Below are 57671 nucleotides of genomic sequence, written 5' to 3' on the forward strand. Positions count from 1 at the left end.
GAGAGCCGTTGAGCATTACAAGCATCTTTCCTCAATCCAACTACTTCATAAAGCTCAAATTGCTCCAGACCAACTGGAATCTTTAGAATTCAAAGGAGAGATATCCCCCGCTACAGAGGGTCAATCTAGAAAGTCTACAAGGAGACGAAAAGTGAATTCAAAATTAGATGATACGAGCTCTAAATCGTTTTCGAAAACGGCAGGTATTGAAGTTATTTCAGAAACTTCTGAGTTACCTTTATTACTTTTTGATGATGATCTGGATGATGATTGGGAAGTTACTATTCGTGAGAGTTGAAGGAGGGATAAGAAATGAAATCTACAAAATTTGATTCACTTAAAGGTAAACCCTTAACTTATCGTGATCCTGAATACAAGAAAAGAGTGGAGCATGTAAAAAGAATCATCGTTAGGCATCCGCAATATGAGGAAGTATACGAGGAACTCGAGGAAGTGCATGTCACTTCGCAGGGGTCTGTGCAAGCATCTCAACTCAATCTAAGTGGCCGGACAGGTGCTGGGAAAACAACAATAGTGAAACAATACTTAGAGAAATATCCAAGAAGATTAACGGATACGGGAACAATTATCCCTGTATTATATGTAAAGGTTCCGCCTCGTTTAAAAACTCCAAAAGCTTTGGCTTCTAAAATTTTAGGAGAGATGGGTGATTTATTCGCGAATTCAGGTACAGATGAGGAGTTAGGGAGAAGAATCGTTCAATTTGTTCTTGATTGTCAGACGGAAATGATTATTCTTGATGAATTTCAACATTTGATTGATCGGGACACACTTAATGTTCTCGCAACTGCGTCGGATTGGCTCAAGTTACTTACGGAAGAGTTAAATATTCCAGTTATCTTATGTGGACTACCAGAATCAGATGGTATTTTTGAGTATAACGAACAGATAGATGGGAGATATCCGCGAAGAATTATATTGGAACCGTTCGGATTTGAAGATCAGACGCAACAGAAGAAATTTCGATTATTTCTGAAAAAATTAGACGATGAGTTACCATTCTCTGAATATTCGAATCTTAGTGATCCAATGATAGCTTCAAAAATCCATTATGTAACAGATGGTGTACCACGCTATATCAAAGATCTCTTAATGGAGGCATCGAAACTTTCGTTTAGACGAGGTTTTGATTTTGTCAATGAAGATTCACTGCATGATGCTTTTCATCGACTCACACGTTCAAATCAAAGGTATGTTATTAATCCATTTGGGGACACTCGGTTTAATTACTTTGAGGCTATAGAGATCAAAAGAACAAAAGAAACTGCATTTATTAATTCACAGTACCAAAAACCCAATCAGAAGAACAAGAAACAATCAAAAAAATTATCATAATTTAGTACATCTCTTAACACCTGGAACCTGCAGGTGTTTTTATTTTGAAATTTCTAGTATAGTACCGTAGCATTGCGGGAAAACTAGATTCATAGAAAGGAGATGTTAGAACATGTTGATTAATAGACCAGAACGTTATCATGATGAGAGTATATCTAGTTATTTATACAGATTAGCCAGAGCCAACTATAGACCGCTGGGTGTTTTGTTAGCATCCTTTGGAATTACAAGAGCGGAATGGTTACGGAATATGATTTCTGAAGATAAACTCATCCATATAGCAGATCATTTAGTACAAGATAAAAACATTCTGCATCAGGGGACATATTTTGTTTACCGAGAGTTGTTGGATGAAAATTCAGATTTGTATCTGCTGAAAAATCGAATGAAATTTTGTCCTGATTGCTATAGAGAGGATGCATATCATCGAATGATGTGGGGCCTCAAACCAATAACGATCTGTTTACAACACGGTACCAGATTGATAGACGCCTGTCCAAGCTGCGAGAAACCGATTGAGATGGAACAGTTCATGTGCGGTTTTTGCAAGTGTTGTGACTTCTACTATAAGCAAACGAAATCGATATCGATTCCTTTTGACTCTATAGAATTTGAGCTTCAAAGTGAATTTCATGGAGGACTATTTCAAAACGGTATAATGTTTAGAAATATTGGAGGATTAAACGTTAAACAATACTTACGTTTAGCTTATCACTCTTTTCACCTATTAGAGGAATTGCCTTCATTTCTTGATTATTCAAAAAAACATATCCGAATTTTTCATAACCGTCGCGGTGGCATTCAACAAAATGAATTGTTAGCAGAAGCTTATAATCATGTTTTTTGGATGTATCATGATTTTCCATGTCGGTTTCAACGCGTCTTATTTGAGTTTTTAAAGAAACCCAGAAAAAAGCTATACCTACAGAAGAAAACTTACGAAGCTTTATTTCAAGAAGAGGGTTTCTCTTTAATTAAAAATGAATATGAGCAATTCTGGATTAATGAATTGGAGAACGGTACCGTTCGAAGGGATCTGTCAATTTTCAAACAGAATCATGATCTACTACTCAGAAAAAAACATTTACGAAAAGAAGAAGTTAAGCAGCTTACTGGAATATCATATCCGAAGTTGGAGTCACTTTGTGAGTCTGGCCAGATAGATATTATTTCACGACAAAAAGGGAAAACAAAGCAACATTTTATTGATAAAGATACTTTTGCCCGTCTGAATGAAGAGAGGCAATTTTACATTAATAAAAGAGAAGCAGCACAACTCCTGGGTATTCAAAGAAATTCTATTTATCAACTTTTGAAAGAAGGTCTAATAAATGAAGTTCATACCGCGTTCAGCCAGATTAAGCTTATTAGACTAGATGAAGTGTTAATGTTATTGGAAAAATCAAGAGGGGTATTTTATATCAAGGTAAAAGGACTATCATTTCAGCAGGTACTTATCAAATACTCTGTAAATGGATTAACGATTTCGAAACTATTAAAATTTATTCATGAAAATGTCCTCCACCCTCAATTGGCTGTTTTAAATGGAAATCTTTCTGATACTTGGTTTTGGGAAAAAGAAATGCAACGATGTATAGAAATTTTAAAATCAGATAAGCAAATCACGGATGGGATGTATATGCAAGATGTCATGCAGTACTTAAAAATTGGTGAAAAAAAGATGAAAAGAATAATAGAAAGCGGACAATTGATACCGGACAGAGTAATCGTATGGAAAGATGGACGAAAACGATATTTGTTTAGTAAAAGAAAAGTAGCTGCCTTTAAACAGAGTATTTCTAGTCGAGTAGACTCATGCAACTCAACTGCCCATAGTTAAGGCCGTTATGCCGATACGGCAAACGAATGTTGCCTTTGTCAACTGTACATGCAAGCCTAGGTGTTGAACGAAAATCAAGTTATTTTAATCCTAATTACGTTGTTTAAACTAGGCTGGGAAAAACAAGGGGTCTGTAAAAATAAAATTTGTTAATGTCATGCAGGATAGGAAGGTAATGAAAGTAACAGCGCGATCGACCTGTGATTTCTAAAAGAACAAGCTGGCGGCTGCGGAGAAGAACGAAGAGGTTGTGAAAGAATTGTATTATCGGTTGGCTAAGTGCAATTAACAAATATCCAATATTTAAGTGTTTTTTTGATTCCTTAAAAATATATTAGTGCAAGGACGGAGATTAAATGTCGAAATTATGTTGTCATAAAGTCAAATAATTAGTAGTGAGGGTTCTATTTTTTATATTAAATCTAACACATATGAAATGCCAGAAACAATCGTGACCATGAACATCAAACAGCATGACAGACGGACAGCACTCCGCAAATTCAAAACTTATCTGTCCATTCTGATAATGATGTTATAGGCACGATTTAGGGTTCTAGTTAATGACAATTAAATATTTTCAAAGGGGAGGGGACGAGGTTAAGTAGTTCAGTAAAAGGATTCTCTAAGAAATGAACAAAAGCCAGGTTAAGTGATTAAAATTAACATTAGTTTTGGGTATGCAGCCAGTTAAACCAATTCTTTCTTTTATAACATACAATTGCAAATTTCGATAAGAAGCCATACAATAAAACAAGATATTTACAGAATGTCTACCCTGCTGATCCGAAGGATTAAGTTTTGCCGAATCATTCTTTTCTTCCAAAATGCTCGTATGATTAGCTTATTAATAATGGAGGTCGAACTAAATGAGAAAGTTACTAACTGTATAAAATCATAAAAAACGAGTTCTAAATGTAAGGAAAGCTCTCTGAATTTGACTAAAACTCGTTAATTCATTATAAGAACTGAGGATATTATTTAGATGGATAAAAATATGATGCATAAAACAATTAGAATTTCTGTGATAAGTTCGTTAATCATTTTTATATTACTATGTGCACTTACCAATACAAGTGAAGAAATTGATTTTATTTCTTACATGAGTAAAACAGTTACTATAATAATGGTTTTTTGGGTGTTGTATTTTAATTATGGTTGGAAAATTAAGTGGTTTGATAAGATATATAAAATACCCAATCTAAATGGAACTTGGATTGGGTATTTAGAAAGCGATTGGATAGATGAAAATGGTAACGGAATCGATGCCATTGAGTTCTATATTGTAATAAAACAAAGTTTTTTTAATATAAATATAAAAACATTTACTGAAAGTTATGTTGGTAAATCATATATAGAGAAAATAGATTTTAATGAAAAAGAAGAGGAAATGAAATTAGCATATTTTTATTGTTCAGATATCATTAGTTCGGAGGAAGATAAGAGACAGGGAGTAGCAGAACTAAGAGTATTTGAGGATACATTATTCTTGAAAGGGAAGTATTGGACAAGAAATAAAACGTGTGGAGCCATAACTGTACGATTCCATAATAGAAAACGATATTCTACATATGAAGAGATAAAAAGTCATCTGAATAATTAGGAGGATTGTTAGTGTATAAATATTATATAAGACTAGACGCAGATAATATCGGTGATAAAATTGAATATTTTTTATTGTGTAATGACTGGGAAAAGGCGCGTGATATTCACAATAAAATTCAAAATAGCATGGAAATAATTGGCGAATTTGTTAGGGGAAATGAAGATTACATTTTGCTTATGACCGGATGTGACGATCTGTTAATTGGAACAAATGAAGAAAGCGTTTTAAAGGTAGCGGTGTTTACTGAAAGCATTAGGAATCATTTTAATAAACTCTGTAATGAAACATTGAGTGCAGGAATTGGTAATTCAATTGTTGAAGCTATTATGAACTTGAGGAAAGCAAAAACAGGTGGAAAAAATAATATTGTTCACTAAACGATGCTCTTAACAAGTAGTAATAACACAATAACGATTTTCTAACCACAATTTGAGTGTTAATTAAATAAATTATTCTTATCATGTGACAGTAACTTGTGTAGAAAGATCTCATTAAATGAATAAGTAGAAAAAAATACATAAGAAGGTGACTCAGTGCTTAAAATTCAATTTCCTGAAAAATATACGCTTCGTTTTTTTTTGAAAGTAAGCCAATTAATCAATGACGTGCAAAATCAAATAATAGAATCAAGCTTTGTGAAATTTGATTTAAGTAGAACTATGTTTATTGATCCATTTGGAATGGTGACATTACTTAGTTTCTGTAGACATCTTTATAACACATATAATATTCACTCTGTAATTACGCTACCCGAAGGGCAAGCGGGTTCATATATGGCCCGTGCTGGATTTGATTCACTTAATGATAGCTTTATTACAATTGAACGACCAAGAAAAAATATTATGAACTATTTAAAAAAGAATGAAAATATGGGAGTTCTAAAGTTTTTTGATTCTGAAAGCGACATAATGCCAATTAATACTGAGTTTGAAAGTTGGATGAAACAAAACCAGTTTACCGAATATGAAATAAACAGTTTGACGACATTTGTTTCTGAAATGATACAAAATGTTTGTCAACATAGTAGAACAAGACAACGTGGGGTTATTTGCATTCAAGCTTATATAAGTAGCAAAGGTGAGCCATTTTTATCTTGGGCCATTGGTGATTCTGGAATTGGTATACGGCAAAGCCTATTACAATCTGAATTAGTTGAAGTTACATCATTATCAGATGAAAGAGTGATAAGAGAAGTTATTACAAAAGGAATATCTCGTTTTAAAGATGATAAAACGAGGGGGAATGGATTGACGCGCCTATATCATGGTGCACAAAAAAGAGGCGCATCGCTTTATATACAATCAAACTCAGGTTTATATGGACTTGATTTTGATAAAAATCGGCAGAAGAAGTTAGAAAGGCCCATCCCATTTTCGGTGAGTGGTACGAATATTGGGTTTTTCTTGCAAGGTAAGCACTTGACAACAAATTAAACGTATTGATATACTAATTTTGTTGCTTCACGTAAGCAGATGAAGGAGAATGTGTTATGGAATGTTTTGAAGTTAATATAGCTCAAAACTATGGAGATAGTTTATGGGGTAGAGAACATGGTAGGACTGTTCGTGATAAGATTGTGGACAATTTTGCTAAACAACCAAAAAGGTTATTGTTACTTAATTTTTCTGGTGTGAATCGCATTGACTTTTCATGTGCAAGTGAAATTGTTTCGATATTGATTCTTAGACTAGCTGGAGAGCTAAAGGGAAATAATATTATGCTTTCAGGTTTAAGTTCTTTTGTTGAAGAAAATATTGATGCTGCACTATATAAAGCAGAATTGTGTAGCTTGGTATTGTTTGATGATGGAGAATGGAAAATTATTGGGAAATACAGTGATGCATTGCAACAAACGCTATCTAAAGTCATTGAGTTAGGACATGCAGATACACCTACGCTTGCTTCAGCACTTAACATAGCTGTAACTAGTTGTAACAATCGTTTGAAAACATTAGTTACTTTGGGGATTGTGGGAAGAGAAGAACAAACTGCTCCTACTGGAGGAAAACAATATATATATAAATCTATAATTTAAATTTTTTTACTTTCTGATTCATCTCGATATATGAATCAGAATAACGAGATGTCCGATTAGTTTAACTAATTAGTTACTCGTATTTTAATAATATTTTTAGAGGTGATTTAGTTGAGCGAAAAATATAAAATTCTTTCAATTGATGGTGGTGGGATTAAAGGCCTGTATTCAGCAGTGATTCTAGAACAGTTTGAGCAGAAGTATGGTCCCATTCACCAGCATTTTAATCTTATTTGTGGAACTTCAACTGGTGGAATTATTGCATTGGCACTAGCAGCCGGTGTTCCAGCAACTGATATTGTTAAATTTTACACTGAGAAAGGTCCACTTATATTTCCTCATAAGAAATGGTGGATGAGGACATTCCATTTTGTTAAATCGTTACTTTATAAATCAAAGTATAATAATCAAATTTTGAAAGCAGCAATTGATGAAGTCTTATTGGATAGACGAGTTAAAGACTGTCTGACACACGTTTTAATTCCCTCTGTTAATATTACTACTGGGAAACCATATGTATTTAAGTCGGACTATATTCCTCAATACACAAGAGATAGTGAACGTTTACTTAGCGAGGTAGCACTTGCAACTTCCGCTGCGCCTATCTATTTTCCAATTGTAGAGTTGGAAACGCAAGCCGGCTTGGAGCAATTTGTAGATGGAGGGCTATGTGCCAATAATCCTTCTTTGTACGGTGTTCAAGAGTTTTTAGCGAACAAAGTGCAAATTGGATTCGAAGATTACCTTCTGTTATCTATCTCCTCTTTGCATGAAGGAATATCCATTCCAATTACAAAAAAATTGCATAAGCCATTTTTGGGATGGAAGGATCAGTTAATTTCATTAATGATAGATTCGCAGAGCGTAGCAACTCATTTTCATGTCCAGTACCTTCAAAAATCAGCAGGTGGCGGATATGTCCGAATTCCTAGTGCTTCACTAACTAAGAAAGAACAAAAGCTCATTGCTTTAGATATGGCTCTCGATTCATCAATTAAAATTATGATTGAAAAAGGTCGAGACATGGCTTCTAAATGGATTCATACAAAAGAAGTATCACAATTTATAAATAAAAAACCTGAGGAGGCGTCAGCCTAAATGTCCGTTTGTCACGATTTATTCATTGATTTTCATAGCGAGATTTTTCTTACATCAGATAAAAAAGAAAGCCTGCGCACATCTCGAAATGCAGTACGAGAAAAAATAAAAAAACATTTTAGAGATAAGCTGAAACTGGAAGAACCCAAGTTCTACGGACAAGGATCTTACATGATGAATACTACAGTTGTGCCAATTGATGGGGAATTTGATATAGATGATGGAATATATCTCCAGAATCTCGAAGGTGTAGAGGAGAAAGATTGGCCAATCCCAACAACGGTTCATAATTGGATCTTAGATGCTGTTAATGGACATACTTCTTCATCACCTGTTGATAAGAATACATGTGTCCGCGTCATTTATAAAGCGAATTATCATGTTGACCTTCCTATTTATGTGATGTCTGGTAGTCATCCTAAATTAGCGCACAAATCGAAAGGATGGATCGATAGCGATCCTAAAGAGCTAACAAAATGGTTTAATGGTGAAGCAACCTCAAAAGGGGCACAGCTCAAAAGGATTGTTCGTTATTTAAAGGCTTGGAAGGATTACAAAGAAGGAGAAACAAAGCTTCCTAGTGGAATGATACTTTCGATTCTAGCAATAAATCACTTTGTATCTGATTATAAGGATAACGATGATAAGGCACTTGTTGAAACAGTAAGAGCTATCAAAGAAGCTTTAGATACTTCTTTTTCATTAGTTCGCCCTGTTTTCCCAAGCGAGGAATTGATTAATGATTGGTCAGAAACAAAAAAGACAAATTTTCTGGACAAACTTGATAGCTTAATAAAAAAAGGCGACGAAGCACTTACATCATCAGATAAAACAAGCGCATCAAAAAAATGGAGAGGCATCTTCGGTGATCGCTTCCCTGAATACCAGGCTCCGGATTCAGAAACAAGTGCTGCATTCAGATCCACTTCTCCTGCAATTTTAGGTAATCATGGACGATCGGCATAGTCTAGAAGTTTACTATGATAAAGTGCTACAAGATGTGGCACTTCATCTGACTGGAAATTACGGAGCCCAAGAATTGAAGGTCATAAACAAAACAGAGTTTTCAAGTTCTTATCGAATTCATAAAAATGGTGTAGCTATTGATCTTTTATTGCCGATACATTTCCCTGATGTTTTTCCTGAAGTCAAGATTCCGAACCCGTATTTTTCTAGGATATATCCAATTCCTCATTTGAATGTCGAACACACGCTCTGTATATTTGACCCAGAAGAAGCGCATCCGAATCCTGCGAACCCCAAAGGTGTAGTTGATGCAGTAATTGAGCGTGCCTTTGATTTAATTCAATTAGGAGTCAAAAGGGAAAATTCAAGTGATTATCTGGACGAATTTGATTCCTATTGGTGCCAACATACTATTGGTAATGTTTTATCCTTGATAGAAGTAAATGACGTAGTAAGAGAAATTCATCTGATTGAAATTGATTTGCCAAGATTAGGAAGGGGATTGTTGGCAGTTGATTCAATTTTAAAAGGAATGAATTGGGTTAAACAAATAGGTGGGGTATCGGGATCAACAAAAAGAAAAGCATTGTATCTTCCAATTAAATCATTCGGAATTCCACCCTATCCAAGTTCGAATGGAAGTTTGCTCAAGAAAATTCGTGAAACGAGCCCAGAGTTAATCTCGCCTTTAATTGAGTTTTTAGATAAAAATAAAAGACCGGCTATGGTTCTGTTTTCAATGGTTACTCCAAGCGGGAGGGTTATGGGAGGGTGGGAACATCAGGAGCCAGTTCAGATTAATCCCGGTCATCGTAAAAATAAACGTCAAACAAAAAGAGCAATGAATGGATTTCGGGCGGGTTATAAAAATGCAAGAATGGAAATGAACTTTTTTAGGCTTGTAAAACTAAACCGTTATTCAGTTATACGTGTGGAGAAAGATAGGCTTCTTACACGTGGAGGGGATGGAGCGATCTCTACTTCAGCAAGAGTTGGCATTGTTGGCTGCGGATCAATTGGTAGCCAAATTGCTAACTCATTATGTGATTTAGGAGTAGACCAATTAATGCTTATTGATAAGGATATCTTAACTTTTGAGAATATAGCAAGACATCTCTGCGGAGGAAATCACGTAGGTAAAAGCAAGGTTGAGGCAATAAATGATTACATTTCTTCTCGTCTGCCTTACTGTCGTAATAATCTTTATCATGATGATGTACTAAATATACTACGAAGTGACGAGACATTATTAAATCGCTGCAATTTGACGATTGTAGCTGCTGCACATTTACCAACAGAATTTAGATTAGATGAACTCCAACGGAGGAGTATGATTAATAAGCCGTTGTTATACGTTTGGGTAGAACCTTATTTAGCAGCAGCCCATGCAGTTTATATAGATCCATCAAAAGGTGGTCACTTCAGAGATCTATTCAATGAAAATCATCAGTTTATAGGTACTGTATTAGATTCACCAGGTCAGTATGCTATTCGTGAGGCAGGTTGTCAAAGTACCTACGTTCCTTATAGCATTTTAGAAGTGAAACGATTTATTCATGAACTCATGTTTTTGATTCAAGATATTTTAGACGGTACAGTAAGCAATAATGTATTATTCACTTGGTTTGGGAATCTAAGCTTACAAAAATCTTTTGGGAGAGGTATTTCTAAAAAATTCGATAGTATTGGCGATTATAGTGTTAATTATACAAATGTCGGAGATTTAACGAAGACTGAGGTACTAAAAAAATGCTGAAATTTGTTTTTGAAAATTATGAAGTGCAGATTACTCAGTCTGTATTAGATATATTTTTGCGTTATCGACAAATTTTCGATTGGCAACATGAGTCCGGTGGAATTTTATTAGGTAGGGTTTATCTTGATAAAATAATAGTGGAGAGAACGAGTGTACCTTCTAAAGCTGATAAATCAGGGCGTCATTTTTTCTATAGGAATGTTCAAAGAGCACAAAGAATTGTTAAACAGACGTGGGAGGATTCGGATGGTGAACTCATTTATCTCGGTGAGTGGCATACTCATCCAGAAGTTAAGCCTATACCGTCTCAAACCGATAAAAAACTCATTGCTAACATGTTATTAGACACAAAAATGGAGATTGAATTCCTACTTTTGGTTATTGTTGGAACCTCTAATTATTATGTTGCTGTCCAAAAAAGAGGTGAATTTTTAACAGAGTTATCTAAAATATGATTGATAGATTATAGAAATAGGATCCAACAAACTTTCTCGATCATAATCCTAGTATATCATAATTAAAGCTTTCTAAACGTACTTGGGACGGTAAGAAAATTCTGAGTAGTTCCCTCTGTTGCTTGGACCGTAATTAAAAATTCTTTTATTAAATAGTCTCACAGTATTTCGGAACACGAATAATATATGCATAACTGATTTAAAGTAAAGAGGCAGTATAAAGCAATATGTTAATTCGTAATTACAATAAAGAAAATATTTATGGCAATCTATAGCACTTGTCTTAAGCGGGATATCTGTGCCAGTTATGTACAGGAGTTTCGCCCCTTGAGCTTAAATACAATTATATAAAAATGAAGAGGAGTTTACAGATGCAAATCCTACAAAATTTTAATGAAGTGCCCTTAGCAGTTATTTTCGTTGCAATATTAACTAGCTTACCTGTTCTTCGTTCATATATTCGTGCGTTGACGAGAACAGGTTTTGATGAACTGCATCATACAAAAGACTATAATCTATGGCAAAAATGTTTAATGCGTATTGTTACTGTGCTTCTTATTAACTTTGGATTATTTATTGTTTCTATATATCTGAATATGACAAGTGAAAGTAGTGTCGATTCAAATCAGGCTAAGGATTCAATCCTAGTCACGATTCTGAGCTATACTACTTTAGGAATACTTTCCTTATGGATTATTATGATTCTTTGCATTTTTGTAACGGTGATTGTTTTCTCTATAAGAAAGCTTACTACAATTAGTACTAAAACAAAAAAAATATTTATGGTGTTAGTACCTGCACATGGAATAGTAACTTTCTATCTTTATTTGTTTGCAACTATTTATTATTTTACTGAGCATTTCGATATAAGGGCAATCAATTATTCGGAAAGTATTGTTAGCATGTTGGTTTTAATAGTAGTTCCTTTAGGTATTTATCATATGTATTTCGAAGTAATACCCAGAGATTTATTGATTCTTACTAAGAAAAAGCTATTGTATAAAATGTTTATACCAAAAAAAGATGATCAAGATGTATTAAAAGAAAAAGGCCTTGTGGTTTTATATAGTCTCGATACCCATTGTGTTGTACTCTGCGAAGTAAATGAGATAGAAAAGAAAGATATTTTATATGTATACGATAAGGAAAAGGACATATTTTATCATTATGAGAAATTAATTTGAACATGTTAATCTAACTATATTGAAAATAAAGTTTGACTCCATTGATGTAATAATTAACATAATCTCATGCATATCTATTATCTCTTTTGCAGAGACTCAAGCCAGTCTCAATTTTAATGCTTACTTCTTCACTTCTTAGAGGTACAACTAGTTGCCAACGAAAAAACACCAGAGAGAATGCTTTCACATTTTATAATATGAAGGGTTCTCTCAGGTGTTTTTGTTTTAATTTATCTCATGCTATGAGGAAAACCTTACGTTAATTCTTAGTGACTCTTTTCTTTTTCTAGCCGATTAACATTAATAGATATTTTGTTGGTTGATAATATATCGCTCGGGTTTATATCCAAGGTAATGAATGGTCTTTCTAAAGTATCAAGTTGTATGTGAGTTTGGCCTTTTTCAGTTGAGCCAATATACGATTGAGGAATTCCTACTTTTTCACCTAGTTGTTCTTTAGTAATTCCACGGGCGATTTTTTGTGAACGTATTCTTTGACCAATCTACATTAAAGTTTGTTTCTGTTGTAATTTTAATGAAAGTAAGTTATGAAGATAACGCAAATACAAATTTACTGATGTATAAATATACATTCGCTTATTTTGCTGTATGAATATTCATGAATAAAATGTGTATAAGTCATAAGAGGGAATTCTCAGCTTCTCTGATTCATCCTATTGATTTATCCAATAATAATCAAGTTTATTTCACTTATCGTGAGACAACTTACCTTTAAAATCAGGCTTTTCTCCCCTAATTTTTGCAACAGTTGTGATCCACCATATTTTGTGTTCTCGTTGCCGTCTGTCTATTGAAATTGTGTTTTTCGCTTGAAAATATTATATAATCACCGCCTGAACCCGTGAAGGTTCAGGCTTTTTATTGTAGGTTAATCAAGGATAATTTCAGCAACACAACAGGCGGGAAGATCAATAAACAAGCTATTGTCCTTTATGACAATAGGGAGCATCGTTTGAATCTCTACCTGAGGTGGTTGTCCAAATGGGTTATGGCTGTTCATATCGCCGGAGATGTAACGAGCTTCGGCAGTAGAAAACGTTTTTCCACTAAGCAGCAATTGTGTCTGTTGTGGCTCATCTACGGATAAATTGACGACGGTTATATGAATTTTGCCGTCAGCTCGCTCAGAAGCGCTAACATGCAGTGCAGGCACTTGAGCTTCCTCTGTACCAGTCAAATCCTGCTGCACATAGCTTTCAATAAGTGTTGAGTCCTGATGCCCCTTAAAAAGATCGAATACATGGTAGGTGGGAGTCAGTATCATTTCTTCCCCTTCTGTTAAAATCACCGATTGGAGAACATTTACCATTTGGGCAAGGTTAGCCATATGCACCCGATCACTATGGGTATTAAATATATTTAGCGACACTGCAGCGACAATGGCATCACGCATCGTGTTTTGCTGGAAAAGGAAAGCAGGATTGGTTTCAGGCTCGGCCTCATGCCAAGTTCCCCATTCGTCCAAAATAATCGACACCTGACACTCGGGGTCATATTGATCCATCACAAACTTATGTCTGCGAATCAGCTCATCCATATACAATGCCCGGCGCAGTGTTCGGTAATAGCTAGCTTCGTCAAAGCCCACAGCAGGCCCTTTGCGCTCCCACGGATATGGTTCTGTCTCGTAATATGCAGGCATGGTGTAATAGTGCAGCGATAGGCCGTTCATCCTTTTCCCTGCAAGGCGCATCAAGGTTTCCGTCCACTTATAATCGTTTCCATCAGCACCGCAAGCCACTCTGAAAATCTTGTTGCTGTCATAATTGCGGACGAATGTTTCGAAGCGTTTGTATACATCCGCATAATATTCCGGGCTCATATGCCCGCCGCAGGCCCAGTTCTCGTTGCCAATTCCCATGAACTCGACCTTCCACGGCTGATCACGACCGTTTTCGCGTCGCCAGTTAGCCATCGGTGATTCACCGCTGAAGGTCATGTATTCGACCCATTCGCTGACTTCCCGTGGAGTACCAGAGCCAACGTTTGCGGCAATATAGGCAGATGCTCCAAGCTGCTCGCAAAGATCTAAAAACTCATGGGTACCGAAGGAGTTGTCCTCTACCACACCACCCCAACCGGCATTAACCATACGCTTGCGATCAGTCCCAACGCCGTCTTTCCAATTATAATATTCGGCGAAGCATCCTCCTGGCCAGCGTAATACCGGTACCTGGATATGCCGCAATGCCTCTACAACATCGTTACGTATTCCACGGGTATTGGCGATGGGACTGTTCTCACCAACATATAAGCCGTTATAAATGCCACGGCCTAAATGCTCTGAGAAGTGACCGTATATGTTTTTGTTAATTTTGGAATACTTTCGACCTGCGTTTATAAACAATAGAACCATGAATATCCTCTCCCATTTGCTAGGATGATGTTGCTTTTATTTTTTAATATAGCGCTTTCATTTAGCTGAATGCAAACTAAAAACAGCATAATCGCGCGATTGTAAACAAATGATAAGATAGTTGAAAATGGTTAGGGGCATTGCCATTCATGAAGTAGACGAATGATAAGCATGTCATAACTTGAGAATAGCGAATTCATAAATTTGGAGATATAGTTTAGTTGTTACTGAATGCTTAACTATTAAAAGGGGGCTATAAGTGTGAAAAGTAGTAATTTATCTAAAACAGCTGCTATTTTAAGTCTTTTGCTGCTGTCAACGGGAGTTTTATCAGCATGTAGTGCCAATTCAGAGAGCAATAAATCGACAAGCAGTCCAGCAGGAAGCAACGCAGTAAGTGAGTCAAATGGAGAGGTTTCAGGAGATAAGGAACCTTTAGGGAAATATGATAAAGCGCTTACAATAAGATTTGCCCGTGATGTGGATAATGATATGCAGGATAACATCATTCCTAAAACACCGGGAGAGACAGTAGCGGACAATCGCTGGCTTAAGGCGTATTCGGAAAAGCTGGGGATTGATGTTAAATACGATTGGACGGTAAAAGGCGGTGATGCCTACACTCAAAAAATTAACGTTACATTGGCATCAGGCGAAATCCCTGACATGCTTCGCGTAACGGGCTCTCAGATGAAGCAATTGGCCGATGCCGATATGATAGAGGATCTGACACCATATTGGGATGCTTATGCTTCCGATCTTCTGAAGGAGTCATACGCGGTTCAAGGGCCTGCTGCACTCAATGCTACATTAATTGATGGGAAAATGATGGGAATGGGTCCTGCAGAGGTTTATGGCGATGGCACTTTCCTATGGCTTCGCACCGACTGGCTTGAAAATTTGGGAATAGAAGCGCCTAAAACAATGGACGATGTCTTAGCCATCAGTAAAGCATTCACAACTCAAGATCCGGATAAAAATAATGTAAATGATACGTATGGTCTCGCTATGACAAAAGATCTATACGGCGGTGCAATGGGATTAGAAGGCTTCTTCACCGGATACCATGCTTACCCTAATATGTGGATAGAGGATGGTTCAGGTAATTTAGTATGGGGCAGTACGCTTCCAGAAGTAAAGGAAGCTTTGAAAGCGCTCTCTACAATGTATAAGGACGGCGAGATTGATAAGGAATTTGGTGTAAAGGATGGCGGCAAGGTAGCGGAAACGATTGCAGCTGGCAAGGTTGGCATGGAGTTCGGCGCGCAATGGAACCCGATGTATCCGCTGATTAGCAACTATCAGAACGATCCAACAGCAAATTGGGAAGGATATGCCTTGGTTTCCATAGATGGCAAGCCTGCTCTTTCACCTCAGAATTTTGGAGCCTCCGAGTTCTGGGTTGTGAGAAAAGGTTTCTCGAACCCGGAAGCATTGATCAAAATGTTCAATCTCCACATGGAGCTAAACTGGGGGAAAACAGGCGATTTTGATCACTACTATATGCCTGCTGCAAATGACAGCGTAGGGGTGTGGAAGTATTCACCGGTTCAACCGTATCCGCCATTTAAAAATCTGAATGCATTTAAAGAGATTGCGGCAGCTCGCTCCAATCAAACCCTGGATCAGCTGACTGGTGAAGCGAAATCTATTCAAAACAACATTAAGGCGTTTGAAAATGGCGATACCTCGCAATGGGGCTGGCCTAAAATATATGGCGAGAACGGGGTATATCGACATAGCGTTGACTACGTAGCTAACGATCAATTTAAGCTGGAGTCCTTCGCAGGCTCGCCAACCAAAACGATGGCGGAAAAACAGTCCACGCTGAAGTCTTTGGAAAAGGAAGTATTCGTGAAGCTTATTATGGGGGCTGCCCCAATTGACGAGTTCGACAAGTTTGTGGAGAACTGGAATAAGCTTGGCGGTGCCGATATGACTAAAGAAGTCAATGAATGGTATGCTTCTGTGAAACAATAATCGCAACAAAGAGAAAGGATGCTAGACTTTTTAGAGAGTGTCCTTTCTCTTATTATTCCTAATCCTAGCAAAGAAACAGGGTGAATCGTATGTTACGAAAAAGATGGACAAGGGAAATACCACTGCATTTAATTATATTGCCGGGATTTCTTTTCTTAATTGTCTTTAGCTATCTCCCTATTGGAGGTATCATCATTGCTTTCCAGAAGTTTATTCCAGCCAAAGGCTTGTTTGGCGATCAGCAATGGGTGGGACTGAGCAATTTTCAGTACGTATTGGAACTGCCCAATTTCAGCAGCATTATGTGGAATACATTTTACATTGCGGTCATGAAAATTATTTTGGGACTTTTTGTACCTATTGTGATTGCGATTCTGTTAAACGAAGTCAAGCATGCCGGTATGAAAAGAGGAGTTCAGACGGCTATTTATTTGCCCCACTTTTTATCATGGGTTGTATTAGGCGGCATCTTTATAGAAATTTTATCGCCTACTGATGGATTGGTGAATAAAGTCATTCAGCTGTTTGGCTTTGAACCTATCTTTTTCCTTGGAGATAACAAATGGTTTCCTATAACTATGATATTGTCTGATTCATGGAAGGAGTTTGGTTATGGTACGATCATCTATCTGGCGGCGATTACAGGCATTAACCCGGATTTATATGAAGCGGCACAGATCGACGGAGCTAATCGTTGGAAACAGACCCTGAATGTGACGCTTCCGGGTATGAAGATGGTAATCGTTTTACTAATGGTTCTTAATTTAGGCAATTTGCTGAATGCCGGCTTTGATCAGATTTTCAATATGTACAGCCCAATGGTATACGAAAGTGGAGATATTCTTGATACCTTTGTATATCGCATCGGTTTATTGGATGCCCAATTCGGTATAGCTACAGCGGTGGGATTATTTAAGTCTGTTGTAGCCCTTATACTCGTATCTGTGTCATATTTCATCGCCTATAAGGTTGCGGATTATAGGATTTTCTAGGGGGAGCTATTATGCCTGTACACAAGAAGAACGACTGGTTTGCTATATTTAATTATTGCTTTCTCGCGTTAGTTGCATTGCTCTGTTTGATTCCGATGATTCACATATTGGCCGTTTCCTTCAGCTCTAGCGCCGTTGCGGCAACTGGTAAGGTAACTTTGTGGCCCAAGGATTTTACATTAGCCTCCTACGAATTTGTGGCGCAGCGGGCAGCCTTCTGGAAATCCATGATTATATCTTTGCAGCGTATCCTTTTTGGAGGCGCTATTAATCTCTTGCTCACCATAATGGTAGCCTATCCGCTCTCTAAGGAAAATGGCGAATTCCGCTTTCGCAGCTTTTACTCATGGAGCTTCTTCATTACTATGATATTTGGCGCGGGTCTAATTCCTACCTATATGGTCATCAGACAGCTTGGGTTGATGGATACCATTTGGGCGCTCGTTCTGCCGACCGCAGTACCCGTATTTAGCGTTATTCTGCTATTGAATTTTTTCCGGATGATTCCGAAGGAATTAAGCGAGTCAGCCTATATGGACGGCGCTGGACATTGGATAACGCTATGGCGCATTTATGTTCCGGTTTCCTTGCCTGCCTTAGCGACAATTTTGTTGTTTTCACTTGTCGGCCACTGGAACAGCTGGTTTGATGGATTAATTTATATGAATAACCCCAGCAATTATCCCGTGCAAAGCTACATTCAGACGATTGTAGTTCAACGCTCCTTCAGCACGATGACACCTGAGGAAGCGAAGCTAATGGCAAGCATATCGGATAAAACGATGCGCTCTGCCCAAATTTTTCTAGGGGCGCTGCCCATTATTTGCGTATACCCGTTCCTTCAACGATTTTTTGTAAAAGGGATGGTATTGGGAAGTGTTAAAGGGTAGTATGGAAGATAATAGCGTATAAACAGGATAAACTTTAAACAAATAAGGGAGGAGGTTCATATCAGAGGCAGTATATTCGCGAGGTTGGTTGCGACATTTTTAATGGCGATCCTACTTATCATCCTTCTGGGGATTTATATGTATAATTGGAGCCTAAACACAGTAAAGAATGAAATTATAAATTCCTCGACTGCACAAGTATCGTTTTATCTTGAAAGTCTGGAAGATGAGGTAGAACGTATAAAAATATTGCAATACGATAGTCTTAACGATGAATATCTAGCTAAGCTGGCCATCCGCCATTCGATTATGAATGAATATGACACAGTGGAAAGCATGAGAAAGCTGCAACAGCGACTGGTTACCATCCATAATAGCAGCTCCTATATCGCTAACGTAAGTGTGCATATTCTCTCTATTCAAAAAACGATATCCTCCACCACCTCCGTAAGTCCTATTGATATGGATAAATTCGAGCACCTCAGGGTGCCGGAGGGGGAGAAGGGGGCACAACTGGTGAAGTATAAAGACAAACTCTACTTGACCACTCTTCACGCTGGAAAAGCGGGAATTTCCCAAATGTACTTGATTGAGGTGGAGATCAATACGACCGCATTGCAAGAAGCATTAGGGCAGTTCCGCACGTATGCCGATAGCGGCACCTTCTTAATCGATCTGACCCACAATGTGGTCATACCTGGAAAAGGAAATAATGATGCGGTATTGCTGGAGGATCTTACAGAAAACGATCTTAAGCTTGAAAGTGGAAACATTGGCTACAGCAAGATTAATGGGCAAAATATTTATGTAGTTTCCGTGAAGTCAAACTACCTGAACATGCTTTTGCTGCGTTATATTCCGCAAAATTTGATTTTTGTCCCCGTTCAGAGCTTTTATATATGGTTATGGATATTTACAGGCGTGGGATTGATGATCATTGTTCTCTACTTCGTATACACGTATAATTTGATTCATAAGCCAATGAGAAAGCTCGTGGGGTCTTTTCGACAAGTAGAGAGCGGCAACTTCAACGTGCATATTCCAGTAAATAAAAAAAACGAGTTTGGTTATTTATACAAAGGCTTTAATTCTATGGTTCAAAATGTATCTGCCTTAATTGATCAGGTATACAAGCAGAAGATTCTCAATCAGAAGGCAGAGCTAAAGCAATTGCAGTCTCAGATCAGCCCGCATCTTCTTTATAACAGCTTGTTTTTAATTAATACGATGGCAAGGTTAGGGGATGAAAATTTAATTGCTTTTACGAAGCTTTTAGGTGATTATTTCCAGTTTGTTACAAGGAATGCTTCGGATTATTTGCCCTTATATCAGGAAGTGGAGCATGCACGAACGTATACCGATATTCAGCTCATGCGTTTTCCTAGCAGACTGACGATCCATTTCGAAGATTGTCCGGATGCGGTCAGGGATATACAGGTACCTAGACTGATTATTCAGCCAATCATTGAAAATGCATTTAAGTATGCTGTGGAAAAAACGAAAGACAAGGGAATCGTTTCGATAAGCTTTCGTCTCGATGATCGCGCCTTGCGTATTATTGTTGAAGATAATGGAGCTCATTTATCGGATGAAACACTGGTATCCGTGCATAAGCTTTTTTACGATAACACCAATATTGAGACCTCAGGTCTAATTAACATTCATAGACGAATCCGGTTGATTTACGGCGACGAAAACGGATTGAGCCTAGAGCGAAGCTCTATGGGCGGTTTAAAGGTGACGTTGCGACTTAACCCGAAGGCGGGGGTTTGAGCATGTACAGACTCTTAATTGTAGACAATGAAGAAATGATTGTGAATCATCTTTATGAAATTTTTCGCGGCATGACTCATTTGGACCTTGATGTTTATAAGGCCTATAGTGGAGAAGAAGCGATTGAGTGGCTCAATCGAACAAGAATTGATATTGTACTGACCGATATTGATATGCCTGTTTTAAACGGCATGCAGCTAATGGAGGAAATTTTTCGAAGCTGGCCCCAATGCAAAGTTATTTTTTTGACCGGCCACAGTGAATTTGAATACGTATACAAAGCCATTCAGCATCGGAACGTCAGCTTTATTCTTAAGGCGGAAGACATTGATAAAGTGATTCAGGTTGTAGAAGAAACCGTAGCAAAAATTCGTAAAGAAATAAAGACGGAAGATTTAATTCGAAATGCAAAAGAGCAAGTCCACATGGCGCTAGATTTGTTTCAAGAAAATTATTTGCTATGTATTCTAAAAGGGAATCAAACGGTACAAATCAGCAAGGAGCAGTTTGAACAGCTATCCATTCCGATTAATGTGCAATGGCCCGTCACTTTAGTATTAGGCAAAATTGATAAGTGGCCTGAGGTCAGCGACTACATGCAGCAAATGCAGCAGATCTATTCTGTTCGTCAAATTATTCAAAGGTATTTGTCTACGCATGTGAACATTGCCATTGTTTTAGATGAAAATCATCGGTTTGTCATTTTTGTCCAGCCTAAAGAATCATTATCCATCACCTTTCCGGCAAATGCGGATATGATTGAGCATTATTTCAATAAAACGGTTTCGTTCCTTAAAGGCATATTGGAGGTTATACAGTCAGCTTGTCAGGAGAACATCGGTATGCCTGTCAGCTTTACTGTCGGCAGTAAAGCAAGCTGGTGGGATTCTGTGTCCAGTCAGTATCACTCGCTGCACCATTTGCTAAACTATCGGATAGGCATTGAGAATACGATTCTTTTAGTTGACAGTGAGATCAATGATGATAGGAGCAATGAGGCTGACCCGGTTGAGACTTATGAAGAAGAATTCGATGAAGGAGAGAAGCTGGTAACAGCGCTCAAGCTAAAAAATCTTTCGGTTATCGAGCAGCATCTGGAGTCGGGGAATAAGGAGAAGTATTTTGAAGCTCTGGAGCAGCTGCTGGTTCCTTTAAGAGGCATTCGCAGTAAAAACAACGTCAATGCACAGGAGGTCTATTACACCGTAGCTCTTTATCTGATGTCATATATAAACAGATGGGGGCTGAATATGAAGGTAGCCAGTCAAATGGGACAAACACAGCTGATGCGAATTGATTTTTTCGATACGTGGAACGCTGCGGCGTTGTATTTGACGGAATTATCTTCTGTGCTTTTTAATATGCAAAAGGTGGATCAGAAGAAGCGGGCAGACAATATGATCGAATACTTAAAGGGATTTATTAGAAATCATTTAGACGAGGATTTGTCACTGGTCAGATTGGCGGAACAAGTGCATCTGAATCCATCGTATTTGTCACGCATCTACAAACAGGAGACGGGGAGAAATCTGACGGAGTTTATTGATTCCACTCGGTTAATTCAAGCAAAGGAACTGCTCAAGAGTGAAAATATTAAAATAAGCGATATTGCCCGGCGTGTAGGGTATGAATCAGCTACATCCTTTACCCGCTTTTTTAAAAAAGCAACCGGACATTCGCCACAGGAATACAGAGAAAAGTATATTTTACGAATGCCGTAAATGTCAAAATCAGCTCGGTGATTGCCCCTATGAAGGGGCTTTTTTTCATAATAGCACGCTTGCTGCCCTTCGCTGGCCAGCAAGCGTGCTCACATAGATTTGCGATATTCGTTGGGAGACATGCCGGAGGCGTTGCGGAACAGCTTAATAAAGTAGCTGGTATGCTCATAGCCTAGCTGCTCCGCGATTTCGACCACGGTCATGTCGGATTGATTCAATAGCTCCTTTGCCTTCTCCATCTTCGTCCGCGTGACAAATTCGACGAAGGTTTCCCCGGTTTCCTGCTTGAAAATACGGCTGAAATGCGAAGGATTCAAATTCAACCGATGGGCCATTTCATCCATGGCGATTTTCTCCCCGATATGGGTTTGAATGTAGCGTTGGGCTTCAGCGATCTCCCTCCGTACCGTATGGTCGCGCAGCATCTGAATATCGGCAGCCTTCTCTTCGAGAAAAATTTGCAGCCATTCCAATAGATGCTTCAGCGTTTCAATAGAAGCAATTTGCTGCTGCTGCTGCTCACTATTGAAGTTGATCACGAAGTTTTGCATTACCGTATATTTGAGCTCAAGCTCCAATGCCATTTTTAGTACCCAGCTTTTCACAGATTCGACCGGATATACCCCATCTTGAATGAAGGCTCCCCATCGCGTGACCGTAGCTGAAATGAGCGCCTTTTCTCCCCCAAGCATACTGTCCTTCAGCTCCTGAAAGGCCTTGGCATAATGCAGAAACAAATCCTCCTTCGTCGTTTGGAGCGGCTGCAGCTCTGCATAGACGAGCTCTCCTGCATAGAATCGGAACAGCTTCACATTCATTAAGTCCTGTAATTGCTTCTTCAATTGTTGGAAATCTTGAGCTACATCACCGCGATAGAAGGATATCCCAATTCCGAGGTGTCGGTGCACTAATTGTTGAACACGCTTTAGCTCCGTTCGGATATCCTCATGAAGATTGCGTTTTAGTGTGGTCGGGAAAGGAAACAGCAGGAAGTATTGGCGTTCGTTCGGTACAAGCAAAATAACACCTTCGTATTGAACGACTTCCTGCAAGGCGTTGTCGATGACGAATTGCATATTCATGGCTCCGCCAAACCGACTTTCAAGCTCGAATGAGCGCTCCGGCAGTACCGCAACAGGCAGGTAGGGCATGCCATCACGGAGATGAATGCCCATTCGCTCGGCCTCGTCATTCCACTCCGCTTCGTTCCATATGGGCTGCTCCAGCAGCTTGCGAATGAATCGGGTATGAATGACGGATAAATTTTGCTGCACGACGTTTTGCAACTGGAGACGGCTGATCTCAGCCTGCTTCTCTTCAGCTAACGTGCATGCAAGCTGCTCCAAAACCGTAACGACATGCTCCATGCGAAGGCTTTCCTTTAAGATATAATCATTGACGTTAAGCTTAACAGCTCTTTGGGCATATTGAAAATCCTCATGACAGGATAAAATAATCGTTTTCAAACGAGGATTCGCTTCGCGCGCCTTCTCGATGAGAGCAAGACCGTCCATCACGGGCATGCCAATATCCGTTATGAGAATATCGGGTTGTTGGTTTTGACAGGCTTCCCATGCTTCACCTCCGTTGGAGCAGAGTGCGGAAAGCTCAAAGCCAAGCTTGGTCCAAGGTATGATATGACTTAAATAATCCAGCACCGGGTAATGGTCGTCTGCAATAATGACTTTAAACATGGTGTTCACCTACCTCTACAGATTCAGCTGGCTCAGCAGCAGGAAAGAGTAAAACGATGGTTGTTCGTTTGCCATACACGCTATCAATGTCCATCTCAAACTGGTCACTGTATAAGAGCTTCAAACGGCTGTACACATTAAATAATCCGATTCCCGAGGCGACTGCTCGTTCCTCCGCAATCATTTGCTCAATGACGTCCCGTTTTTGAACATTGAAGCGACTTTTCAAATGCCGAAGCGTTTCCGGTGTCATGCCTAGACCATTGTCTTCGATTGTAATACGCAGCATATGGGCATCTGTCGCTACCTTAATCGTAATGATACCACCGCTCTGCGTAAATCCATGCTTATAAGCATTTTCGATAATGGGCTGCAAAATAAATCGAGGTACGGTTATCGTTAGCGGGTCTGGCTGAATGTCCAGGTGACACTCCGTCGGGAATCTCATCGTATATTTCATTAAATCAATATACTGCATCGTCGTTTCGATCTCGGCATACAGCGTTACGAATTCATTTTGCCTCATTAAGCTTGCCCGCAGCAGTGAGGCTAAGGAGCCGACAACATGGGCGGTGTCTTCATCATGCTTCATTAATAGCTTCAAGCGTATGGAGCTTAGGATATTGAACAAAAAGTGCGGATGTACTTGCGCCTGCAGCATCGCCATTTCCGCTTGCCTCTTTAATTGTTGCTCGATCTCTACCTGCTGGAGCATCTGCTGAATCCGATCCAGCATCGTGTCGAAGGAGCGTCCCAAACGCCCAATTTCGTCACGGCCGCGAATATTGGAGCGATAGTGCAAATCCCCTGCTTCTACCTTCTTTACGGCCTCGCCCAGCAATCGAACCGGTTTCGTGAATCTACCCAATAGATAGGTCAAAGCAAATAAGAAAAAAACGGCAAACAACGATTGGAGCAATAAGGCAGGCTGATAGAAGGTATTTAATTTACCGGTAAGCTGCTCATAAGGCGCCAAGCTGACGAGTCTCCAGTCCGCATAACGCAGTGGAAGCGAAAGATGAATTTGATTTTCTCCACGCAGCTGAATAAAGCTTGGTGAAGAGCTTGCCTCCTCGTTCATAATCGTGTCGAAGGACTGTCCTATGATGTCAGCGTTCCGATTGGATAAAATGATATTCTCGTCACTCAGCAGGTAAACATCCTCTTCCAGATCAGCGAACAGATCCCGAATGGAATCTTCCGTTCGACTGACAATTAGATAGGCAAAGGGGGCTTGATTAATAGCCTCCGTTAATGCCCGAGCGGTCAAATAAACATAGCCTTGATCATGATTCAGCGGCGGCAAGTAGTTCCGCAATCCACCCAAAAACAACGTCTCGTAGGCCGTCAGTCGGGATGCTCTGCCAAACCAGTCTTGCTGCGCAAATTGCTGAGGCTCGAAATCATAAAAGGAATAATCGGAATAAGCACGGCCATCCCTTGTCAGCAAAGTTAGCCGTAAATCCGGCTTCTCTCCCGCAATTTGCTCTAACCGTGTCGTTAGCTGTCTGGCCGCACTTGGATGATCCCGGGCTTCCTCCAGCAAGGTTTTAATCTCGGGATCGAATTGGACGAAGTTTGAGATGGACACAAGCTCCTCCATAATGGCATTGGCTTGAGATTGCACAATGGCAAGAGATTGCGTTGCTTTCTCAAGGGTATGCTCTCGAATAATTAACTTAGAGTAGTAGCTGCTAATATACAGCATAGCTACCGTAGGCAATACCAGACAGGCAATCGATGTCAGAATTAGCTTTTGCCGCAAGGATAAATGCTTTAGCTTTAATATAACACGCATGATATTGTGTCACCCCTCGTTGCCATTCTTCTTTATAAAGCAATACTACAGCATGCGGATGAACGATTCATTCAACATTTTTTGCAATGAAGGAAAAAATATCGCAAAACTTTTTTGTTTTAGAAAAAATCGTTGCATGTTTGCCTGGAACGCGCCACCTATAATGAGGAAGACAGAGAGGACAGTGAGGTGGCAAATTTGGAGCAGACAAAGAGAAGTGGTTTGGATCAGGGGGCAAAAACAGGCAAGACACTCCGAATCCGCAAGCAAGGGTTTTACGACATGCTTAATGGTTATTTATTTATTTCGCCCATGTTGGTATTGACTATGACGCTGGTCGTAATTCCGATCATTTTGTCAGGGCTAATCAGTTTTACCGAGTGGAACTTCATCGCAGGGCTTGATGGGCTAAACTTTATCGGCTTTGAGAATTATGACAAATTGCTGCATGATGAAGGGTTCCATCGTGCGCTTCGGAACAATGTCATTATGATTGCGGTCGTGCCCGTATCGATGTTTTTCGCGCTGGTGCTTGCGGCTTTGATTAACACAGCGACCTACTTTAAAGATTTCTTCAAAGTTATCTACTTTATGCCTTTTATTTCAAGCTTCGTCGCAATCGCTTTATTATGGCGAGTATTATTTCATCCCAACAGCGGACCGATTAACGGATTTTTGCGAGCGATAGGCATTGAGAATCCGCCGCTTTGGCTGGCGGACCCGCAATTCGCGCTGATTGCCGTCATGATTATTATGGTGTGGACTTCGCTTGGTTTTAATATGGTCATTTATTTGGCAGGCTTGCAGGGGATACCGAAGGATATTTACGAGGCGGCCGATGTAGATGGCGCTTCTCCTCTGAGGCAGTTTTTCACGATTACCTTGCCTATGCTTACTCCGACAACGTTCTTTTTGCTCATAACAGGAGTGGTTGGCTCGTTCAAGGTGTTCGATCTCATTATGGTGTTGACTAGCGGCGGCCCTGCCGGCTCTACCTCGGTTATCGTTTATTACCTTTACGAAGCGGCGTTTGTTAACCTGCAATCCGGTTATGCGTCTGCGATGGGTATCGTGCTGCTGCTCCTGATCTTATTCGTGACGCTAATTCAATGGATAGGTCAGAAGAAATGGGTAAATTACTAGGGGGAATACACATATGCAATCCGTCAGCGTGAGCCGTCTGATCATCACGGCTCTAATGGGAATCGTCGGGATATTTTTTATCCTCCCATTCATTTGGATGTTATCGGCCTCGTTCAAGCCTGAACTTGATGTCATGACCTATCCCATACAATGGATTCCAAAAACATGGTATATGATAGAAAATTACACACAGGTCTGGTCGGGTGCTGTTCCTTTCACGCTTTATTACTTAAACAGCATTAAAGTGACACTAATGGCTACTGCCCTGTCATTAATCATTTCGGCTATGGCCGCTTATGGATTTTCCAAGGTGATCTTCAAAGGCCGGGAAGCTATGTTTATCTTAGTGCTCGCTACTTACATGATTCCGTCTCAGGCCATCCTTGTGCCGCAGTTTATGATGTTTCGCTGGCTTGGCCTGTTCGATAGCCATTTCGGTCTTGTGCTGCTTGCGGCATCGGGAGTATTAGGCACGTTTTTGCTGCGCCAGTTTTTTATGAGCGTCCATAATGAGATTATCGAATCTGCGCGAATCGACGGCGCGAATCACTGGATTATTTTCTTCCGAATCGGGCTGCCGTTAGTTAAGCCTGCGCTCGCGACTTATATGATTTTGCGATTCATTTGGACATGGAACGATTATCAGAATCCTCTCATTTTCCTGCGCTCTGAAGCCTTGTTCACGCTTCAGCTGGGAATTCGGAAGTTTGCCGATTTTAATGGAGAGTTTTATTCGCTTATGATGGCGGGTGCCGTCTCTGCGATCTTACCACTGTTGATCATCTTCATTGTAGGCCAGAAACAAGTTATTGAAGGCGTGGCCTCAGGAAGTGTCAAAGGATAGATAACGATTATTCAAGGGGGAATTTCAATGTTAAAGAAAAAATGGATTCAAGTGACTGCCGCTTCAGTTTTGGTTGCGCTTGCAGCATCAGCATGCTCAACGGCAGGCGGCAATAATACGGCGGCGGAGACGGGAGGCAAGAACTCTTCAGACGGGGCAGTCACCACCATTAAATTGCATACTTGGTACCCAAAGAAAGCTGATAATTGGGATATCGTAATCGAGGAGTTCGAGAAGAAGCATCCAGAGATCAAGGTGGAATTCAACTCCGCAGAGGACAATAACTCGAATGAATATTATAAAAAGCTGGATTTAGCTGCGGCCTCTGGCGATGATCTGGATGTTATTATGTTTAGCAATATGTCATTTCTCAGCCAGCGCGCCGAGCTAGGCCTATTGGAGCCAGTGGATACGTATATCGAGAAGGAAGGCTTCTCTCTAATGGACGAGTATTCCTCGGACACACGCATCAAGGATGTCACCTATGGCTTGCCAGGCAAGCTTGCTACACCTATGGTTTTCATCAATGAGAGCCGGCTCAAGGAAGCGGGACTGCAGCTCCCGAAGAATTGGACCTGGGATCAGTATATGGAGTATGCCAAGGCAATGACGACGACGGCAAACGGCAAAACGCAATACGGCACCTATTTCCACAGCTGGATTCAATTCGGTTATTTCATTCAGAATATGGGGCAATCGTCTACCGGAGCCAATCTCACGACGGACGATGGCTTGAAAGCAAACATTGATACACCGGGAATCAGGAAGTCATTGGAGGTTCGTCTTCAAGGGGAACGAGAAGGCTCTGCGACGCCATATTCGGAAATTGTAAGCCAAAAGCTGAATTACCGCCCTCAATACTTTAACCAAGATACGAGCATGATTACGATGGCATCATTTTTGGTGCCGGAAGCCGGGGGAACGGAGCAAGTACCTGCAACGTTCAAAACCGTGTTCGCACCACTTCCGACGATGAATGCAGGAGATCCGATCACAGGCAACGTCAGCGGCGACGTATTGGGCATATACAGCAAGTCCAAGCATAAGGATGCGGCTTACACCTTTATCCGCTGGTTCACAACGGAAGGAATCGTGCTGCAAGGCAAAAACTTCCCTTCATGGAAAAAAGCCGATCTGAACAAGGTTGTAGACAGCATCATTGCGGGCACGAAAACGCCTGAAAACATTGATAAGGAATCCTTAATGTATGTTCTCGAAAACACGAAGCAGACTACCCCAGCTGTCGCTGTTCCTTACCATGCAGAATTAGAGAAGGTATTCCTGGAGGAATTTGATAAAATGATGTTATCCGGCGTCGATATCGATACGACGATTCGCAATGCCGAAGAAAAGATTCAGAAAATTATTGATTCCAAGCAGTAAAAAAATGATGTGCAGCGCGGATCGTTATTCGCGCTGCACATTTATTATCCATTATGAGGAGTGATAAGGATGCTATACCCTATTAATACGTCTTCTCGCAGCGTTATCGACTTGTCCGGCATTTGGAATTTCAAAACAGATCCCGGAGTCGGTTTACGGGAAGGCTGGCACATGCAGCCGCTAAGCGACACGATTGCAATGGCTGTTCCGTCTTCTTATAACGATATCGGCGTTAACGCCGATATCCGAAATCATGTAGGATGGGTTTGGTACGAGCGGGAAATCATTATTCCGAAGACGCTGGCCTCGCAGCGAATCGTGCTTCGGTTCAGCTCGGCCACTCATGAAGCGAAGGTGTATGTGAATGGAACGCTGGCCGTAGAGCACACAGGCGGCTTTACACCGTTCGAGGTCGAACTTAACAGTCATCTGCTGCCGCATAAAAATAGGCTTACTGTCGCCGTCAATAATATTTTGGACGAATCGACGCTGCCCGTGGGACATTTCATGGAGCGCGAGATTGAAGGGGTGGGCAAGGTCGCTCGAAATAATCCCAATTTCGATTTCTTTAACTATGCGGGACTGCATCGTCCTGTGAAAATTTACACGACGCCTTACAGCTTTATACAAGATGTACAGATTACATCTAGCGTCAAGGCTGACGGCTCCGCGGAAGTGAGCTGCAAGGTTGACAGCACCGGAGAGTCCGACGTGCGTATCAGCATTCTGGATGAAGCGGGAAGCATCGTTGCCCAAGGAGAAGGAGCACAAGGGAGCTTCCTGCTGGCGGAGGCTAAGCTTTGGGAGCCTATGAATGCTTATTTGTACACGTTAAAGGTGGAGCTGGTTCAAGGAGGAGAAAGCATTGATGAGTATGATCAGCCCTTCGGCATCCGAACTGTCGAAGTGGCGGGCGGCAAATTCCTGATCAATGGCAAGCCGTTCTACTTCAAGGGCTTCGGCAAGCACGAGGATTCGCCGATTCATGGACGTGGCATTAACGAGGCGGCCAATGTCATGGACTTTCGTTTAATGAAGTGGATGGGTGCCAACTCGTTCCGTACATCCCATTATCCTTATTCGGAAGAAATTATGAGACTGGCTGACAGGGAAGGCTTCGTCGTGATCGACGAGGTGGCTGCCGTCGGTCTGCATTTGAATTTTATTCCAACGCTGACGGGTGGAAAGCGACGGGAAACGTGGAAAGAGCTGAGAACCTATGAAGCGCATCGGGAAGCCATTCGCGAGCTAATTGCGAGAGATAAGAATCATGCATGCGTTGTGATGTGGTCTATCGCCAATGAGCCGGCGACTTCTGAGGAAGGCGCGCGCGAGTACTTCGAGCCGCTAATTCGCTATGCGAAGGAATGTGACCCGCAAGGACGTCCCGTCACAGTGGTAACGCTTCAGGAAGGGAGCCCGGAGCATTGCAAGGTATCGGATCTGGTAGATGTTCTCTGCTTGAATCGGTATTACGGCTGGTACGTTGAAGGCGGGGAATGGGCTATTGCAAAATCGAGACTTCGCAAGGAGCTCCAAGGCTGGATGGAGCGTTGCCCAGAGAAGCCAATCATTATGACGGAATATGGCGCGGATACGATCGCAGGCTTCCATGATGTTGATCCCGTCATGTTTACCGAGGAATTTCAGACCGAATTTTTACGGGCGAATCATGAGATGTTCGACGAGTGCAGCCATTTTGTCGGCGAGCATGTATGGAACTTTGCCGATTTCAACACCAGTCAGGGCATCTTCCGCGTTCAAGGCAATAAAAAAGGGGTATTTACGCGTGACCGCAAGCCAAAATTAGCAGCACACGAGCTGAAGAAACGCTGGGAAGCCATTCCAGACTATTATTATAAGGGTTAGCCCGTTTTCCAGTCCTAATTTTTAATACTTTGATGATTCATCACACCCTATATATGGTTAAGCTGCATCTATCATTTTGTGGATGTTTGCTTTACTCTCGAAAATGTGTTCGCCAAGCTTGCCTTGACATATGGCATTTAGAAGAAAGGTAAGGGTCCATATCTTGTTTGTTCGTGAGTCTCCGCGCACCGATAGGGTCGATGCGCGGAGGCTTTTTGTCGTGTGGCGGCGAGGGAAGCGATTGTTGTGACATGTGTACAAGGCAATTGTATTCAACCCAAATTCAAGGGGAAATTGCACGTCTCTTTTTGGTAAGTATTGAAAAATGAAATTTACAAACGAAAAATATGATATTTTCAGGAACACTATTAATATAAAAACATTTAGTTAATTCGAAAAATGTTTAAGGTCGAATTAGAATTTGCGTAATAGAACTTATAATACCGATAGTTCCTGCTATTATCAGGATAATAGATGTTTTCTTTTGTGAGGTATCTGTAATTAATTTGAAGACACCTAATCCCACAAGAACAACAGCTATAAATAAATTAATGTATACAAGCCAGATGCTCATTTTAATACCTCCAAGCTTCAAAGATCTTATGAACGTGCCCAAACATAGTAGACAGGAGGAGCATATAAACCTCTAAAATAGATTCCTTTGAATCCACCTAAACTGTCTGCTAAACCGATTGCTGCAAAGCTAAAACTGTTAAGGAAGAGGGTAAGAAACAGAACTCTCTATATGGTAACAGATTATGGATAAAGTGTGGTATATTAGCTATGAACCTTCAAAAAAGCTGTTTTTAACCATAGAGAGATTTATAGTGGAGATCGAAACTTTTATACCGAAATCCAAGAGGATGGTGTGTATGGGTGGAAAAGAGTATGAGGGATCAGCAGCGATTGAACGCGGTCATAGCATTTGCAGACCATGTGCTTAAGGAGGGAAGGGGCCGCAGCGGATGGGAGGCTAGCCCGTTGCTTGCAGACGGAATTGACGTCAGGACAAAGGAGCCTGTCACCTGGCGATTTCCCGGAGGGCGCGAGGTGGTGATGTCCAATTTGGCGAGCCAGCAAAATCTTTTTCGCACCTTTGTTGGGCTGTCGAGGCTTACAGGCGATGCGCAGTATGAAACGGCTGCTAAATTAGCGATTAAATTTCACTTTGATCAGCTTCAAAGCCCGTGCGGCCTGCTGCAATGGGGCGGGCATCGCCTGATTGATTTGAAAACGCTGAAAGTTGCCGGAGCGGAGGAAAAAAACGGAATGGTGCATGAGCTGAAAAACCATTTTCCGTATTATGAGCTCATGTACGAGGTTGATCCAGCAGCTACCATCCGCTACATTAGAGCGTTATGGAATGCACATGTATTCAACTGGAGCACCCTCGAAATTAGCAGACACGGCAGCTTCGGCTTGAAAAGCAGCAGGCTGTGGGCACACGAATTTCGGGATGCCGAGCCGTTTGCAGAGGTAAGCGGGCTGTCTTTTCTGAACGCGGGAAATGATCTAATCTATGCGGCAGGGATGCTGTACAAGCTGGCGGGCGAGAAGGGAGCTCTGCTCTGGCTGAAGAGGCTTGCCCGCCAATATAACAAGGCGAGAAATGTGGATACAGGCTTAGGTGCCTATCAATTCAATCAAGCGAGAAAAGTGTATGCTACAAATGACGACAGCAATACGCATTCCCGCTTCGGGGACAGGGCTGGGCGGCAATTCGGTCCCGAGTTTGGAGACGCAGCTTTGGAAGGCAAAATGCTGCTGGAAGCGCAGGCCACTACCGTCTACTATGAAAATACATTGATGCAGCTCCAGCTTGTAAGCACGATTGGGGATGCTGTAAAGGAGCTGGCTCAATGGTCAAGGCAAGGGCTCGGCGCTTTTTTGAAATACGGCTACCTTGCGGAACAGAATACGTTTAAGCCGATGCTTACCGACAGTACGGATTTATCGGGATACGTCCTTAAACGGGACGGCTATTATGGAGATAAAGGCACCCTCATTAGCCAGTTTCCCGCTACTAGCAAATTTTTGCTTTCTTATGTAAGGACGTTTATACAAACGGGCGACGAAAGCCTATGGGAAGCAGCAAGAAGCATCGCCAAGGGGAATGGACTTGGGGACATCGGCCGCGAGCCTGGCGTGGGTGCTGCTCTGGATTTCAGGGCGCCATGCGACGATGCAAGAGCGCTTTATGCGATGCTTGATGTGTATTCGAAATTCGGACATGCAGAGTACTTGGAAATGGCTAGAACAATAGGCGATAATATCGTCAGCAAAAAATTTCATTTCGGCTATTTTCTGCCGGCAAGCAACTGCAAGTATGCGAGCTTTGATGCAGCCGAACCGCTTGCCCTTCTTGCTCTGCATGCTGCAATTGAGGCAAAGCAGCAATATGTTCCCGCTTTCATTGATGGGAAAGGATTTTTTCATGCCAATATGCAAGCTTTGGATGGCACCATCAAGACATGGAAGTCCCCCCAGCTGTACAAGGTAACGATCTGAGCTTATTGCTCGACCAATTCTATAATGCCCATATTATTTTTGTACAAAAAAACGACCTTCTTATTGCTGATAGCCGGAGCCTCCAAAGCCTCGGCTATGACTATATAGCCAAGCTTCTTCAGTTGATCGGTCTTCTCCGACAGGTTCGACGTTTCATAGCAGAAATGATAGGGTGTGCTTCCAGCTTTTTTTAACAGATTTTTAACCGGGGACTGGTCATTAAGCGGACAGACCAGCTCCACTAGATAGGTACCGTTTTTAATAAATTGAATGACTATATTCCGGTGCTCATCCTGACATTTTTCACCCTCCACTTCGTATCCAAGGGCAATAAACTCCTGCAATGCCCTATCTATATCCTCTACGACGTAGCCTACATGATGCACCTTCATATGCTTCCACTCCTACTTTCGTTTATTTTCCATATTCATCCCTATACCAAAGACTTATGGGTCTCATAGCCCACTTCACAAATATAATATAATCCTCTAGCGTCAAATAAACAAGATAATTGACATCATCGACAAGAAAAGGGAATTCGTTGACAACGATTCGACAATCGTCTACGATAAAAATGGCTTTGTTGTAAAAAATTATAAACTTCCAGATGTAGCGGCTTAAAGCTAGAGAAGGCTGTAAAAATGCTATATTATTCCATGCAAGGGGAGAAGTTTCGTGAATATGACCAGTCGTGATTTAAATCTCGTATTTTCGGCAACGTTTACAGCAGAACCAGTCAGAAGGTCCCTAGTATTTTGGTTGGAGAAGCTAGGGATAAACGCTGCTATTCAATATGAGAATCAGGTGTTCAAGCAACTGCTCGATCCTTACAGCGCAATGCGCCAAAACAATGGGATCAACGTCATACTCATTCGTTTTGATGATTGGTTTAGGGTTGAGGATGGTTTGGAAACGGAGATCAGGAAAGATGCTTTATTGCAAACCAAAGTCGACCGAAACATCGTTGATCTGCTGAATGCTGTGAAAGCATCTGTAGAAGCGACATCAGCCATTCATATCGTATGCATTTGCCCTCCTTCGCCACTAATGGAATGGAGCACCGAAACGACTAGCGATTATATAGAGATAGAGAACCGATTATATCAAGGACTTCAGGGGCTGACCGGGGTTGTACCCGTTGCTTCTTCTGACATTCTGGAGCTATACCCCGTAGCGGATTACTATGATTTCCATTCGGATAAAATGGGCCATATTCCGTACAAACAGATCTTTTTTGATGCGCTCGGTACGGTCATTGCCAGAAAAATCTATTCGGCCACAAGCTTGCCTTATAAAGTCATTGTGTTGGATTGTGACCAGACGCTGTGGAAGGGTATTTGCGGCGAGGATGGAGTGGATGGAATCGAAGTGGACTCCTACAGAAAGCAGCTGCAGGCGTTTATGCTGGAGCAGCAGCGCTTAGGGATGCTCCTATGTTTTTGCAGCAAAAATAATGAAAGCGATATCATTGAGGCGCTGAAGCGTCCCGACATGTTGATCAAGCCCGAGCATATCGCGGCCTCCAGAGTCAACTGGGAGCGCAAATCAGATAATTTGGAAGCATTAGCTAGAGAGCTGAATCTGGGTCTCGACAGCTTCATCTTTATTGACGACAGCCCCGTCGAATGCATGGAGGTTAAAGCCCGCTGTCCTCAAGTTTTGACGTTATGCTTGCCTGAAAAAGACGAGGACATCCCGCTTTACTTAAGCAATATTTGGGCATTTGATCGTATAAATACGACTGCGGCAGATGCGAGTCGTACAGCATTGGTTAAGCAAAATACGGAGCGGAATAAGTTCCAGCAGGAAATGCTGTCCTACGAAGCTTTTATTAGCGGACTGGAGCTGAACGTCAGCATTTCTCCGCTAGGTGATGCAGAGCTGGCAAGAGCGGCTCAATTGACTCAAAGGGTGAATCAATTTAACTTTACTACGATTAGGTACTCGGAAGCGGAGCTTAAAAGGATCGGCAACGAGGACAATATGAGCTGCTTTACCGTAGCTGCCAGTGATAGATTTGGAGATTATGGAATAGTAGGCTTGGTTGTATGCCGCGAGCAGGGTTCAAAGCTTATCGTGGACAGCTTCCTGCTTAGCTGCAGAGCTTTAGGCAAAGGAATCGAGTATACCATGCTTGCGAAAATGGGCGAATTGGCTTCGGCCAAAGGTCTGGGCCAAGTGGACGTTGTTTTTGTTCCAACCGCCAAGAACGAGCCTGCCGCGCAGTTTTTAGACTTAATCGGAGCACAAAGCGCAGCAGCTTCGGCTGAAAATAAAGCATATTCGTTCACGGCTGCGTTTGCGAAAGCAATAGACTTTACGGCCTACCTGGAGCAAGCCGGCCGCATACGTGAGGAAGTTCATATAGCCGCGCAGCAGACGGCAAGCGGTGCTGATCCGATCATTTTAGAGATGCTGGACGATATTGGCAGGCATTTGAATACGTCGAGAAGCATACACGCCAAAGTGGAGGCGGCCTCGCAAGGCATAACTGGCGAGCGGGCGGAGTATGTAGCTCCAAGGAATGAATTCGAGAAAAAAATATTGAACATTTGGGAAGAGGTTTTAGTCATTGAGCAAATTGGAGTAATGGATAATTTGTTTGAGGTGGGCGGCGAATCCATTAAAGCGATTCAGATCTTGTCCAGAATTCGAGAGGAATTCGAAGTGGATTTGCCAATGACGGTACTGTTCGAAGGATCGCTTACCATTGCAGGACTCGCCGAGGCCGTCGAAACCAGCCTGCTCAGCAGCTTCGATGAGGACTCGATTGCGGAACAATTAGCGGCCTTGGAAAACCTGACGGAAGAAGAAATCGAGCAGCTGCTTCGGGAAGAGAGCGAGTGAGGCAGGGCATGAAGCTGTTGCTAGCACAAAATGCATCCTATTATCCTGCACTGGGCGGAGCCAATAAATCTAACCGAACGCTTATGGAAGCATTAAGCCGCTTAGGGCATGAGTGCCGCGTCGTTTCTACAGCCTTGGTCAATAGTGCCTCAGAACAAGACCAGCCGGGTGATGGTGAGATTGAGGTCATATCCTCAAGTCCCGAAGTGTCCGTCTTCCAGCTTAAAGGTGTTGCTGTTCATGCTGTGAAGGTGCGAGCAGCGATGGACAGCGCAAGGCTGAAAAACTATTTAATCAGGCAAATAGAGGACTTTGCTCCCGATAGAATTTTAATTTCTACGGAGGATGTGGGGCATGTACTGCTGGAGGCGGCTGTAAACCATGCAGCCTCCAAAGTCGTCTACCTCGCCAGAACAACGCTCTATCTGCCCTTTGGACCGGATTGTTTTATAGAGGCGCCGGATAAGACGGAGCTGCTGCGCAAAGCGGCAGCCATTGTTGTCGTAGGCGATTATCTCAAGGACTATATGTGGCAGTGGGCCAAGCTCAAAGCAGAGGTGCTGCCCATTTCCTTGTTTGGCGATGGGCCCTTTCCGAACTATGGTAATTTCGAGCAGGGCTATGTGGCCATGGTTAACCCGTGTGCTTACAAGGGGATATCCATTTTTCTAGAGCTGGCGCGCTCCTTTCCGGAGCTGTCATTTGCCGCCATCCCGACATGGGGGACGACCTCCGAAGATATGAAAGCGCTGCTGGAGCTCAAAAACGTTCGTATTTTTGATCCAGTAGACGATATGAACAAGCTTTTTTGCCAAACCCGCGTTATGCTCGTGCCGTCCCTATGGGCGGAGGCCAAATCAAGGACGATCGTTGAGGCTATGCTGCGAGGCATCCCTGTTCTGGCAAGCGACGTTGGAGGAAATCCAGAAGCCAAGCTGGGAGTAGAGTATGTGCTTCCAGTAAATCCAATTAAGGGCTACAAACAGGCTGTTGATGAACGCAGTCTGCCCGTATCGGACATACCAGAGCAGCCTATGCAGCCGTGGCAGGAGGCACTTGGACGATTATTGAGTGACAGGAAGCACTATGAGGATGTATCAAGGCGTTCACGGGAAGCGGCTCTGGATTATGTGGAAAATAGGGGAGGAAGCAGGCGTGTTGAAGCCTACTTGCTGAATTTGCAGGCTGCATCGGAAAATAGGCAGCAAACCGTCCTTGTCCCTGCTGCTAAAGAGAGCACCGTTGCCCAAATGACCGATAAGCTTACTCCTGCGCAGAAGGCGCTGCTTGCCTTAAGGTTAAATAAAAAAAATCAAAGCCGGGGTAATGACCAATGAGCAAAGGATTGGATAACAACGCGGTTGCAGAAAAATGGAGTGGCCTTTCGGACAAACAGAAGGCATTGCTGGCTCTGAGGATGAAAAAACAAGGGGCAGAGCAGCCGGCGCAAAGCTTGAAGATCACCCGGCTGGAAAGAACCGGCGAAGACCGCTTTATGGCCTCCTATTCGCAGAAGCGTTTCTGGTTTCTTGATCAATGGCATACGAACAAGGCCGCCTATAATACCCATCTTGTTTCCAAGCTGGTGGGCAGGGTGGACTTGAATGCGCTTAAGCAAACCTTCGATGCGATTGTAAGCAGGCATGAAATATTGCAGATGGTTTATCGTAATCGCGAGCATGAGGTGGAGTGCTGCCGTCATTCCAATCCGCTCGTTGTGATAGACGAGAAATCGGTAAAGGCGTTCACCAGAAAGCAGCTAGAGGAGAAGATCGAGGACTTTGTTCACGAAGAGGTGCATAATCCGTTTGATTTGGCTAACGATTTGCCAATAAGGGTGACGCTGCTATCTGCTTCCAAAAAAGAGCACTATCTGATTATCGTCATCCACCACATCGTGTCGGATATGTGGTCCTTGCGTGTGTTGAACAGGGAAATCGAATGTTTTTACAATGCCTTTGCCAATGGCCGGCAGCCGGAGCTCCCGGAGCTTCCCGTGCAGTATATGGATTATGCGCAATGGCAACGGAATCTATTAGAGGGAAAAGTGACAGAGAGACAGACCCAGTACTGGAAGGAACAATTGGCGGGAGCTCCACCGTGTCTGCCATTGCTGACGGATTTTCCCCGTCCAGATGTCCAAACCTATAATGGGAAGGTTCATAAATTTATTATTCCAGAAGGCATGGCAGGCAAAATTCAGACGCTTGCCAGTGAAGAAGCGATAACCCCCTTTGTTTTTTCACTAACGGCTTTTGCTATTTTACTTAACCGTTATACCCAAGCGGATGATATCGTCATAGGTTCTCCGGTTGCGGGGCGTACCCATAAAGAGGTTGAAAACCTGATGGGCTTGTTCATTAATACGCTGGCGATCAGAGTTCGTTTGGAGGACAATCCCCGGATCAGGGAGCTGCTGCAAACGGTCAAAAAAACGGTTATGGGCGCCGTGGCAAACCAGGAGCTTCCCTTTGAGAAGCTTGTGGAGGAATTGCAAATTGAGCGTGATTTGAGCTATTCTCCTGTTTTTCAGGTAATGTTTAATTTTCAAAGCATAGAGAAAACAGCTTTGCAGCTTGCCGAGCTGGAGGTCAGTCCTTTTTTGCGCAGCAACAATACGACAAAGTTTGATTTGAATTTGGCCGTCAAGTACATTGAAGGCGAAATGACCTGCTTCTTGACCTACAACACCGATCTATTCCTTCCCGAAACGATTCAGCGCATGGCTGGCCATTATATGGAGATTATTTCCTCTATGGCCGAAGGCTTTAACTTAAAAGCTCATGACATGGAGACGCTTACCCCACTAGAAAAACAAACACTAATCTCTGAATGGAGCTTTTCTGAACACAAAAATCATCCTGATGTTCCGTATGTTCACCGGCTTTTCGAGGAGCAAGTGCAGAAAAGTCCAGCTGCTATTGCCGCTGCTTGTCAGGGCAGGTGTTACACATACGAGGAGCTTAACCAAAGAGCCAACAAGCTTGCCCGCTATTTATCGGCTAAAGGAGTTGGCCCTGAAACACGTGTAGCCTTATTGGCTGAGCGTTCGCTTGAAACGGTAGTCGCTATTCTTGGCATTTTGAAAGCAGGCGGAGCCTACGTCCCCATTGATCCCTTGTTTCCTGTCGACCGTATCAGGTACATACTGGAGGATGCCTCCATTGATATTGTAGTTGCCGAGGAGCATTTGGTGGTTTCCTTCGGCGCTGCGAAAGCGGCGCAGTGGGTGTATCTCGACACGGACTGGCCTGCCATCGCCGAGCAGAGCAGTGACAATATGACGGTGCCGCTGCAGCGTTCCAATCTGATTTACATCATTTATACATCAGGCTCTACAGGCAAGCCGAAGGGCGTTGCAGTAGAGCATGGGAATTTTCTGAATTACTATTTCGGCGTCATGCAGAGGCTCAATGTCGAGCCAGGCCTTAAATATGCGATTGCTTCCACCTTTGCCGCTGACCTCGCCACTATTAATGTGTGGGCAGCCTTAAACACGGGGGGACAGCTTCATATTTTGACCTATGACCAATCCGTTGACTCTCAGCAGTATGCCAAATATTTCAGAGAGCACGGAATTGATGTCATCAAAATGGTCCCGAGTCATTTCAAGGCGCTGCGAGAACGGGTGAATCTGCGCGATATTATTCCGAATAAACGGCTTATCCTTGCTGGCGAGCCCTCCTATTGGGACATGATTGATGATATCAGAGCGGCTAAGCCCGAGACGGAGCTTCAAATTCATTATGGGCCGACCGAAACGACGGTGTCCATGCTGACGTATACCGTAACCGAGAAAAGGCCCGCTCAGCATACGTCGGTGCTGCCGCTGGGGCGCCCGCTGCCAAATGTTTCTATTTATGTGCTGGATCATAAAATGCAGCTGGCGCCTATAGGAGTGCCAGGCGAGCTATTCATTGGCGGGCCGGGAGTTGCCAGAGAGTATTTAGGCAGACCGGAATTAAACGTTGAGAAGTTTATTCCCAATCCGTTCGATGCGGCAAATGGCGGACGGCTTTATCGAACCGGAGATATTGTGCGTTATTTGGAAAACGGCATTATTGAGTTTTTGAGCAGAGTCGACGAGCAGGTGAAAATCCGGGGTTTTCGAATCGAGCTAGGAGAAATCCAATCATCGCTGCTCGAATACCCCGGCATCAACGATGCTTTTGTGACCGTTCATGAAGATGCTGGCGGCGAGAAAAAGATCGCTGCCTACTATGTGCAGGGCGGCTCCCAGCCGGTTAACCTATCCGCATTGCGGAACGGTCTGAAGGAGAAGCTTCCGGGCTACATGGTTCCTGCGGTATTTATGGAGCTGGATAAAATGCCCCTGAACGCCAATGGCAAGGTGGAACGCAGCGCTCTGCCAGCTCCGAATGCCGTAGAAGCAGCCTCTGAAAGCGACTATGAAGCGCCGCGAGATGAATTGGAAGCGAGGATGGCTGCTGTCTGGTCAGAGGTTTTGAACATCGAGAGAATAGGCATTAACGATGACTTTTTCAGTCTGGGAGGAGATTCCTTCAAGGCGGTCCAGGTCGTGCGGGGAATTGATCATGCGCTAAGCATTATCGACCTGTTTAAATATCCGACGATTGGGGAATTGTCTGCTATCGTTTCGCAGGGCAGCACGGACAGCGGGGACGTCCTCCACCGTCTTTCGAGGGGGGAGAGCGCCGCTGAGGAGATTGCTGTCGTGTGTATTCCCTTTGCTGGCGGGAGCGCAATTTCCTACCAGCCGCTGGCCGATGCGCTGGCGGATCATTATGCCTTATATGCGGTTCAAGTTCCCGGACATGATTTTAGCAATAAAGATGAGCGCCTTGAGCCTTTGGAAGAGGTAGCAAGGCGCTGTATGCAGGAAATAAAGGACAAGGTTGCCGCTCCATCCATTGTTGTGTATGGGCATTGTCTTGGAGGCGCTCTGGCGATTGAAATAGCGAGGCTTCTTGAGCAGGAGAATATGAACCTGGCTGGCGTCGTTATGGGAGGGAATTTTCCTGTGTCCCAGCTTCCGGGCAAGCTGTTCAAGCTGTGGAATAAGCTATTGCCACGGGACCGCCGCATTTCGAACCGTGCTTATATGGATATGCTTCGCTCCTTGGGCGGCTTCAGCGAGACGCTGTCAGGAGAGGAGCGGGATTTTATTATCCGCAGCCTCAGGCATGACCGCCGTGAAAGCGAGCGTTATTACTCTGATCGGTATGCCGATGCCAAGCATGAAAAATTAAAGGCGCCGCTGCTCTGCCTCATCGGCGAACGGGACAGAACGACCGAGTTTTACGAGGAGCAGTATAAGGATTGGGAGTATTTCAGCAGCCATGTGGATATAGACCTAATCCCGAATGCGGGACATTATTTCTTCAAGCACCAGTCCCATGACGTAGCTGATTGTATTGAAAATGGCCTAGAAGCGTGGCAGCAGCAGAAGGCGAATGAGGAGAAACAGGGGAGCGAGGAAAGTCAGAAGCAAAATCATCGGGGGACGGCAGCATCGCCGGAGGTGCTTCCGAATTTGCAAACGCTTTTCATCCTCGTTTTTGGACAGTTTATTTCCATGATGGGCTCCAGCTTAACGGGGTTTGCGATGGGTCTATGGGTTTACAGCCATTCAGGCGCCATTATGGATTTTGCCGCAACGCTGGTTTTCCACCGCCTGCCGGGTATTTTAATGCTTCCATTTGCGGGTGTTCTGGCGGACAAAATGGATCGCAGGCTTATATTGATTTGGAGTAATGTGTGCTCTGCGCTAGTCACGATAATGATTGCCTTGTTTTTCTACAGCAACGCGCTTTCGACGTGGCATATTTATGTCGCAGTAGCGGCCTTATCCATTGCAAATGCCTTTCAGCGTCCGGCCTATTTGGCCGCAGTTGCCCAAATTGCGCCCAAGCGCTATCTCGGGCAAGCCAATGGCATTGTGCAGCTCGCCACCTCTTCAAGCGAAGTGCTTGCACCGCTGCTCGGGGGCGTTCTCGTCATGACCTTTGAGCTGTCGGGCATTCTGATCATCGACTTCCTGTCCTTCATGTTTGCCATTTCGACCTTGCTCTTTATAAAATTTCCAAATTCTCTATTCCGCAAAATGGAGGAGCCCTTTTTTACTCAAATGGCCGGAGGCTGGAATTTCATCAGAAAGCGCAGAAGCTTCGTAGCCTTGATTTTGTTTTTTATGATTTCCAATTTGATGCTGGGCATGGCCAACGTCCTCATCACTCCGCTCGTGCTAACCTTTGGATCTACCGTTGTACTCGGCATGGTGACCTCAGCTATTGGCATAGGGGGACTCGCAGGCGGGGTGGCTATGGGGCTGTGGGGCGGTACGCGCAGAAGAGCGGAGGGCATGATTGGTTTTAGCTTGGTTATCGGTCTTTCCTACATTGTAATGGGGCTTACGCCAATAACTTGGCTGGTCATGGCAGGCGTATTTGTCTATGGCGTCTCGCTGTCGATGACAAACGCCCACTGGCAGACGCTGATTCAATCCAAGGTGCGGGCCGAGCTGCTTGCAAGGGTATTTTCAATCAATCAGCTATTCGCTTTGCCTACCATTCCGCTGGGCTACTATATTGGCGGACTGCTGTCGGACAAAATATTCAAACCGCTGTTTGTCGATCATCCAGAGCTTGTTAAGAGCCTGGGGTGGATTGTGGGCACGGGGCCGACACGTGGAATAGGCCTGCTGTTTATTTTAATCGGCGTATTTATGGCGGCCTGGAGCTTTCTTGGGCTAAGATACAATCCACTGCGCTATATGGATGATATTTTACCTGATGCCATTCCGGGGCCGCTGTTTATAAGGGATAAGGATCGCATTCAGCAGGAGGAAGACCGGGAACTGGAGCGGATAAACAAGCAGCTGGCGAGTAAGAACGTTTTTAGCAGGGGGAAAAAGCTATGATATTTAATGTAATGACCGTACTAAACAGTGATTATTTTGACTTTGGAAAGCTGTTTGTCAATTCCTTTTATGACAATGTTGATTTAAGCCGTATCCATAAGCTTTACGTTTATGATACTGGACTTACCGAGGACGATAAAAAATATTTGTCCGTTTTTCCGCAGATGGAAATTGTATCAACCGAGCTGAATACGAAGCATGTGCTGCTTCACGATGAGGACTGGCGCAAAAATGTATACTCCAAAACCGCTTTTTTGTTGCAGGTTATTGAGAAGGATTCACTGCCTACCGTTATGATTGATTCAGATTGCCTGTTCCTGTCTGACTTTACCCATTTGATACCGGAAAATGCTGATTTTGTCGCCTGCCACCGTGAAGAGCAGGAAGCCTTTTGTGAATATATCGCGTCCTTCTTTGTCATTAATTCCATCGAGAAAGCCTCTTCTTTTATACGGGAATGGCGAGAGGAAATGTATTATGGGACGGAAACTCACAAGGAAAGCCCGGCATTATCACGTTTAATCAATAAGGGCGGCTATCAGGTCTATGCGATCAAGGAGGATTTGGTGTCCTATACGGGTACTGAATTGACGGCGGATATAACCATCGCGCACATGAAGTCGACCAGAGGATTGCGAACGGTAGAGCAGCGAGTTAACCAGCCGCATTTGAAAGCGTATAAGGAAAAGTATTTGACGGATATTCCTATAGCTGCGGTTGGGACAGCACTTTCAGCGATGTTTTTGGAAGCTGCCTCGGAGGCTGCGTTGGAGCAAAGCTCTAGTAAAGAGCGTCCCTCCGCGCTGGACAAGCTTTCGCCAGAGAAAAGGGCACTGCTTCTAAAAAGGCTGAAAAAAGGCTGAAAAAGGGCAGATTGCCCCGATATATGGCCTACGTTACCTTCACAAAAAGAGGGGTGTACGAAATGGAACATTTGGCACAACGGTTAAAGCTCAAATATCCTCAATTGCAGCATACGGTTAAAACGATTAAATCGCCGCTTCGTTTTTGTCCCTTCGGGGCACATGTGGATCATCAAGCTGGAATGGTAGCCGGAATGACGCTGGATATTTCGGTGGATATGGTTTATGTTCAGAACGAAGAGGAGTATATAAAGGTTCAAAGCTTGGATTTTCCCGATGAGGAGTATTTTCATCTGGAGCAGGTTCCGGCGATGGTGCCGGGATTTTGGGGCAACTATTTAAGAGGGGCTGTTATGGCCCTAAGAAAGAACTATATATTAAAGCACGGTATTTATGCATTAGTTAGAGGCAAGCATCCTATTGGCGGCTTGAGCTCCTCGGCGGCGGTAACAACCGCCTATCTTCTGGCTCTTTGCGATGTGAACGGAATCAAACTCCCGCAGCTTGAGTTAATCAACTATAGCCACTGGGTAGAGAATCATTTTATCGGGCTGAATAATGGCATACTGGATCAGTCCATCAATATTTTAAGCCGTGAAGGCTATTTGACCGTGATGGATACCAAAACCAAAAGCTACGAGCTGATCGAAAGGCCGCAAGCGATGCCGGAATTTGAAGTCGTCATTGTTTATTCTGGTGTGAGCAAGGCATTGATAGGGACCGACTATAATAACCGTGTAGATGAATGCAAGGTAGCTGCATGGCTTTTGCACGAGATGGCTGGCCTGCCTATGAAAAACCTGAAGGGGACCCAGCTTAGAGATATTGAGTATGAGGTTTATCAGGCGCATAAATCGGGCTTGCAGGGCAGATTTCAGAAGAGGGCGGAGCATTTTTTTACCGAAAATGAACGGGTAAAGCAAGGCGCCGAGGCGTGGAAGCGGGGGGACCTGCAAAAATTCGGCAGTCTGATGCTTGAATCAGGAGAAAGCTCCATTCATAATTATGAATGCGGCTGTCCAGAGCTAATTAGCATTTTTCAAATCCTTAAGCAAACGCCAGGGGTATATGGAGCGAGATTCAGCGGTGCGGGCTACAGAGGCTGCTGTATTGGGCTGGTGGACCCGGCGTATAAGGAGCAAATCAAAGCCGCCATTGATGCACAATATCCAAAGCAGCATCCGGCGTATAAGGATTTGTATCAGGTGTGCTTTAGCAAAACCGATGATGGCGCGCGAATCATATAATGGGGTTTAGAAGCGAGGGAAATACGAATGAAGGCAATTATTTTAGCAGCGGGCTACGCAACTCGTCTCTATCCTTTGACAAAGGACTTTCCAAAACCTCTTCTGGAGGTTGGAGGGAAAGCGATCTTGGACCATATTATGGAGAAAATCGAAAGGGTTAGCTTGATTGACGAGATTTTTATTGTGACCAATGCCCGTTTTTATAGCCACTTTGTAGACTGGGCGAGACAATCAGCTTACACCAAGCCGATTAAAGTCATTGATGATCGGACGACGAGCAACGAGAATCGCTTGGGAGCTATTGCCGACTTGCAGTTTGTCTTGGAGCAGGAAAAGCTCGGCGATGAGCTTCTGGTCATGGCTGGCGACAATCTTTTTGATTTCGAGCTAGCTGATATGGTTCGTTTCTATCAAAGGGCGAGTACGGATACGATTGCAGCCCATGAGATGGAGGACAGCGATTTTCTTAGACGCACAGGTGTTATCCAGATGGATGCTAAGGGTAGAGTTATTGATTTTGAGGAAAAGCCGGCACAGCCCAAATCGAAGCTGGCCTGTCCTCCCTTTTATATTTACCAGCAGTCTACACTTCCTTTAATCAAGGTGTATTTGGCAGAGGGCAATAACCCTGATGCGCCAGGCAACTTTGTTCCTTGGCTGATTCGGCATAAAGAGGTTCATGCTTACAAGTTTGAAGGGAAACGCTTTGATATTGGGACATTGGAGAGCTATCACGAGGCGAGGAAGCTGTTCGCAAAGCAGAGTTAATTGGTAAAATGGCTAGGGCGTGCAGGCAAGCCGAACTCGCTCTGCCACTCCTATTTGGAGGACTGAGGTTCCGCTATTTTGGCTTTTGAACCGATTTCATGCTGTGAGCGGACAGGAGATTCGTTATGACCTGCATCTTCCCGTTAAAATGGCTATTGGCGGGACATTAACGACTCTTGTGTCCGCGTCCTCTGCCATAACCCGTGATTCCGTTGAATTAGCGGCTGCTGTGTCCGCCAAGCCTATTTTTCTTTGTAGGAGTAAAAATCGTAAAATGCCCAGCTCCTCCAATCCGTGAAAAAGGAGGCGCTGGGCATTTGTTATTTACCGTGGAAACGTGTCTTAGTGCAGCGACTGCAAAGCAGCAGGCGTAAACGGAATTAATTCATCCTGCCGTCCATTGCGGACTTTATCTGCCCATGCAGGATCGACGAGCAGGGCGCGGCCGACTGCTACAAGATCAAATTCGCCTGCATCGAGGCGAGAAGCTAGATCATCCACATTGGCGTTTTCTGCGCCCTTGCCTTCGGTAAAGAGGCTCATGAAATCGCCATCTAGCCCTACGGAGCCAACCGTAATCGTTGGTTTGCCTGTAAGCTTTTTCGTCCAGCCTGCAAAATTGAGCTCCGAGCCTTCAAATTCCGGCTCCCAAAAGCGGCGGGTAGAGCAGTGGAAAATATCTACGCCAGCTTCTACAAGCGGAGCAAGAAACTGTCCTAATTCCTCAGGAGTGCTCGCAAGCTTAGCTGTGTACTCGGACGATTTCCATTGCGAGAGGCGAATAATAATTGGAAAATCAGGCCCTACAGCTTGGCGGCAAGCTTCGATAATCTCGACGGCAAAACGTGTTCTCGACAGCATATCGCCACCGTAACGATCTGTCCGTTTATTCGTTTTCTCCCAGAAAAATTGGTCGATCAAATAGCCGTGCGCGCCATGGAGCTCAATGCCGTCAAAGCCAATCCGCTTTGCATCGGCAGCTGCTTGCGCGTAAGCTGCAACAAGGTCTTTAATTTCAGCCTCAGTCAAAGGCTCATTAACGACCTCACCCTCTGCGGTAACGCCGGAAGGGCCGATCGGCAATGCCTCTGGGTTCGGATGGGAGCCGACCTTGCGCGTTGTGCCAACATGCCAAATCTGTGGAACGATTTTGCCGCCAGCCGCGTGAACCGCCTCGACGACCTTCGCCCAGCCATTTAATGCAGCCTCGCCATGAAAGTTAGGGATATTTGGATTATCGGTGGCAGCCGGATGGTTAATCAGCGTGCCTTCTGTTACGATTAAGCCAACGCCATTTTCGGCGCGGCGTCTATAGTAGGCGACAACATCTTCACCCGGAACGCCATTTGGAGAAAAACCGCGGGTCATCGGTGCCATTACGATACGGTTAGGCAGGGAAAGCGAACCTGCAGAAAACGGCTTAAACAACGATTGACTGGAACTCATAAATAAAAAACCTCCTAATCGAATAGAAAATCTATAATTCTATAAAAATAGATATAAAAGCATGAAATGAACAGGCATAAGCAAGGTTATAGCTCATCCTGAATCATTTCTTTGAAAAGCCGAATGTTAGCTTCATTGCGTCTGTAATAAGTGTGCTGTCCGATCCGCTTTGACTCTAGCAAGCCTGCTTTATGCATTTTCACTAAATAGCCGGATATAACGGATTGCGCTAGACCCGATTTTTCAGCAAACGAACCGACGCAGACCCCTCCAGCAAACTGACAAGCATCGGTTAGATGGCATTGAGGCCCGAAATGCTCCTCAGGTGTTTTCAGCCATTTTAAAATATGGTACCGTTTCTCGTTAGACACAGCTTTAAGTATTGATAAAGTATCCATGAGGCTTAGTATATCTATTTTTATAGAAATGTCAAATTGTTATTTGTCTAATCTATTAAATGGGTTGAACGGACAAAAGCATCGCGTGTAAAATAGTGGGGAATAATGGAAAGAAAGGATGGATGCTGCTTGGCGATTCAATCGTTATATAAGTTATGGGATGATATGGAGCATTTCGACTTGGGAGATTCCGAGGCAACAGCAGCGGAATGGCAAGGTCATAAGAGCTTGTATTTAGAAAAGATGAATGCTGCCGTATTTCTGCGCGAGGAGCTGCCGTTTACCTCCTTCCGTTTGAAGGCCGAGGTGGCGATTCCACATAAGGTCGGCTTTATTGGCTTTATATTCGGAGCAGTGGATACCCAAAATTATGAGCTCGTCTATTTGGCTCCCGTCGAAATTCAATATGATCCGATTATGAATGGGTCAATGACCTGGCAAATATATAATGGAGCCCGCTATCAGAAAGCATTGCCTAACACAACGGGGGTTTGGCAGAAGCTCGCGATTGAGGTGCATCCGAACGGTGCGTTGGTTTATTTGGGCGATGATTCCGAACCAAAGCTCATTGTGACAAAATTGCAGCATGGGGGCAGGCCAGGAAAAATTGGTTTTTGGAGTTTTATGCATAGCTATATTCGAGATTTATCTATTGAACAAATCGAGCCACGGCCACTGAATGAAAGCGGAGCTGAAATGTACAAGCAAGGCAAAGACATTGTCTTAGCGGATACTACGGTAAGAGAATGGATGCTGTCAGAGCCTTATTTACAAGGAGAGAACTCTCCCGCAGAGCAGCGCTGGCTGAAGGCGAAGGTGGAGGAGAACGGCATACTCAATGTTAATCGCTGGTTTACAGCAGAGCCTGGGAGCACGGTAGAGGCTAGAAGTATGATTCAGCTTCCTTCCAATCACGAATCCGTTATTTCATTTGGTTTTAGCGATCATCTTCGGCTGTGGATTAATGATCAGGAAATTTACCAAGGAAGCTGGCAGTGGAATCCGCCGTCAAGCGATGGAAGAATTTCTGGAGACTTTTATCAGGCAGTTGTCAAATGGCAAGCTGGTGAAAACCGTATTCGTGCGGAGATAGCGCAAAGCGAAAGTTTTGGCTGGGGTTTGACATTGCGGACAGGCCTAAACGATGTATTTTAATTTTTTTTCATAAATCAAAATAAGGGCTTTCCCGTCAGGTCATTATCGCCTTGACGGGAGAGCCCTTGTTTAGTCGATATAGCTTATTCCGTTATCGGAAACCAGCCTGGCGCGTGCGTAATCGCTCCCCATAAGCCATCAGGAATGACAAGACGCTCTTGATCCTGCTTGGATAGCGTAGTCACGATAGCCTGCTCGTTGCCTTGCTTGATTTTCTCCGTCCAATCCGGGTCCATAATGAGCTCGCGGCCGAGGGCGATGAACGGCACGCCGGAGTTTTTCGCTTGCAGAGCCTCCTCAGCAGTTGTGATGCCGCCAACGCCGATGAATGGAATGTGCTCGCTGTATTTTTCGACGAACCAGGCCATGCGGCTTTGTGAATCCTGTTCGCCTCTGCGCGGCTTCGACCAGAAATCATTAAGCGACACATGCAAATAATCCAGCTTCTGCTCGATTAGAGCGTTAACGAGATGGTACGAATGCTCCATCGTCAAGCCTTCCTCTTCAGGCTCCTCCGGCGAGAAGCGATAGCCCACCAGAAATGGCTGTGGCGCCAAAGCTGCCGCTTTCTGAACGGCTTCAACGACGTAGAGCGGGAACGCCATCCGTTTATGGATGGAGCCGCCCCAGTCGTCGGTACGCACATTGGAAGCCGGGGAATAAAATTGCTGCAGCAAATAGCCGTTGGCGCCGTGAATTTCCACACCGTCAAAGCCAGCCTCAATGGCGCGGCGGGTCGCTTCGCCAAAGTCGGCGATAATCGCTTTGATTTCCTCCTCGGTTAGCTCGCGTGGTACAATACCGCCTTCCTGCTGGGCAATGCTGCTGGCGCTCACTAAATCATCATTCGGCACTAGGCCGGGGAAGCAGGATCTTCCGCCATGAAAAATTTGCAAAATCGCCTTAGCGCCGCGGCTTTTAATCGCATCGGCCAGACGCTTAAGGCTCGGAATCATCTCGTCGGTATCCGCGCCAAATTCGCCCGGGAAGCCTTTACCGTTGCGGCTTACGTAGACGCAAGCTGTAACGACGATGCCGGGCCCCGCACTGCGACGGCTGTAGTAGGCGAGCTCCTCATCAGGCACGGTGCCGTCCGGGTTGGACGAGCAGGTTGTCATAGGCGCCATTACAATACGATTATGTACAGTCATGCCATTCGCGAAAGTGAATGGTTCAAATAAAGGCTGAAATTGCGGTTTCATTTTCTTTTCCTCCTGATCGCGTAAGAGCAGGCACCGTCTTAAAATAAAAAGACAAGAAACGGCTCTTTCATAGTTTATTGCCAAATACTATGCGCTTTATTTTATATGATAGCAGCGGGAAAGGAAAGCGGAGCGAATAAGGTTGCTCATGCGTGACCTTCACACTAGCACTTGTCCATGTCTTGCAACTCAGAGTATAGTAATAACTTATAACGCATGTGCAGGTCCTTACAAGGTTGATGGTGCTGCGCAACAAAGGAGCGTGCCATGAAGCTGCAACGGCTGTACGATCAATACGTCCGAAATAATTTGTTTATGAAAATGATTTTGCTGTTTGTTTTGATTACAACGGGTACAATTGTCACCTTTGCTTATTTTATGTATGATTTTATGTCGCAATCCATCGTCCGCAATGAGCTGGAAAATCAGAAAAAAGCGATGGATAGCGTAAACAGCTATATGACCCGCAAATATGATTCCGTCCAGTCCATGATGGTGGATGTATACCGCAATGAGCCGCTATCGCTGAATTTATCTTATTTTTTGCAAAACCCGTTTGATGACTATATGAAATTCAGGCTCGATCAAAATATAGATGAGACGAGTGCGAGTCTGCCGAAGGGGCTCGACTATTTTGACAATAAGCTGGAGGACGATCCTGATATCGAAAATTTGCTGCTGTACAGCTCGAATCGGCAGTTTCTATATGTATATAAGAAAAATCATGTCACGAAGCTCATTTCGTCCAACGCCTCGCGTTCCTACATTCCCGATGCAATGGCTCAGGAGGATACCCGCGTATCGGTTCCGAATATTTGGGTGCGGCGCGCCATTGAGCAGCACGATCCGGAGCTGTATGCTTTTCGGCTTCCGATTAATGACAAGCAGACGCTTAAAGGGCTGGGCCAATTGCTCGTTTACTTCAAATCGGAAAATATTGCGCAGGTGCTGAAAAATTATGAGGGTCAGCTTAAAGGCTACATTGTCGTGCTGAATCCGGCAGGGGAGGTGCTGTTTGACTCCTCGGACAAGTATTATGGACAAATGTATCCGTATATGGATCAGCTTGACACGCTTTATGGAACGGCAATGCTGGAGCAGGAGTCCTATGTCACGACGCTGACGCAAAATCAGGCGGGCTTTATCGTCGTCGGCGTAGCGCCGAAGGCGGAGGTCGCAGCAGCAGCCCAAGGGCTGAAGCAGATGATTATGCTGATCAGCGCGCTGTGCATTGCCGTCGTGCTGCTGGTGCCGACGCTCGCCGTCGTCAATTTTGCCAAACGGACGAATAAAATTATTCGCTTTATGCGCAAGGTGGAGAGCGGTGAGCTGGGCGCGCGCATTCAAGATGACAGGGGCGATGAGCTGGGGCAAATTGCGCGCAGCTTTAATGATATGCTCGATGAGCTAAGCCGCCATATCGACACAGTATATAAGGCGGAAATCAAGCAAAAGCATACGGAGCTTGCGGCTTTGCAGGCGAGGGTTAATCCGCATTTTCTATACAATACGCTGGAGGTTATTCGCATGCGGGCCGTCTCGCAGGGGGCGAAGGATGTTGGCGAAATGATTTACAGCCTGTCGGTGCTGTTCAAAAGCTTTGTTCAGCCGAAGGGGAGCAATACGCTTAAGGATGAGCTGGAAACGGCGCGGCTGTATTTAGAGCTGTTTCGCATTCGTTATAAGGACAGGCTTGCCTATGCTATCTTTTGCGAGGAAGGGCTTGGCGACAAGCAGGTGATGCGGATGGCGCTCCAGCCGCTTATTGAAAATTACGTGGTGCATGGCTTGCGGCCCCGCAGCATGGACAACGAAGTTCAAGTGGACGTGCGGCGCAAGGAGGAGCGGATTTGGGTGACGATTGCCGATAACGGCAGCGGCATCAGCAGCAAGCAGCTGGAGGAAATCCGGCAAAGACTGGCACTGCCAGAGGAAGCTGGAGGCGATTCCTTCGGACTTAGAAGCGTGCATGAGCGGCTGCAATTGCTATACGGAAGCGAATATGGGCTCGATATCGACAGCAAAGAGGGAGAGGGGACGACGGTCACGCTGTCCTTTCCCTATGACAAGGAGGCAGAGCATGTATAGAGTATTCATCGTGGATGATGAGCCATTTATTATTGATGGACTATATGACATTATTGACTGGTCGGCCTTTGGCCTAGAAATCGTCGGCAGCGCGGAAAATGGTCAGGAAGCGCTGGCCGCTTTGATGGATTTACCCGCTGATATATTATTGACCGATATTTCGATGCCGACGATGGATGGCCTCACGCTTATTCGGGAAGTGCGTAAATTTCGCCCGGATCTCAAAATGATTATTTTAAGCGGCTATAGCGAGTTCAATTATATAAAAGAGGGCTTAAAGCTTGGCGTCGAAAACTACTTGCTCAAGCCGATTAATCTTGACGAGCTGCAGGAAACGCTCGCGGGCACGATTGACAAGCTGAACGCCAGCAAGGCGGACCGACTGTTCAGCGAATACGATATTCGTATTTTGCGCGATAATATATTGTACCGCTGGCTGACAGGGCGCATTGCGCCAAATGAGCTGCAGGAGCGAATGGAGCTGCTTCAGCTAAGTCTCGACCGACCGTATGTCGTTACCGCTGTCATACGTACGGATGAGCCGTCATCACCAGCCTACGAGGCTGCTCAGCGCTTAGCGCTGCAAGACTCGTCGATGCTGCCGTTTGTCGATATTGATGGCGATTTGGTCATCGTATTTATGCTTGATGAGCCTGAGGAGGGCAAGCGTAAGGCGATAGAAAAGCTGCGAGGTATGCAGCCGAAGCTGGCGAGGCGCGTCATGCGGCTCTCCATCGGCAGCGCCGAGGCAATGGGGGAAGCAGCGCCGCGCAGCTATGCGAATGCGAAGAAGGCGCAGGAATATTTTCTGCTGCATGATGATCTCGAAATATTAGATTATGATCTGCTTGTGCAGGGAGAGGCGTCAGGGACGGCAAACGAGGCTGCTGCCCCGCTCGATTGGCCCTCCTTTGCGAGGCTGATTAAAGCGAGGGATATAGAGAAGCTCCATGAAGCGATTGAGGCGGAGTTCGAGCGCTGTCATGCAAGGGAAGGCATTACACCTGCCTTCATACAAAGCATGGCGATTGAGCTGATGATTCGCTTCAAGATGGAGCTGAGGGAGATCAAGCAGACCGATCAGCCGGAGCTGTATGAGGCGGGCTTCGCCAAAATTATGCAGCTTGCTTCGATTGACGGACTGATGGCGGTTGTGAAGGAAGCAGCAGCCTTGACGGTGGAATCGCTGCTGCGGGATGTGAAAAGCCCGATCATTCAATTGGTGCTGAGCGAGGTGCATGAGCACTATGCCCAGCCGTTGTCGCTTAAGCTGCTCGGTCAGCAATATCATATTCATCCGGTTTATCTCGGCCATCTGTTCCAGAAGGAGACGAATGAAACCTTTACGGAATATATAAATAAATACCGCATCGGCAAAGCACAGCAGCTGCTAAAGGAAACGCAGCTTAAGGTGCAGGAAATTGCGGCAACCGTCGGCTACTGGGAGACAGGCTATTTTTACAAACAATTTAAAAAATACGTCGGAATTTCCCCGACTGAATACAAGGGACTACTCTAATCACAGGATGGAGTAGTTTTTTCTTTAATTTGTACATCATACCTTTAGTTTGTGGTCTATATGAAAATAGCTGCATCCGTTAATTTTAAACATAGAGTACAGAACATAGATTGGGGAGGAAAAAAAATGAGTAACAAGAGAAAAAGATTTATGCCGCTGCTTGCCTTGCTGATGGTTGCATCGCTTGTGCTGGGCGCTTGCGGAAGTAAAAATGAAAGCGGCGGTGAAGCGGGAACAGCCGAAAAACCGGTTGAGCTTATCTGGTACACCATTGGTACACCGCAAAAAGATGTAGATAAAGTGATGGCCGAGGTGAGCAAATACACGGCGGAGAAAATTGGCGTTACGATTAAAATGAATATGGTGGACTGGGGCGATTACGCTCAGAAGCTGCAAGTGATGACAGCATCCGGCGATCCGGTTGACATTATGTTTACAGCTTCATGGGCATTCGATTATGTGCAAAATGCAAGAAAAGGCGCTTTCCTGCAAATCGACGATTTGCTGAAGGAAAAAGGCCAAGGCATCGTTAGCGCACTGGACCCGGCTTTCCTTGAAGGCTCCAAGGTCGATGGCCATAACTACGGCATTCCAGCCAATAAAGAATTGCCGGCGCAAGAGGTATGGCGCTTCAACAAGCAGTTGCTCGACAAGTACGGCCTAGACATTTCAGGAGTAAACACGCTAGAGAGCTTGGAGCCGCTGCTGAAAACGATTAAAGAAAATGAGCCGGACGTATACGCGCTTGCGGTAGACAAAAACCAAATGCCGTATGTGAAATACGACTACATTATTGAGAAGCTGCCAATGGCGGTTGCGCTCGATACAACAGACTACAAAATCGTAAACGTGCTTGATACGCCTGAGATGAAGCAAATTCTCGGCACGATGCACAAATATTACAAAGCAGGCTACATTCCGACGGAAGCCGCAACGATGGATTCCATGACGGATGCGCAAACGACGGGCAAATGGTTTGCGGACCGTGCGACCTCGCAGCCATTCGCGGACAATCTATGGTCGGCGAGCTACGGCTACCCAGTTGTATCGACGCCAGCGAGCGATGCTCTCATTTACAACTGGTCGGTCATGGGCTCGATGCAGGCCATTTCCGCTAACTCCGCTTATCCAGAAAAAGCGATGGAGTTTCTGAACCTGCTGAATACGGACCCTGTCCTGCGCAATATGATTGATTCGGGTATTGAAGGCGTGCATTACAAAAAGGTAAGCGACACCGTTATGGAAAATCTCGACGAGTCGAAAAACTACGATATGCCAACCTTCTCGCTTGGCAATCTGATGATTACGTATTTGAATACGACAGACCCGGCGAACAAATGGGAAGAGTTCAAGAAGTTTAATGATGCGGGTACAGTAGCGCCGCTGCTGGGCTTCAACTTCGATACTTCGAAGGTGACAACAGAAATTGCTTCTGTACAAAACGTAAAAGAAGAGTACTGGGCCGCTCTAATGACCGGTACGGTTGACCCTGAAGTTTATTTGCCGCGTGCCAATGAGAAGTTTAAAGCGGCAGGCCTGGATAAAATTATTGAGGAAGCGCAGCGCCAGCTTGATGAGTGGAGAGCCGCGAACGGCAAGTAAAGCGGAAGGCGTGGGGCGAATGATCGTATTCGCTTCATGCCTTCTCTCATTAATTCGACTGCGAAGAGGTGAAGAAAGTGGGAGCTATAGGACGTTTTTTCAAGGATATGAACAAAAATACTGCCATGCTGCTAATGGTGCTTCCAGCTACAGCCTGGTTTATTCTATTTTCCTACCTGCCGATGGCGGGCATGATTATTGCCTTCAAGGAATACCGCTACAGCCGCAATGGCTTTCTGGCCAGCATTATGGAAAGCAAATGGGTAGGCTTTCAAAACTTCAAGTTTCTGTTCAGTACGAATGATGCCTATATCATTACTCGCAATACGGTGCTGTACAATGTTGTGTTTATCGTGCTGGGCCTTGTCATTGCAGTAGCAATGGCGATTATGCTTGCCGAAATTACGAACAAGCGCCTTGCCAAGCTTTATCAAACGGGGATGTTTCTGCCTTATTTTCTATCGTGGGTTATCGTGGGCTACTTCGTCTACAGCTTCTTGAGCTTGGATAGAGGCGTGTTCAACCAAATTGCGGAGATGCTGGGCATGGACCCGGTCAACTGGTATTCGAGCCCTGGCTATTGGCCGGTTATGATCGTCGTCGTCTTCCTATGGAAATCGGTCGGCTATAATAGCGTCATTTATTTGGCCGCTATTATGGGCATCGACAAGTCGCTTTATGAAGCGGCAATGATTGACGGCGCAAACAAATGGCAGCAAATCCGCAATGTAACGCTTCCGATGCTGATGCCGCTCATGACGATTTTGACGCTGCTGGCGATCGGGAAAATTTTCTATGCCGACTTTGGCCTCTTCTTCCAAGTGCCGCGCGATTCGGGTACGCTCTATAGCGTGACGAACGTTATTGATACTTACGTTTATCGCGGGCTTAAATCCACGGGTGAGATCGGCATGACGACGGCTGCGGGCTTGTACCAGTCGATTATCGGCTTCATTCTGGTTATTACATCCAATGGTATCGTACGCAAGTTTAATAAGGACAACGCATTGTTTTAGGACGGGCGTCAGCAGGCTTGCTCAACATGTACGAAGAACAGAAGTCCAAAACAAAAGGGGGAAACGGCTGTGTCTGTTGGAACGATTAAGAGCCGTGATTTTCATAAGCTCTCGCCAGCGTGGAATTTTATTTTTCATGCCGTGGCTGGTATATTTGCCTTATTATGCGTCTTTCCATTTCTGTTTGTAACGATTATTTCCTTCACGGATGAGGCGACGCTCGCCAGCAATGGCTATCAGATCATTCCAGAAAAATGGAGCCTGGAGGCGTACCGCTATTTATTCAAGGCGGGCGACCAGCTGTTGCGTTCGTATGGCGTCACGATTACGATTACAATAGTCGGCACAATTATCGGTGTCGTATGCTCCGCCTTGTTCGCTTATGCGATTTCGCGCCGCAATTTTAAGTATCGCAACTTTTTCGCCTTTTTTGCCTTCTTCACGATGCTGTTTAATGGCGGTCTCGTTCCGACGTATATCGTCATGACACAGCTGCTAGGGCTGAAGGATTCCTTGTGGGCACTTATTTTGCCGCTAGCGGTTAATGCTTTCTACATTATGATTTTGCGGACGTTTTTCTCGACGATGGTGCCGGATGCCATTATTGAATCGGGCAAAATCGACGGCGCTGGCGAGTTCGGCATTTTCTTCCGCCTCGTTTTGCCTTTGTCGCTTCCAGGTCTTGCGACCATTGGCCTGTTCTGTACGCTAGGCTACTGGAATGATTGGTTCAATGCGCTGCTGTATATTGATTCTCCTAATTTGGTGCCGCTGCAATCCATGCTGATGCGAATTGAGAACAGCATGCAATTTATTATGAAAAATTCACAAAATGCTTCGCTAAGCGTGGGCGTGCTGCAATCCATGCCGCAGGATACGTCGCGTATGGCCATGGTCGTGCTGGCAACCGGCCCGATTGTGTTCGCTTATCCGTTTTTCCAGCGTTATTTTATTCAAGGCCTGACGGTAGGCGCTGTAAAAGAATAGATGCTGCTTATGAAAGGTTTAGAAATATTAATAGGCTATATAAGTTGAACCGAAGAAAGCAATGTGGCAGGGGAGAAACGGAGGGAAAGGTTGGAACTGGAGAGAGTAAAGCTTTCCGAAGGAAAGCCGCTTCGTAAGCATTAGCCTTTGTTTTCTTATTTCAACCTCAAAGAGGGATAATAAAGGAAATCAGAAAACAACAGCGGCCGGAAGTCCAATCTTTCTCGCAGTGACGACCTTCGCCATCATGCTTATCAATCGTTCAGCTTATATAGTCTAAAATAGATAAATAATCAAAGGAGCTACACTCATTATGGAACAATTCAGATTGCCCAAAATCCCGCTGCCAGAGCTTGCGCTGCCGCAA

The 57671-nt window shown here is 44.1% G+C and carries 41 protein-coding genes (2 of these 41 only partly in view); 35 read left to right on the forward strand and 6 right to left on the reverse strand.

Going from position 1 to position 57671, the window contains the following annotated elements; genetic code table 11:
- The 12 genes from V5J77_RS09775 to V5J77_RS09830 form a co-directional block, all read left to right on the forward strand.
- On the forward strand, positions 1-298 hold the end of the coding sequence (locus V5J77_RS09775) for a Mu transposase C-terminal domain-containing protein (protein WP_338555585.1). 1826 nt of this gene lie to the left of the window's left edge; only the last 298 of its 2124 coding nucleotides appear in the window; its start codon lies off the left edge, out of view; its stop codon occupies positions 296-298.
- A 14-nt stretch (positions 299-312) separates the two neighbouring features.
- On the forward strand, positions 313-1356 hold the full coding sequence (locus tag V5J77_RS09780; RefSeq protein WP_338555586.1) for a TniB family NTP-binding protein: 1044 nt from the start codon (positions 313-315) through the stop codon (positions 1354-1356).
- Positions 1357-1468: 112 nt separating this feature from the next.
- The gene (locus V5J77_RS09785) at positions 1469-3196 is read left to right on the forward strand and encodes a TniQ family protein (protein ID WP_338555587.1); all 1728 of its coding nucleotides are present in this window, start codon (positions 1469-1471) and stop codon (positions 3194-3196) included.
- A 982-nt stretch (positions 3197-4178) separates the two neighbouring features.
- Positions 4179-4796 carry a hypothetical protein gene (locus tag V5J77_RS09790; protein WP_338555588.1) on the forward strand — a complete coding sequence of 206 codons (618 nt, stop codon included), beginning with the start codon at positions 4179-4181 and terminating at the stop codon, positions 4794-4796.
- 11 nt (positions 4797-4807) lie between these two features.
- Positions 4808-5176 carry a mCpol domain-containing protein gene (locus V5J77_RS09795; protein WP_338555589.1) on the forward strand — a complete coding sequence of 123 codons (369 nt, stop codon included), beginning with the start codon at positions 4808-4810 and terminating at the stop codon, positions 5174-5176.
- 156 nt (positions 5177-5332) lie between these two features.
- The gene (locus V5J77_RS09800) at positions 5333-6232 is read left to right on the forward strand and encodes a hypothetical protein (protein WP_338555590.1); all 900 of its coding nucleotides are present in this window, start codon (positions 5333-5335) and stop codon (positions 6230-6232) included.
- Between the two features lie 56 nt (positions 6233-6288).
- A complete protein-coding gene (locus V5J77_RS09805) occupies positions 6289-6834 on the forward strand; it encodes a hypothetical protein (RefSeq protein ID WP_338555591.1) in 546 nt (181 codons plus the stop codon).
- Positions 6835-6945: 111 nt separating this feature from the next.
- Positions 6946-7932, forward strand: coding sequence for a CBASS cGAMP-activated phospholipase (locus V5J77_RS09810; protein WP_338555592.1), 987 nt, complete (start codon positions 6946-6948; stop codon positions 7930-7932).
- On the forward strand, positions 7933-8898 hold the full coding sequence (locus tag V5J77_RS09815; RefSeq protein WP_338555593.1) for a CBASS cGAMP synthase: 966 nt from the start codon (positions 7933-7935) through the stop codon (positions 8896-8898).
- Positions 8882-10654, forward strand: a complete 1773-nt coding sequence (locus V5J77_RS09820; RefSeq protein ID WP_338555594.1) for a ThiF family adenylyltransferase — start codon at positions 8882-8884, stop codon at positions 10652-10654. Before V5J77_RS09815 ends, V5J77_RS09820 begins: the two co-directional genes overlap by 17 nt.
- A complete protein-coding gene (locus V5J77_RS09825; protein WP_338555595.1) occupies positions 10648-11109 on the forward strand; it encodes a Mov34/MPN/PAD-1 family protein in 462 nt (153 codons plus the stop codon). The genes V5J77_RS09820 and V5J77_RS09825 overlap by 7 nt, the downstream gene beginning before the upstream one ends.
- A 371-nt stretch (positions 11110-11480) precedes the next feature.
- A complete protein-coding gene (locus V5J77_RS09830) occupies positions 11481-12293 on the forward strand; it encodes a hypothetical protein (RefSeq protein WP_338555596.1) in 813 nt (270 codons plus the stop codon).
- A gap of 889 nt (positions 12294-13182) precedes the next feature.
- Here the strand turns inward: V5J77_RS09830 and V5J77_RS09835 are convergent.
- Positions 13183-14670 (reverse strand): alpha-L-arabinofuranosidase C-terminal domain-containing protein, encoded by a 1488-nt coding sequence (locus tag V5J77_RS09835; RefSeq protein ID WP_338555597.1) that lies wholly within the window; start codon positions 14668-14670, stop codon positions 13183-13185.
- Positions 14671-14931: 261 nt separating this feature from the next.
- On the opposite strand from V5J77_RS09835, the gene V5J77_RS09840 reads away from it, so the two are divergent.
- The 5 genes from V5J77_RS09840 to V5J77_RS09860 all read left to right on the forward strand — a co-directional run bounded on the left by V5J77_RS09840 (position 14932) and on the right by V5J77_RS09860 (position 22026).
- Positions 14932-16650, forward strand: coding sequence for an extracellular solute-binding protein (locus tag V5J77_RS09840; RefSeq protein ID WP_338555598.1), 1719 nt, complete (start codon positions 14932-14934; stop codon positions 16648-16650).
- Between the two features lie 89 nt (positions 16651-16739).
- Positions 16740-17642 (forward strand): ABC transporter permease subunit, encoded by a 903-nt coding sequence (locus tag V5J77_RS09845; RefSeq protein WP_338555599.1) that lies wholly within the window; start codon positions 16740-16742, stop codon positions 17640-17642.
- A gap of 11 nt (positions 17643-17653) precedes the next feature.
- Positions 17654-18532, forward strand: a complete 879-nt coding sequence (locus V5J77_RS09850) for a carbohydrate ABC transporter permease (RefSeq protein WP_338555600.1) — start codon at positions 17654-17656, stop codon at positions 18530-18532.
- Between the two features lie 84 nt (positions 18533-18616).
- On the forward strand, positions 18617-20305 hold the full coding sequence (locus tag V5J77_RS09855) for a histidine kinase (protein ID WP_338555601.1): 1689 nt from the start codon (positions 18617-18619) through the stop codon (positions 20303-20305).
- Positions 20306-20307: 2 nt separating this feature from the next.
- Entirely contained in the window at positions 20308-22026 is a 1719-nt protein-coding gene (locus V5J77_RS09860; RefSeq protein WP_338555602.1) for a helix-turn-helix domain-containing protein, read from the forward strand.
- Between the two features lie 89 nt (positions 22027-22115).
- Here V5J77_RS09860 and V5J77_RS09865 read toward each other — a convergent pair whose 3' ends face one another.
- Both V5J77_RS09865 and V5J77_RS09870 read right to left on the reverse strand, forming a co-directional pair.
- On the reverse strand, positions 22116-23720 hold the full coding sequence (locus V5J77_RS09865) for a helix-turn-helix domain-containing protein (protein ID WP_338555603.1): 1605 nt from the start codon (positions 23718-23720) through the stop codon (positions 22116-22118).
- Positions 23713-25518, reverse strand: coding sequence for a histidine kinase (locus tag V5J77_RS09870; RefSeq protein ID WP_338555604.1), 1806 nt, complete (start codon positions 25516-25518; stop codon positions 23713-23715). Before V5J77_RS09870 ends, V5J77_RS09865 begins: the two co-directional genes overlap by 8 nt.
- 189 nt (positions 25519-25707) lie before the next feature.
- Between V5J77_RS09870 and V5J77_RS09875 the strand changes: the two genes are divergently transcribed.
- From V5J77_RS09875 to V5J77_RS09895, 5 genes are all read left to right on the forward strand, one after another.
- Positions 25708-26661 (forward strand): sugar ABC transporter permease, encoded by a 954-nt coding sequence (locus V5J77_RS09875; protein ID WP_338555605.1) that lies wholly within the window; start codon positions 25708-25710, stop codon positions 26659-26661.
- Between the two features lie 13 nt (positions 26662-26674).
- Positions 26675-27505, forward strand: coding sequence for a carbohydrate ABC transporter permease (locus V5J77_RS09880; RefSeq protein ID WP_338555606.1), 831 nt, complete (start codon positions 26675-26677; stop codon positions 27503-27505).
- Positions 27506-27532: 27 nt separating this feature from the next.
- Positions 27533-28888, forward strand: coding sequence for an extracellular solute-binding protein (locus V5J77_RS09885; RefSeq protein ID WP_338555607.1), 1356 nt, complete (start codon positions 27533-27535; stop codon positions 28886-28888).
- Positions 28889-28957: 69 nt separating this feature from the next.
- A complete protein-coding gene (gene uidA, locus V5J77_RS09890; protein ID WP_338555608.1) occupies positions 28958-30757 on the forward strand; it encodes a beta-glucuronidase in 1800 nt (599 codons plus the stop codon).
- A gap of 888 nt (positions 30758-31645) precedes the next feature.
- Positions 31646-33265, forward strand: a complete 1620-nt coding sequence (locus V5J77_RS09895) for a hypothetical protein (protein ID WP_338555609.1) — start codon at positions 31646-31648, stop codon at positions 33263-33265.
- 2 nt (positions 33266-33267) lie between these two features.
- On the opposite strand, the gene V5J77_RS09900 is transcribed toward V5J77_RS09895, so the two are convergent.
- A complete protein-coding gene (locus V5J77_RS09900) occupies positions 33268-33657 on the reverse strand; it encodes a VOC family protein (protein ID WP_338555611.1) in 390 nt (129 codons plus the stop codon).
- 289 nt (positions 33658-33946) lie between these two features.
- On the opposite strand from V5J77_RS09900, the gene V5J77_RS09905 reads away from it, so the two are divergent.
- From V5J77_RS09905 to V5J77_RS09930, 6 genes are all read left to right on the forward strand, one after another.
- Entirely contained in the window at positions 33947-36112 is a 2166-nt protein-coding gene (locus tag V5J77_RS09905) for an HAD-IIIC family phosphatase (protein ID WP_338556687.1), read from the forward strand.
- A gap of 8 nt (positions 36113-36120) precedes the next feature.
- Positions 36121-37449 carry a glycosyltransferase family 4 protein gene (locus V5J77_RS09910; protein WP_338555612.1) on the forward strand — a complete coding sequence of 443 codons (1329 nt, stop codon included), beginning with the start codon at positions 36121-36123 and terminating at the stop codon, positions 37447-37449.
- The gene (locus tag V5J77_RS09915) at positions 37446-43013 is read left to right on the forward strand and encodes an amino acid adenylation domain-containing protein (protein WP_338555613.1); all 5568 of its coding nucleotides are present in this window, start codon (positions 37446-37448) and stop codon (positions 43011-43013) included. Before V5J77_RS09910 ends, V5J77_RS09915 begins: the two co-directional genes overlap by 4 nt.
- Complete coding sequence (locus V5J77_RS09920) at positions 43010-43876, forward strand: hypothetical protein (RefSeq protein ID WP_338555614.1); 867 nt, start codon at positions 43010-43012, stop codon at positions 43874-43876. The genes V5J77_RS09915 and V5J77_RS09920 overlap by 4 nt, the downstream gene beginning before the upstream one ends.
- A gap of 62 nt (positions 43877-43938) precedes the next feature.
- Positions 43939-45123: a hypothetical protein gene (locus V5J77_RS09925; protein ID WP_338555615.1), complete on the forward strand. Its 1185-nt coding sequence runs from the start codon at positions 43939-43941 to the stop codon at positions 45121-45123.
- A 27-nt stretch (positions 45124-45150) separates the two neighbouring features.
- Complete coding sequence (locus V5J77_RS09930; protein ID WP_338555616.1) at positions 45151-45891, forward strand: nucleotidyltransferase family protein; 741 nt, start codon at positions 45151-45153, stop codon at positions 45889-45891.
- A gap of 342 nt (positions 45892-46233) precedes the next feature.
- Here V5J77_RS09930 and V5J77_RS09935 read toward each other — a convergent pair whose 3' ends face one another.
- Positions 46234-47337, reverse strand: coding sequence for an NADH:flavin oxidoreductase (locus tag V5J77_RS09935; RefSeq protein WP_338555617.1), 1104 nt, complete (start codon positions 47335-47337; stop codon positions 46234-46236).
- A 527-nt stretch (positions 47338-47864) separates the two neighbouring features.
- On the opposite strand from V5J77_RS09935, the gene V5J77_RS09940 reads away from it, so the two are divergent.
- Positions 47865-48890 carry a hypothetical protein gene (locus tag V5J77_RS09940; RefSeq protein WP_338555618.1) on the forward strand — a complete coding sequence of 342 codons (1026 nt, stop codon included), beginning with the start codon at positions 47865-47867 and terminating at the stop codon, positions 48888-48890.
- A gap of 83 nt (positions 48891-48973) precedes the next feature.
- Here the strand turns inward: V5J77_RS09940 and V5J77_RS09945 are convergent, their stop codons facing one another.
- The gene (locus V5J77_RS09945; protein ID WP_338555619.1) at positions 48974-50092 is read right to left on the reverse strand and encodes an NADH-dependent flavin oxidoreductase; all 1119 of its coding nucleotides are present in this window, start codon (positions 50090-50092) and stop codon (positions 48974-48976) included.
- Positions 50093-50359: 267 nt separating this feature from the next.
- On the opposite strand from V5J77_RS09945, the gene V5J77_RS09950 reads away from it, so the two are divergent.
- The 6 genes from V5J77_RS09950 to V5J77_RS09975 all read left to right on the forward strand — a co-directional run.
- Positions 50360-52180, forward strand: coding sequence for a sensor histidine kinase (locus V5J77_RS09950; RefSeq protein WP_338555620.1), 1821 nt, complete (start codon positions 50360-50362; stop codon positions 52178-52180).
- Positions 52173-53699 (forward strand): response regulator transcription factor, encoded by a 1527-nt coding sequence (locus V5J77_RS09955; protein WP_338555621.1) that lies wholly within the window; start codon positions 52173-52175, stop codon positions 53697-53699. Before V5J77_RS09950 ends, V5J77_RS09955 begins: the two co-directional genes overlap by 8 nt.
- A 126-nt stretch (positions 53700-53825) precedes the next feature.
- Positions 53826-55301: an ABC transporter substrate-binding protein gene (locus V5J77_RS09960; protein WP_338555622.1), complete on the forward strand. Its 1476-nt coding sequence runs from the start codon at positions 53826-53828 to the stop codon at positions 55299-55301.
- 77 nt (positions 55302-55378) lie between these two features.
- Entirely contained in the window at positions 55379-56317 is a 939-nt protein-coding gene (locus V5J77_RS09965) for an ABC transporter permease subunit (protein ID WP_338555623.1), read from the forward strand.
- Between the two features lie 69 nt (positions 56318-56386).
- Positions 56387-57304, forward strand: coding sequence for a carbohydrate ABC transporter permease (locus V5J77_RS09970; protein WP_338555624.1), 918 nt, complete (start codon positions 56387-56389; stop codon positions 57302-57304).
- A 313-nt stretch (positions 57305-57617) separates the two neighbouring features.
- Positions 57618-57671, forward strand: partial view of a glycoside hydrolase family 125 protein gene (locus V5J77_RS09975; RefSeq protein WP_338555625.1) — the 5' end (the start) only. Its footprint extends 1266 nt past the window's final position; 54 of the gene's 1320 nt are visible here — the first part of the coding sequence; the start codon lies at positions 57618-57620; the stop codon falls past the right edge of the window.

Origin of the sequence: Paenibacillus sp. KS-LC4, assembly GCF_036894955.1 — a bacterium.
Lineage (GTDB): Bacteria > Bacillota > Bacilli > Paenibacillales > Paenibacillaceae > Pristimantibacillus.

Coding starts and splice junctions, on each gene's coding strand:
- V5J77_RS09780 (WP_338555586.1), top strand. CDS start 313: ATGAAATCTACAAAATTTGATTCACTTAAAGGTAAACCCTTAACTTAT.
- V5J77_RS09785 (WP_338555587.1), top strand. CDS start 1,469: ATGTTGATTAATAGACCAGAACGTTATCATGATGAGAGTATATCTAGT.
- V5J77_RS09790 (WP_338555588.1), top strand. CDS start 4,179: ATGGATAAAAATATGATGCATAAAACAATTAGAATTTCTGTGATAAGT.
- V5J77_RS09805 (WP_338555591.1), top strand. CDS start 6,289: ATGGAATGTTTTGAAGTTAATATAGCTCAAAACTATGGAGATAGTTTA.
- V5J77_RS09815 (WP_338555593.1), top strand. CDS start 7,933: ATGTCCGTTTGTCACGATTTATTCATTGATTTTCATAGCGAGATTTTT.
- V5J77_RS09820 (WP_338555594.1), top strand. CDS start 8,882: ATGGACGATCGGCATAGTCTAGAAGTTTACTATGATAAAGTGCTACAA.
- V5J77_RS09825 (WP_338555595.1), top strand. CDS start 10,648: ATGCTGAAATTTGTTTTTGAAAATTATGAAGTGCAGATTACTCAGTCT.
- V5J77_RS09830 (WP_338555596.1), top strand. CDS start 11,481: ATGCAAATCCTACAAAATTTTAATGAAGTGCCCTTAGCAGTTATTTTC.
- V5J77_RS09835 (WP_338555597.1), bottom strand. CDS start 14,670: ATGGTTCTATTGTTTATAAACGCAGGTCGAAAGTATTCCAAAATTAAC.
- V5J77_RS09845 (WP_338555599.1), top strand. CDS start 16,740: ATGTTACGAAAAAGATGGACAAGGGAAATACCACTGCATTTAATTATA.
- V5J77_RS09850 (WP_338555600.1), top strand. CDS start 17,654: ATGCCTGTACACAAGAAGAACGACTGGTTTGCTATATTTAATTATTGC.
- V5J77_RS09860 (WP_338555602.1), top strand. CDS start 20,308: ATGTACAGACTCTTAATTGTAGACAATGAAGAAATGATTGTGAATCAT.
- V5J77_RS09865 (WP_338555603.1), bottom strand. CDS start 23,720: ATGTTTAAAGTCATTATTGCAGACGACCATTACCCGGTGCTGGATTAT.
- V5J77_RS09870 (WP_338555604.1), bottom strand. CDS start 25,518: ATGCGTGTTATATTAAAGCTAAAGCATTTATCCTTGCGGCAAAAGCTA.
- V5J77_RS09880 (WP_338555606.1), top strand. CDS start 26,675: ATGCAATCCGTCAGCGTGAGCCGTCTGATCATCACGGCTCTAATGGGA.
- V5J77_RS09885 (WP_338555607.1), top strand. CDS start 27,533: ATGTTAAAGAAAAAATGGATTCAAGTGACTGCCGCTTCAGTTTTGGTT.
- uidA (WP_338555608.1), top strand. CDS start 28,958: ATGCTATACCCTATTAATACGTCTTCTCGCAGCGTTATCGACTTGTCC.
- V5J77_RS09895 (WP_338555609.1), top strand. CDS start 31,646: ATGAGGGATCAGCAGCGATTGAACGCGGTCATAGCATTTGCAGACCAT.
- V5J77_RS09900 (WP_338555611.1), bottom strand. CDS start 33,657: ATGAAGGTGCATCATGTAGGCTACGTCGTAGAGGATATAGATAGGGCA.
- V5J77_RS09905 (WP_338556687.1), top strand. CDS start 33,947: ATGACCAGTCGTGATTTAAATCTCGTATTTTCGGCAACGTTTACAGCA.
- V5J77_RS09910 (WP_338555612.1), top strand. CDS start 36,121: ATGAAGCTGTTGCTAGCACAAAATGCATCCTATTATCCTGCACTGGGC.
- V5J77_RS09915 (WP_338555613.1), top strand. CDS start 37,446: ATGAGCAAAGGATTGGATAACAACGCGGTTGCAGAAAAATGGAGTGGC.
- V5J77_RS09920 (WP_338555614.1), top strand. CDS start 43,010: ATGATATTTAATGTAATGACCGTACTAAACAGTGATTATTTTGACTTT.
- V5J77_RS09925 (WP_338555615.1), top strand. CDS start 43,939: ATGGAACATTTGGCACAACGGTTAAAGCTCAAATATCCTCAATTGCAG.
- V5J77_RS09930 (WP_338555616.1), top strand. CDS start 45,151: ATGAAGGCAATTATTTTAGCAGCGGGCTACGCAACTCGTCTCTATCCT.
- V5J77_RS09935 (WP_338555617.1), bottom strand. CDS start 47,337: ATGAGTTCCAGTCAATCGTTGTTTAAGCCGTTTTCTGCAGGTTCGCTT.
- V5J77_RS09945 (WP_338555619.1), bottom strand. CDS start 50,092: ATGAAACCGCAATTTCAGCCTTTATTTGAACCATTCACTTTCGCGAAT.
- V5J77_RS09950 (WP_338555620.1), top strand. CDS start 50,360: ATGAAGCTGCAACGGCTGTACGATCAATACGTCCGAAATAATTTGTTT.
- V5J77_RS09955 (WP_338555621.1), top strand. CDS start 52,173: ATGTATAGAGTATTCATCGTGGATGATGAGCCATTTATTATTGATGGA.
- V5J77_RS09960 (WP_338555622.1), top strand. CDS start 53,826: ATGAGTAACAAGAGAAAAAGATTTATGCCGCTGCTTGCCTTGCTGATG.